We start from the raw sequence: 49,042 nt of genomic DNA, 5'->3' as shown, positions 1-49,042 counted from the left end.
GGTCGACCGGCCCGTCGAACCGCAGCGCGTTCGGCAGGTTGTAGGTGGCACTGGGCCCCTCGAGCTGAGCCAGGAACCACAACCGGCGCTGCGCGTACGAAGCTGGATAAGTCATGACGGCGTTTTCCCCAGACGCTCGCTCATACCTGGAGCCAGGCTCACGTAGATCGGGTCCAGCCCCGACTCTAGAAAGAGCTGGCGCATCGCGGATCTCCGCGTCTTTCCACTCGTCGTCTTGCGTACGGCGCCCGGCCGGACGAACACCACGCTGGCTCGGCCGATCCCGAACTGCTGCGCCAGTCCGAGCCCGAGCCGCGCCGCCGCCTGGGCGAGGTTGTCGTGCTGGCGTCCGCGAATCTCCTGCACGGCCACCACCTGGTGGTCCTCGATCGCGAAGACCGCGGAGGAGCCGACGGGCAGATCTCCCGCCAGCTCCTGCAGCGCACATTCAAGGTCGTGGGGGTGCAGGTTGCGGCCGTTGTAGATGATCAGGTCCTTGATCCGCCCGGTGACGTAGAGCTCCGCGCCGTCGCGCACGCCGAGATCACCCGTACGCAGATAGGGCCCTCGCCCGTCGGTGGTCGTCGCGCCGAAGATCTCCTCAGTGACCTCGTCCTTGCGCCAGTAACCCCGGCTCACGCTGGCGCCGGTCACCCAGATCTCACCGACCCGGCCGTCCGCCAGCGGCATCCGGCTCTCCGGGTCCACGATCAGCACGTTGTCGTGCAGAATCGTCCCGCTGCTGATGAGGATCTTGCCGCCTGGTCCGGTCATCGGGGCCAATCGGCCGTGCGCCAGCTGGTCGGGATCGACTGTCGCCTTCCCGACCGGCTGACCGGCCGGCCTGCCGGTCACGATCAGGGTGGCCTCGGCCAGGCCATAGCAGGGCAGGAACGACTCCATGCGAAAGCCGGCGGGCGCGAACCGCTTGGCGAATCGCTCCAGCGTCCGGTCGTTGATCGGCTCGGCGCCGTTGAGCGCGGTCTCCCAGTGGCTGAGGTCCAGCTCCGCCGCCTGATCTTCGCTGGTCACCCGGGCGCACAGGTCGTATGCGAAGTTGGGGGCCGCGACGCACTGGATCCGGTGGCGGGCGATGAGCGCCAGCCACCTGGACGGTCGCTTCAGGAACTCCAGCGGGGGCAGCTGGAGGAGCCACCCGCCGGCGTACACCGGGTACAGCAGCTGCCCGATCAGGCCCATGTCGTGGATGTGCGGCAGCCAGCCGCACACCCTTATCGCCGGCTTCCGGCCCACGAACGAGTCGATGAGATCGAGGTTGCTCAGCAGGTTGCCCTGGCTGACCATGACACCCTTCGGGTCGCTGGTGGAGCCGGAGGTGTATTGCAGCAGGGCGAGGTCGTCCGGGGTCGGCAGCTCCAGCGGCACGTCGCCCGGCGACGGGTCCGCGGTGTCCGCCACGGTGATGCAGGGCAGCGCGCGGTAGCCGTTGCCCGTTGCCCACTCGCGGACGGTTTCCCGCGACTCCTCGACGGTGAGGATGAGCGCCGGCTCCGCGTCGGCGACCATCCCCGCCAGCCGTTGAATGCTCGTAGGCGACCGTTCCGGCAACGGTGCGGGCACCGCGATGAGGCGCGCGTACGAGCATGCGAAGAACGCGACGGCGAAGTCCAGGCCGCTGGGGAAGAGCAGTAGCGCCCGCGCGCCCGGCTCGAACCCCGCGGCGGCCAGCCGTGCCGCCAGCCGGCGCGATCTCTCGGCCAGCTGCCCGAAGGTGAGCCGGTCCGCTATTTTTTCCTCGTTGATATCCGGAATGAATGCGATGGCCTCGCGCTCCGGATGGCGCTCGGCCTTGTCGTTCAAGACGTGCGCCAACGTCATTCCAGGGCCGCCTACCATATTCGCCCCTCTGCGCATGCGATATGGAATAAGCGCTAATCTAGCAGGCGGCTTTAAAGGTCATCTTAAAGCGTGCTTAAGCGGGGCCGGTAATGGCGCTGGCGTGGTCTCCGGTTCAGGCCGTTTTATCAAGCTGGAGCAGTTCGAAGGTCGAGTCGATCGGAATCGGTTCACGCAGCAGAATCAGCTGGTGAAGTCGCTGCAACTGGGTGCCGGGATCGAGGCCGAGTTCATTGCGCAGGGCTCGGGCGAGTTCGCCGTACACGTCGAGGGCGTCGGCCGGCCGGCCCTGCCGCTGCAGGGCGATCATCAGGTAGGCACACAGATTTTCGTGAAACGGATGGCGCGAGGTCAGCGCGTACAGTTCGCTGATCACCTCGGTGTTCCGGCCCAGTTCCAGGTCCAGCAGGATCTTCCGTTCCCGCGCGGCCTGGCGCATCTCATTCAGCCGGCGTGCCTCCGCTTGCAGGTCCGGGGTGGTGCAGACGTCCGACAGGGCCGGCCCGCGCCAGAGCGCGAGCGCATCGGACAGGAGTTGCGAGGCCATCTTCGTCCGGCCGGTGTCCTGTGCGTTCCGGGCCTCTTGCCAGTATTGCTCGAAGAGTGCGAGATCCAGCACGTTCTCGTCCACCTCGAGCATGTAACCGGGTGGCTGGGTGACGATTCGCGCATAGCCCGGTGCCAGATCCGTGGTGTCGAGGACTTTCCGGATGTTCGAGACGTACACCTGGAGTGCCGTCTTCGCGGTCTTCGGCGGCGATTCGTTCCACAGCTCACGAATGAGGTGCTCGATCGGGATGGCGCGATTGTGGCCGCACAGCAGGTTCGCCAGCAGAATGCGAAGCTTCAGGGCGCGGGGGCTGCACGACTTCCCGTTCTTGGCGGTCAGGCTGAGCGAGCCGAGAATCCTCAGTTTGGGTATCTTCGCTTCCGTGGGTGAGGGATAAGTGAAACCGGCCGGGGTGTAGCGAGAAGACATTCAAAATCCTTGCTCTACAGGGGTGTGTCGAGCAAATCGCCGTGCAGCCTGCTGAGCAGGCGATCGTAGTTTTGGTCGAGGAAGAAGTGACCCCCCGGGAGTTCGTCAACGGAGATGCTGGTGGCGAGGTCTTTCCACGGTGCGATCGCGGTCCTGTCCACCAGCGTGTCGTCCCGGCCGTACAGGATGCTGACCGGGGTCTTCAGCCGCAGGCCGGAGCAGGTGTAGGAGTGGAACAGATGCAGATCCGAGCGCAGGATCTCCAGGGTCATCTCGAGCAGGGCAGGATTCGCGAAGACGTCCTCCGGGCTGCCCATCCGGCGCAGGAAGTCAATGGGGTCGTCCACCGAGGGTGGGCCCTTCTGCGGGGCGTTGCTGCCGGCGGCAACGATGCTGCGCAGGCCGTTCCCGCCGGCCGCCTCGACGCGCACGGCCGTTTCGTAGGCCATGACCGCGCCGAGGCAGAGGCCGAGAAAGGAATAGGGAATGCCTCGTGGTTCGACCGCCTCGAGGACCGACTGCGCCACATGGTCGGCCAGCGCGCTCATGCTTTGCACCGGTGGTTCGGCGAGCCGGGACATGCGTCCGGGTAATTCCACGGTCACGCATTCGGCATTCGCCGCGGCGACTTCGCGAAGTTTCGCGAAGGATCCACCGCCACCCCCGGCCGGTGGAAAACAGACGATAATCATGGCCGGCGGCTCGCCGCTGCGCGGCTGGGAGCGCACCCATTTCTGTGCGCTTGACCTACCGTTGCTTGACCGTTCACGCATCCAATGACACCTTCCTTCTGCCGGGCGTGGAAAACACAGCGCGTACACACTGAGGCGGTACAGATATCTGGCGGTTCATCACGTACACGGGAGGGCGAGCGGGTACCGGCGCCTGCGGGCGCCCGGTCGGGTCATCGGTGCGGTGACTGGTCGTCGGGATCAACTGCGGACGAGAGCCGGGCGGTTCGCCGGGTGGCCCGCCGTGCGTAGCGGAAGGTGGCTGTAGGGCACGACCTCCGGCGTGTCCGGCCGGTTGAGTCGACGGAGGAAGGCGAGGATGCCCGCGTTCCCGGTCGCCCACGACCAGGGCGCGTCCTGCCGGTTCGAGTTGACGAACAAGGGCGAGCCGTCCGGGCCGTGGCTGCGGGCGAGGAGTTGCGGGACGACCGCGTGGGCGGCCCGCTGGTGTTGGTCGTCGCCGGTGTGGCGGGCACAGTCAATGAGGAATCCGCCGACCCCGGTCAAGCCGCAGCACTGGCTCAGGCCGCCAAGGCGGGGGATCCAGGCGGTGCAGGCGTCAGCCGCTGACACGGCGGTCGTGGTGAACTCGGAGGCGTCGAAGAGTTCGGCGGCGTGCAGCAGGGTGCGACCGATGCCGGCGAGTCCCTGGCACCAGGACACAGACAGTGGGATCGCCCGGGGGTCGCGGGCCCGCCCGATCAGCACCTCGGCGCGGTTTCGTAGCTCTTGGGACCGTTCGTGGGCGGCCGCCCGTACGTCTGGGTCGGCGGTGCGGGCGGTGTAGGCGATGAGCAGGTCGATGACGCCGGCGCGGCCGTGGGAGTAGCTGGCTGACGGGTCGGTGTCGATCTCTTCGGGCAGCCCGGCGTCGAGGGCCACCGACAGGGTCATCTCGGTCTTGGCCAGCAGGTTGTCCACGCAGGCGCGGGCGGCGTCGAGGTGCGCCGGGTCGCCGAGGACATCGGCGAGGTACAGATGGCCGAGTCCGACGCCGGCGGTGCCCGTCATGATGTCGTCGTGCTCGTCGTCGACGTTGTACGGAACGGCGGGGATCGCGGGGAGCGCCACGTCGAAACCGGCCTGCCTGAGCTGTGCCAGGAACAGGTGGCTGCCGGTGGAGCCGAGGAACAGGCCGGGCGGCACGTCGATCCGTGTGTTGGCTCGGACGGTGTGCTCGGCCAGCTGGTGCAGCAGCTCCGGTACACCGGGCTGGTGGCGGTGGTGCAGCAGTTCCAGGCCGACTCCGGCGCTGCCGGTGTAGATGCTGCCGTCCACGTTGGCGAATGCGGACGCCGGCTGCCGCAGCTGTCGGTGCTCGACCTCCCACAGCAGCTGATCGAGCACCTGCTGTTCGAGGACGATGGGATCGGCGGTCGGCATGCTCTGGCGGCGGGGCGTTGCGCGGGTGCGGGCCGCCCAGTCTTCGTTGGCCAGCGTCCGCAGCGCCGCCGTGGCCTGTTCCGGCGTGCCCTGCAGCAGCTCGGCCACCAGGTCGGTGAAGGGCGCGTGTCTGGGACCGAGGATGCTGGTCAGCGACTGCAGTGCCCGCTGTGCGGGCACGTCGGCCTCCGTCTCGTCCACCACGGGGGACAGGCTGGTGGCTGCGAAGGCGAGGGTCATCCCCAGCGAGTAGTGGTCGTTCGACGGGGTGGCCGGGCCGTTGCGCATCTGGTCCCAGGAGGCGTAGCCGTGCGTGCCGCCGGGCACGTGCAGGCCGTCGAGGGCGGAGATGCCGAAGTCGACGAGGTGTGCCCGGTCGGCGCCGAGGACGACGTTGCGCGGGGTGATGTCGCGCATGACCACGCCGCGGGTGTGCAGCGCCAGCAGCGTACGGGCGAGTTGGGCCACCAGCTGGGTGAACCCCGGCGACACGGGTGTGCCGGCGCGGAGCATGGCGCCCTGGTTACCGACCCGGTACGCCAGATCCTGGTCGCCGACGTCGGTGGTGACCAGGAACTCGTCGTCGCCGTGGGCGAAGTGGTCGATGAAGGCGGGCACGCCGGGCACGCCCTCGCAGGCGGTGAGCACCCGTCGCTCGTTGCGGAGGCGGGAGCGGGCGTCGAGGCCGTTGCCCGAGTCGCCGACGTGCGCCCTGGCCTGCTTGACGATGACCACCCGGTCGGTGGTGGTGTCGCGGGCGCGGAAGACGCTGCCCTGCGCGGTGCGCTGCACCCCGTCCTCGGGCCGGTACCGCCCACCGAGCAGCTCTGGTGTTTCGTCGTCGCTCTCGGGCCGGAACGGATCGGTCACCCAGTCCGGCTGGCGGTAGTCCAGGTCGGCGACCGCGTCGAAGCTCTCCCCGTGCGGGCCGGGGATCTGGATCGACATGAGACCGCGCTGGCCCCGGAACCAGCGAGCAACGAACGGGCCGTAGCGGTAGTAGACCGGCGCGTCGCCGTCGATCCGGCGGTCGCTGAGCACCCGCGGTCCGGGATGCCCGCGCAGCAGGTCGACGAGCGCGAGGCCGAGGTCGCGTACGTGGTCCTGCTGGGGGTAGACGGTGATCGCCTTGCCCACCCCGGCGGGCGTCTCGATGCCGTAGTTCATCGCGGTGAGCACGCCGCTTGTGCTGGCGAGCTTGAAGCTGCACCCCACCTCGAGCAGGAACGGGACCGTCCGGGCCGCCGTGGCCGCGAAGTCTTCCGCCCGTGACGAGACGTGCAGCTTCCAGCCATGGTCCGGAAGCTGTACGTCGTCGCGGTCCACGTAGGTCCACTGCGGCCTGAGGCGCACCGTGTACCGGCCGCCGTACCGTTCATCGACGAGCCGTTTGACGAACGGTCCAGATTCCCAGTCGGACACGGACACCTACCTCCTCGGCAGCGGAGATCGTCAGGGATGGGTCAGACGGTGCGGCCGGTGGCGATGCAGCGGTCGCTGATCCGGTCGGTGCACGGACCGCAGGTGTACGGGCAGCGGTTGGCGGAGTGCAGCGACTGCTGCACGTCTTCGAAGTGGACCCGCGGTTCCACGGCCGCCGGTCCGCCGTTGCGTGGCGCGAGTTCGAGCAGGGCCGCCTGCAGTCTCTGGGTCATGTTCGCCTCCGTCGAGGTAGCTGAGCGCGACGGCGTGGTCGCCGGTCCGCCCTGGACTGGCGCGGACGCTAGCGTCGGCCGCTAACTAATCACTAAGAATCAGGGCGCGGCTGCGGGCGGTGATCGGTGCTGCGGAGCTCCGCTGACTGGTGCGGCGATCGAGCGACCCCGCAACCGCCCCGCGTCGGCGCTCACGACGTCCGCCAGGAACGGATCGATGTTCTACGCTCGACGCTCGCAGTGGTGCCGTCGCTCACTGGGGGCCGTCGCGACCCGGTCGGCGGAGCGTGAGGAGGCATGCCCATGACCGAAACCGCCATCCCGGGTGACCAGCGCACCGCCCCCCGTTCTGCCGCCCCGCTGCCCTCGGCGGAGCCGGTACTGCCCGAGCTGCGGGAGATGTGGTGGGAGACGGGCCTGCGGGCGCGGGCCGAGGCCGGACTGTTCGCCGTCTTCGCCGAGTTGCCCCGACTGGTCTGGGTGGCGTTGCGGGTCAGTTGGCGCGCTGACCGCATCCGCACTGGCGTGGTGGCCGCCACGACGGTCGGTGCCGGGGTGCTGGCCGCCTTCGGGCTGCTGGCCACCCAGCAGGTGCTGGTCGAGCTGTTCGCCGGGGGGCCGACCGCGGACAAGGTCGAATCGGCACTGCCCGCCCTCGCCGCGCTGGCGGGGGCGACGGCGCTGCGCGCCGGCATGGGTATCGCCAGCGGGTACGCACAGAACGGACTCACCCCGCGGGTGAGCCGGGAGGTCGAGCGCGGCCTGTTCGAGACGAGTACGGCCGTGCGGCTGGAGGCGTTCGACGCGGACGCCTTCGCCGACGACATGGAACGGGCCTCGCGGGGGACCGACTCGGCGATCTCGCTGGTGCAGGCGTCGATGAACTTCCTCGCCGGCCTGGCCGGTCTGGTCGCCGTCGCGGTCGCCGTGGTGGTCATCCACCCGCTGCTGTTGGTGGCGCTGCTGGTCGCCACGCTGCCGAGGGCGTGGGCCTCGCTGCGGGCGGGACACCTGCAGTATCGGACCTACACGGCGGGCTCGGTACGCCGACGCCGTATCTGGCTGCTGCACCGGCTCATGGCCGAGCGAGTGTCGGCCCCGGAGCTCCGCTCGTACGGGCTGCGCCGGTTCCTGCTCGATCAGTACGACCGGGTCATGGCGGTGGAGACCGGCATCCAACTCGCGCTCGCTCGTCGGGTCACCACCACCACCACGCTCGGGTCCATGATCGGCGGACTGGCGACCGGGGCGGTGTACGTGCTGCTCGGGCTGCTGCTTGTGGACGGGCAGATCCCACTGGCCGCTGCGGCGACCTGCGTGATCGCCCTGCAGGCCGCGCAACGCTCGTTGGCCGTCGCCACCACTCAGGTCGACAAGGTCTACACCGAGGGCCTGCACTTCGGCGACTACACGGGGTTCATGACCCGAGCCGCCGCCTACCTGCCCGATCAGTCGGGCGGGGAAGCGCTGGAGCCGCTGCGTGAGCTGACCGTCCATCAGGTCAGCCTGCGCTACCCCGACCGGGATACCGCTGCCGTGGACGGCGTGACGCTGACCATCGAGAGGGGTCAGACCGTGGCCTTCGTGGGGGAGAACGGCTCCGGCAAGAGCAGCCTCGCCGCGTTGATCGCCAACCTGCGGGCGCCCACCTCGGGTGTCATCCGTTGGAATGGCCGGCCGCTGGCCGACTGGAGCACCGACGGGTTGCGGGCCCGGATCGCCGTGGTCACTCAGGAGTACCACAAGTGGCCGTTCACTGCGGCGACCAACATCGCCATCGGGGACGTCCACAGCGAAGCGAGCCTGGACCGGATACAGGCCGCCGCCGCCCGGGCCGTCGCGCACGAGATGATCGAGAATCTTCCGTACGGGTACGAGACGTTGCTCGACCGCACCTTCGCCCACGGCCAGGACCTCTCCGGCGGGCAGTGGCAGCGCATCACCGCCGCCCGCGGCTTCCTCCGCGACGCCGACCTGCTGATCATGGACGAGCCGTCCTCCGCCCTCGATCCGCGGGCTGAGGACGCGCTGTTCCAGGCGATCCGGGACCGGCAGGGGCGGGCCACCACCATCCTCATCACCCACCGGCTGGCCAACGTCCGCCACGCCGACCGGATCTTCGTCCTACACGACGGCGCCCTGGCCGAGAGCGGCAACCACGACGAACTCATGGTCGCCGGTGGCCGGTATGCCGAGTTGTTCACCCTTCAAGCGGCGGGCTACCAGGGCAACGTTGCCGGGGCAGGATCGGCCGTCGGCCTCGCTGACTCTGCGGCATGCTGAGCCAGCAGAAAAAGTTGACATCCATCCTGCAATTCGGAGCACCGACATATGGAAGTATGCCGGTTTTGATGCCAAGTCGGGTTGCGGAACCGCTGGTAGGTTTTGCGAGTACTCACCGTGACTAGGCTGCGGTGCGACGCGAGGGCTGAAAGCGCCCGGGTGACAAACCCATACGAAGTGACCGCGATACCGAGGTGGCAGTTGACCTTGGAAGCTGATGAGGATCTCTACTTTCGCGCACTCGGCCCGCTGACCGTCGAGTGGCGCGGCCAACCGGTGGACCTGGGCGGGCCGCAGCGCACCCTGGTACTCGCCCTTCTCCTGTCCCACGCCAACCAGCCCGTCTCCATGGACGTCCTCGTCGACGAGCTGTGGCGGGACGCGCCGCCGCGGTCGTACCGGGTGCAGCTGCAGGGGCTTGTCTCCGACCTGCGGCGTCGGTTGGCGCCCGGCGGCAGCCGCGCCGCCGCCCCCATCGTTACCCGATCCTCCGCCTACCTGCTCGAGGTGGCTGCCGACCGGTACGACCTTGAGCAGTTCCAGGCCGGGGCAAGGGCGGCAGGCAAGGCACGGACCGCCGGTGACAACGCGACCGCGGTACGACTGCTGCGCACCGCGCTCGCGCTCTGGCGTGGACCGGCCTTCAGCGGCCTGACAGGCCGGGTGATCGAGCACAGCGCGGCCGCCATGGACGAGGCCCGGGTCGATGCCGCTGCAGAGTACGCCGATGCGCGAATCACCGACGGGCAACTCGACGGCCTGACCCCCGAACTGGTCCGGCTGATCGCTGAGCGCCCCCTGGACGAGCGCTTCTCCCGGCACCTGATGACGGTGCACAGCCGGCTGGGACGGCGCTCCGACGCACTGGCGGTCTATCGCGAGTTGCAGCGCCGGACCGTCGCGGAGCTGGGCATCGAACCGTCAACGCAGTCGCAAGAGCTGCACCGGCGGATTCTGACCGGGGATCCGCAGCCGCCCACCCCGCACAACGCCGGCCAGGCGCTGGAGAGCGCGTACCGGCACCTGCCACCCGACATCGCGGAATTCGTCGGCAGGCGACGCGAACTGGCGGCGCTGATGGGCGCGGCGACCAGCCCACCGGACACAGCCGTGCCCATCGTCACGGTCGAGGGCATGGCCGGTGTGGGCAAAACCCGCCTGGCGGTACATGCCGCCCACCGGCTCTCCGCGATTTACCCGGACGGGCAGTTCTATGTCGACCTGCACGGATTCACCGAGGATTCGGCGCCGGCCGACCCCGGTGAGGTGCTGGAGTCCCTGCTCCGGCTGCTGGGCGTCCCACCGTCCGGAATTCCCGAGAAGATCGAGGCCCGCGCGGCGGTGTTCCGGGACCGATTGTCCGAGCAGCGAGTGCTTCTCGTCGTGGACAACGCAGCCGAAGAGTCACAGGTTAACCCGTTACTGCCGGCCAACCCGGGCTGCCTGGTGATCGTGACGAGCCGACGCAGCCTCGCCGTGGACGGTGCTCACACCGTCCGGTTGGACGTGCTGCACCGGGAGGAATCGTTGGACCTGCTCACGATGATCGTCGGCCGCGACCGGGTGACCGCCGAGCCGTCCGCGGCCGACGCGCTGCTGGCGCGCTGCGGTCATCTGCCGTTGGCCGTCGCAGTCGCCGCGCGGCGGCTGCGAGCGCGACCGGCCTGGCCCATCAGCCATCTGCTGTCCCGGCTGACCGACGAGAACCGCAGGCTGGACGAACTGTCCGTCGGCGGGCGAGCGGTTCAGGGCGTCTTGGCCCTGTCGTATCGGGCGCTGGCTCCGGACCGCCGAAGGCTGTTCCGGCTGCTCGGCGTCCACCCCGGCAACGACGTGACCGCGGCGTCGATGGCGGCACTGGTCGGCTGCGAACCGGCGGCCGCGCAGCTCGCGCTCGAATCGTTGCTCGACGAACACCTCGTGCAGCAGGCGGAAGCGGACCGGTATCAGATGCACGACCTGCTGCGCGAATACGCCGCGCGGCGGTGCCTCACCGAGGACACCGAAGACAGCATCGCGGCCGCCAAAAGACGGCTGCTCGACTGGTACGTGGCGACGACCGACGCCGCGACCCGGCTGATCCGCAGGTTCCCGCTCCCACCGGTCGGGCAGCCTCCGGCACCGGAGGCTCCTCCGGTCGAGTTCGCCGACGAGCAGCACGCACTCACCTGGCTCGACGCGGAGTACGCGAACCTGATCGCCGCCGCCCGGACCGCTAGCAGCGGCCCCTGTCAGCGGCAAGTATTGCTGCTCGCCCATCTGCTGCAGCCCTACCAGATTCGGCGCGGCCACACCGATGACTCGATCGAGATCCTGCTGCGTGCCGAGACCGCAGCCCGCCAGCTCGACGACCCCGGCGCCGAAGCGCACACCCTGACCGAACTGGGCCAGGCATACAACACCGCAGGCCGGACAGATCCCGCGCTGACGCAACTCCGACAGGCACTGCCCCTGCATCACACGCTCGGACAGCCCGACGGCGAAGGGATCACCCGCAACAACCTCGCCCTGGTGTACCGCCGGCTCGGCCGACACCACGAGGCGATTGCTGAATACCACCGGGCCATCACGCTCTTCCGATCCACCGGCGACAGACAGTGGGAAGCCGCCGTACTGAGCAACCTCAGCATCGACCTGCACCTGCTCGGCCGGGACCGGGAGGCGCTCGACCAGGCCAAACGGGCCCTGGCGCTGCAGCGGAAGCTCGGCGGCCCCGGCGTGGCGAGCCTGGAGAACAACGTCGGCCTGCTCCATGCCCGGCTGGGCCGGCACCCCGAGGCGGTCCGGTACGCCCAACGGGCGCTCGCCTTGCAACATCGCACGGGGAGTCGCCCGGGCCAGGCAAACGCCCTGGCCAACCTTGCCTTCAGCTACGCCCGACTGGGCCGGCACAAGGCAGCCATCCGGGCTGGTCTGGCCGCGCTCGATCTCGCCCGCGGACTCAGCCCCGACATCCAGTCGAACGTGCTGAACACCCTCGGCGAGGCGTACTTTCTCGCTGGCGACCACGAGACGGCCCTGCGCCACCACCGGGCAGCCCTGGCCATCGCTGACCGGATCGACGAGGCAGATGAGCAGGCCCGGGGCCGAGCCGGAATCGAGAAGGCCACCATCCTCGCCGCCGGGTGACCACGACCTCGCAGACAAGCCGAAAATCGAAGTGGTCAGGGTTCGCTGCTCCCGGCCTGGATGGTGCCGGCTGTCCTCCTGGGGCCCGCTGGCACCAATCACGGGGCCATACCGCATCGACGCATGGCTTTGTATGCCGTCGTGGTGACGCCGGCATGATCGGGTAAGGCACGGAGCCCGGCGGAATAAGCCACCCGCCGTTGGCCGCGACCGCCGCTCGATCCGCTCATACCTCCGCCACACTGCGGGGCTGAAGTCGGGGGCAGCGACGGCGAAGCTGTGGGCGGCCAGCTCGGCGGCGCGATTGATGACGTCGGCGTCGGTCGAGTGATCGGCGACGACTACGCAGGGGCGGGTACGGTGGTGCATTGGGCAGACCTCCGGCCTCCGTCAAGACCCTGGGATCGGCGTTGCAGCGCTGCCCGGATCGCTCCTTCTCGGGGCACGGGCCCTGTGCGGCACTGACACGTGATCCGCGTCTGGCGCATCGCATTTGGTGGAAAATGGCTAAATTCGTCGACGCGAGCCCATCGGAGAAGGGCATGGGCGTAGTTGTGCAGGGCTTCGCGCAGCGGAGCTGCCGGTGCGCTGCCGGACGGAGCGAACCGAGCCGCCGGTGGCCGGGCAGATCGACCGATCGTGCGCTCCGCACTGCGCCAGGCCGAGCAAGCGCTGGCCGCCCGGTTCGTGGACCGGTTGCCCGTTGACGTCGACAGCCGGCTGCAGGCCTTGGTCGGGCCGAGGTGCCGGGCGACGACGCCGGGGATTGCGTGTATCGCGGACGTATCCAAAAGTGCATACGCCACTGCAACGGCCCTCCGTTTCTAATGGGTGCATGAATCAGAGTGCATCCGTGTCAGCGCCGCCGCGCCGTACGGGCAGGATCGTGCTCGTCAGCCTGGCGATCCTCGGCCTGGCGGGCGCGGCGTTCGTCGTGCGGCGGCCGCTCATGATGTCCGCTCCGAGGTGCATGGCCGGGCGGTGGCACGGCTGCTTCGATACGTTCAACGGGGTTCTGCTCATGACGCTGGTCGGCCTGCCGTTGGCCGCTCTGTTGGCGTGGGCTCTGGCGCTCAGTCGGCGTGCTGCCGGCGTCCCGTCGGCGTGGCGGATGTCGCTGGCCGAGGTGGGCATGGTCTACGGGACGGTGCCGCTGGTGTGGCTGACCATGATGCCGGGCCCGGGCGCCGGCATCGTCCCGGGCCGGGTGAGCCTGGTCCCGCTGCGGGACCTGGTCACGATGGGGCCGATCGGGATCGGCGGCAACCTGCTGATCTTCGCGGCGCTGGGGTTCTTCGCCCCGATACGGTTCGCGGCGCTGGCGTCCGTGCCGCGGATCCTGGCGCTCGGGGCAGGCTGCTCGGCCCTGGTCGAGACCGCGCAGTACGTCCTGCGGTTGGACCGGGTTTCCTCCGTGGATGACGTACTGGTCAACGCCGCCGGCGCGGTGCTGGCGGCGCTGGCGTCACGCCACTGGTGGCGCACTACGGCGGAGGTGGCATCGGACCAGCCGCGCCCCGCACCGGCGTCGGCCGAATGAGTCGCGTGCCCGGTGCTGACAAATAGGGTAGCTAGGACCCTTGTCGCCAGATTCTCGGCGTTTGTGTCATTTGAGCAGGCGTAATGTTGTGTTGTCCGCTCCACATTTTGCAGACATGGGTTTTGACCAGCCACTTTGGCTGGCGCGGCCGTCGCCACGGCGGCCGGACATCGGCGCAGCGGGTGGCGGGCGGCCGGCCAAGGTCGGGCCGCGGGTCCCTGCGTGAGTTTGGCCCGAGGTTGGGCCACAGGCTGACCAACTTGATTGGGAATCGTCGGTGATCCTAAATTGGCCGTGTGGATCATGGTGCTTCGTCTTTGGGCTGGTTCGGGGGAGATTCCGGTGACATGGGCCGGTCGTGATCACGAGTTCTCCTGGATCGATGTCGCGGCGATGAGCCGGTGACCGGAAAGCTGCCGCTGGCTGAGGGCGAGACTTCCCGTACCGCTTGCGCCCGCGCCGTACTCCGATCAGGGGTGGACGAGGGGACCGGTGAGGTCCTGTCGCAGGCGGTGCTTGCGCAACGTGTCGGCTGGTGTGCCGATCTGGTGGCGGGGATGGTCTCCGCGTTGTTGGCGCAGCGTTGGAACGCGGGCGATGTGGAGGTGCTCGCCTCCGGTGTGGACGCCGGCGGCCGGAAGCTTCCGTCGAACGCGTGGATGGCGCTGCGGCGCTTGGGCTGGACGGCCGCCACGCCGGTGGGTGTGAGGGTCAATGACCGGATCGTGCGCATGGCCCAGGAGCAGGCCGGGCGTGCCCTGCGCTCGGTGAAGTGGCGTGCCGACCTGACCGCCGCAGTACTGGCGACGTGGCCGGGCGATCCGCGTCAGCGCAGCGTGCAGGAGTGGGAGCAGGTACGCGAGGCGGTTCCGGGCGGGCCCGAGGTGCCTACCGGCACTCAATAGGCGGTGTGAGTGAAGGCGCACAGACGATGGCCGTCGTGCCTGAAGCGGATCCTGCGTTGCGGCGTCGGCCTCAGGAGGCCGACGCCGCAACGGACATCAGAACGGCCACTGGTCGCGGGATCCGGCCTCGATGAGCGGGATCATCGCGAACGCGGCGTCGGACAGACCGCCGAACGTGTGCCGGTTCCCAACCGTCGGCGTGTGCCCGACCCGGTATCCGGCCAGGTTCCACGTGTACACCGGAACCCGTGCGGGCACCGCCGCCGCCACGTCCGCCGAGCCGTGCCAGTGCGCCTGCTCGTCGGTGAGGATGACCACCCGATCGTGCTGGTCGTAGTGCGCCCGAACGGCCTTCTCGGTCTCGGTCCCGCCGCCATAGAAGTAGCCGCCGTCCTTGAACCGGCGCACCGCCGCCAGCACCGACTCACCTGCCACGGCCGGGAACACCTTGGTGGCATTGGAGAACGACACCACCGTCGCGTCCTGCGCCCGCGCGGCCAGCGCGAGGCCGAACACAGTGGCCGCGTCCCAGCAGCGCAGCGTGCCGTCCTTACTGAACGCGCTGTTCATCGACCCTGACGTGTCGATCAAAATCAGAGTCCGCGCGTCCAGAGCGGGCACGTTCACCAGCGCATGCTGCAACGCCTTCTCCAACGGGTACGCCCACCGCAAGCTCGGTGCCGCGTTGTACGCCGACAGGAAACGCATCGGCAGTACGCGCGAGCGCGCGACCTCGCCCGGGGCGGACAACTTCGCCGCCACCGTCTCGGCGACAGCGTCGCTGACACCGGCTTGGTCGAAGTTGCGCAGGTTGCGCAGCAACGCCAGGTAGCCCATGGTCGGGATGATCGCCTCCCACGCCGCAGCGTCCATGGTGGTCTGCCGCCAGCCGGCGAGGGCCTCCCACGTCATACCGGCCGTGCCGAGAACCGCCGGGTCGGTGACCGCCCGGCGCTGCTCGACCGGCAACGCCATCAGCTGCGCCCGGGCCGCCAGCACCGTCAGCGACGCCGGTAGTGGGTTGTCGCGCTTGTGGCGCCGGTCCAGTGCGTGCCGGAACAGGTCACCCTGCCGCTCGTCCTTCGCCGTCGGGTGGGTCAGGTCGATGACATCACCGAACCGCACCGCACTGCTCTCGGAGTCGTACTTGAGCAGACTGCGCTCGTGATACAGCCGCACGACGGCATCCGCGATGCCCCGCTTGACCGGCTTCGGCAGTGCCCGGCCATACCGCCCCAGCCAGTACGCCAGCGCCTCACCCGGCTCGTCAGCACGCTGCAACGCAGCGTCCACGATCGCCCGCGAACCCGGAACGCCCGCCGCGACCTGCGCACGGGCACCCTCCAAGGCCGCCACGACCGTCGCCGAACGCAGCATCGCGCCAGTACGCAGCCACGGCACGAACCGGGCAAACCAGTCGGGGTCGGCGACCGCGACGGCGGCGATCAACTCGCGGAACCGAGCATCCCGATCAGCGGCACCCTCGTAAAAAGTGTCCTCGCCGACCATGTTCGACACGGCCAGCAGGAAAAGCTCGGCACGCGGATCGCGGGTGAAACCCGGCGCACCCTCGGCGGTCACGATCGCGTCGGCCTCGAAATCGGCCTCGTGCCGGTTCTGGCGCAGCTTGAAGTTGAACTTGGCCATCACGTCCCCCCACGCCGGTCGAAGACGGGGAGACGCCACCACACCGTATACCCGAGATCAGAAGTCGGCGACGGACTATGTCCGCTGCTCTGTCCGATTGAGCTATCAGCCCGAAGACCTCGGGGGACTCGAACCCCCAACCTGCGGATCCCTGAAGTAACCGTTGCCTGCGCACCGGGTATGCGGTGTGGTCGCGCCTCCCGAGATCAGAAGCCGGTGACGGACGGGCTCTTCACCGGGGTCGTGGACCCCTCCAAGATGTAACCGTCACCTTCGCACCGGGAAGTGCGTGCACGACGCTAGCTGCGGCAACCGTGGCCGGGCAACAGAGTTTGCCATCCCGTGATCATGGCGAAGACGACTATCACGCCGCACACCCGAGATCAGGGTCGGACACGGCGTCAGCGGGTTCGAACCGCAGGGCTTCGAAGGCCCCTTGCCGAGAAGTAGCCGTGTCCATCGCACCGGGTATGCCGCGTGAACGCGCCTCCCGAGACCAAAGCGGCGACGGCGACTGGCCCTTGCGGGCCAAGGTGACCTTGGCCACTGGTCGACACCGCCAAAGGCGGCGGCGGGATTCGAACCCGCGTCTCCCCGTTATAAGCGGAAGTAGCCGTTGCCTGCGCACCGGGAGGTGCCGAACGCACGGTAAGGGACCTCACGCACATCAGCAAGCCCAAATCCCTACGGACACGGTTCGAGGCAAGCTGATCGGCCACGCCTTGCCGATCACCCACTCCCCGCCGGCAGGGGCGGTCGGCCCGCAGAAGTACACGAAGCTGGCCTCGGACATCAAGGAGGCGTTCAACCGTTCTTCAACGAGTCGCTCGGCTACTACACGGCCAACGGCAACGCCGGCACCACCGGTGCCACCCAGGCGGCGCAGGCGCTCGCCCTCGACGCCGGACTGGTGCCCGAGGACAAGCGTCAAGGTGTGCTGGACTACCTGGTGCAGAACACCTACGCGTTCCAGCCCAACGGCGGCGGGCCGCACTTCAGCGGCGGCACCATCGGGCTCGCTCCGACCGTCCGGGCCCTCTTGGACGGTAACCGCGACGACGTGCTCTGGGACGTCCTCCAGGAGGACACCCAGCCCAGCTACGGGTACTTCATGCAGTCCACGACGGCGAACCCGGGCGGCATGACGACAGTGGGCGAGCGCTGGACCCGCGGCGACTCCAAGAACCACATGATCCTCGCCCAGATCGAGGAGTGGTTCCAGTCCGGCATCGCGGGCATCCGCGCCGCCGGCGGCTCGATCGCGTACGACAAGCTGGTCTTCCAGCCCAAGGTGGTCGGCGACCTGACGTTCGCCGAGGGCAGCTACAAGACCCCCAAGGGCATGGCACACAGCTCCTGGAAGAAGTCCGCGAGCGAGTTCTCCCTTACGGTCACCGTACCGACCAACACCACCGCCGAGGTTTGGGTACCCACTGGCGACGGCCAGAAGGTCAGTACGCCACGGAGGGCGACCTACCAGCGGGCCGAAGACGGGTACACCGTCTTCTCCGTCCCGGCCGGCCAGTTCACCTTCAACGCCGCCTGAAAGACGAGTGACGAGGTCCTGGGCCCGTGCCCAGGACCTCATCACTCCTCGGTTACGTAGCAACACCCAACACCGCGATGTTCCTACGGCTCGCCACGCGGATGGCACGCCATACCCCGTCTACCGGCAAATCCACAAACCTGACGGAGCAGCCTGAAACGAGCACACAGGGGGTGGGCCACCGAAAGGAGGCCGACCAACGGTCAGGCCCTCCCCAAGGACCGTGCGGGCCTCCGAGCCTCGTGCTGAAGGAACAGACCGAGGGCGATGCAAGGCCCGCCCGACCATGTCATGGTCGGCGCCGTGGCGCGCCTGGTTCACTGCCTCGCTCAGGACTGAGCCGGCGTGATCCAAGATCGGGCATCCGGAGCTGCTCCGGCGTGCTGATCGATCAATGGCGGTCACGGTCCGTGGCTGGCCACTGGGTCGAGCCCGCACCCTGAACTACCAAGATCAGTGCGTCAGTGTGTGAGGGATGCGGCGCGTTGGGAAGCTTCGATAATTCGTTGCTCGCTTGTTGGAGGCGGCCGTCCGGCACGCACTCCGCGCGGCGGGTGCGGGGTCCGGCCCGTAGCAGCGGGTGAAGGGGATAAATGGCTTGCACAGGCGCTGGGCTGAGAGTTTGACTGCTCGCCATGCCTTTCCCCTCACCGATCTTCGTTGCGGGTACGGGTCGTTCGGGAACGTCACGGATCGCCGACATCATCGGCGAACATCCGCTGATCCATCGGATTTCCATGGAGACCCGGTTTCTCATCGACCCGGGTGGCCTGCGGGACCTGGCCGACGCGCTCACCGATCGATACGACCCCACCGTCGGTGAGGACGCCCTGCACCGGCTGAGCGACTTCCTCACCGTACGAGTGCCCGGCCGGCGCGACGATCGCGGCAAAACCGTTCCCGAGCTGGTCGGCGAGCGGCGCTACCGGGACGCGGTGCAACAGCTGTGGCCGCAGTTGATCGCGTACACATACGACGAACCTGCGCCCGCGGAGGGCTTCGGGAACGGCGACCGGCCTGCCGGGCCGTTCGAGCCGCTGAGCCGCCGGCGGGTACTTCCCAGGTATTTCAGCGACCGGGGCGAACTGCTCGGAATCTTGCGGGGCCTGATCGACACCATGTTCGGCGGGGCAGCCGCCGACGCGGGCAAGCCGACCTGGTGCGAGAAGACACCGTTCAACCTGCTGTGCATGGAGTTCCTCTGGGAACTGGTCCCCGAAGCGACCATCGTGCACATCAAGCGTCACCCGGTCTCCGTGCTCGCATCCCACCTGGCCCAACCATGGGCACCGCCCACCGTCGACGGCGCGCTCGCCTACCTCAAGCCGGTCTACCACCGATGGCTCACCTGGAAGAACACGGTCGACCTGACGGGCAGGCGATACATTGAGGTGAAAGCAGAAGATCTCGCAGCCGACTGGCCCGGGCAGCGCCGCGCCCTGTTCGAACGGCTCGACGTCGACGACTTCGCCACCCCTTCAACGTTTCAGTCGCACAAGCTGACGAACCGTAACGACCAATTCGACGACGAAACCCGCGAGCTCATCGAAGAGGCACTCGGCAAGGTCATCCCGGCCATGGGATATGAGTGACGGATCTGGCTCTCCACCTTGACGACGCCGCGTCGCGCCCCTCGAACGCCCGGTAAACGCTGCTTCAGCCGAACCGCATCGCAGACCACTCGTTCCTAACTTTCCGGCCGTCTTTTGACCCGCGCTTATGGGCGGGTGCACGCTTCTGCCGCGAGCGCGCGCTACGTAGCGTGATGACTGCCGCCTTACCTCGCACTCTCGTGCCGAGAACAGTGATGTTCGGAACGCCGTAAGATATGGCCAGTGGGGTGGGAGGCACTCGGGCGATGGGGTGACGACGTCGCTCGCATTGAACCGCTCGCTGGCGGAGTCGCCAACGACGTGTGGAGCGTGCGCGTCAACGGGCACCTCGCGGTCGGTCGTCTCGGCACGAGGAGCGACGCTGATCTTGCGTGGGAGACGGAGCTTCTCCTGCACCTCGACCGTGAAGGTCTGACCGTGCCGGTCCCGATCCCGACTACGGACGGCCGGCTGTTCGCGGACGGTCTGGTGGTGATGACCTACCTGGATGGCGGACCGCCCGAGACGCAGGCCGACTGGCGTCGCGTGGCCGGCACGCTCCGCGAACTGCATCGGCTGACGCTGGGCTGGCCGCAGCGCCCAGGCTGGCGATCGTCGACCGACCTTCTGCACGCCGAGACCGGGACGAAGATCGACCTCGGCGCGATGCCCCCTGAGAGCGTTACTCGATGTCGAGCGGCGTGGGCGCGGCTCACCGGACGTCAGACATGCGTCGTTCACGGCAACCCCAACAACCCTGGCAATGTCCGCATGACCGCGAGTCAGGTCGCGCTGATCGACTGGGACGAGTCGCACGTTGACGTCCCCGACCTCGACCTCGTGTTGCCCGGCAACGCCGCCGGGCTCGACGACGGCGCGCTCGACATCGCCGGGCAAGCGTCGGCCGCATGGGAAGCCGCCGTCTGCTGGGACGACGAGTACGCGGTCAGGCGGCTCGCCGAAGTTCGAGCGGTCTGAGAACCCGTTCGAGGAGTGGGGTTATTGGCGCCGAGTGCGCACATCTGCCGCAGTCCATGGTGCTGACCGATCAAGAGCGGTCACGGTCCGTAGCTGGCCTCTGAGTCGATCGGGCATCCTGAACGCCGAGTGTGTGTGGCCGCGCGGCAGGGTCTGACGATGTTCAGCTCGCGTACGAGACGGGTCTGGTCCGGCCGGGGGAGCGGGCCCCCGGCCGCTGACGTCCGCCGACCGTCGCACCGTCGGCGATCTGTCAGGCTTTCGGGCCGTCGTTGTCGTGGTCCTCGTCATCCGGGTCCATGGGAGCCGTGGTCGGCCTCGCCCCGGTTCGTTTGCTGGCAGGTTACAGCCAGCTTTCGCGCTGTCGCTGCAGTCCGTCGAGGATCAGGTCGAGTCCGATGTCGAACTCCTCGGTGTACGCGTAACCAGGTTTCAGGGCGCGGTCGAGGATCATCTCGGTGAGGTGCGGGTACTCGTCGCGGGGCAGCTGTTTCAGGATCGAGCCCGCCACGTCCTCGAGGTCGACAGATGATTTGAAGGGCAGGCTGAGCTCCTGGAGCGTGCACCCGTAGATGTAGCTGTCCAGCACGGAGAACGCGTGTGCCGCACCAGCGATCGAGAAGCCTCCTGACCGTAGACAGCCGATGACCGCGTTGTGGTGGCGCAGCGTCGCGTGGCCCGGGTTTGTCCGCGAGTCCATCAGGCTTATCGCCCACGGGTGGCGGATCAGTGTGCCGCGCATCGAGACTGCCCGCCGTCGCATCGCGGTTCGCCAGTCGACGTCCGACGGGAGCTCGATCTCGCCGAAGACGAGGTCGATCATGCCGTCGAGGATCATGTCCTTGTTGCGGAAGTGGTGGTAGAGCGACATGGCCTCGACGCCGAGCCGCTCGGCGAGCCTGCGCATGCTCGGCGCACCGGTGCCGGCCTCGTCCGCCAGCGCGACCGCTTCGCGAAGCACCATCTCCTTGCTGAGTGGGGGGCGGCGAGGCGTGTCGGCTGGCTCCGTGGCCACGAGGTCCTCCTGTCTAAGCGGATTGAACGGCTTGACAACCTTACACCGCAAGGTTGTACCTTACGGCGTAAGGATAGCGGCGGTGGCGAGCTGAGGAGAGGGTCGTGGAATCGGTCGGTTTGGACGGGGTCAGGAAGCCGGGCACCGGCAAGAGGGTGTGCATTGTCGGCGCGTCCGGGAAGCTCGGGCGCTACATGTTGCAGCACGCGTTGGACCGCGGGTACGAGATCGTGGGCGTGTGCCGGGAGCAGAGCGTAAACAAGCTCGCTGAGTTCGAGGGACGGATCAGGGTGATCCCCGGAGCGACCGACGACCATACGGTCATCGCACGGGCGGTGAACGGATGTGACGCCGTACTCACGGTGCTGGTGCCGTGGGGGGTGAACCAGTATGCCTCCGGTACGGCCCAGGCTGTGCTCGACCACGGCCCTCCAGGCGCCCGTTTGATCTTCTCCTGCGGCTGGCACATCACCCGCGACGGGAAGGACGTGTACACCCGGAAGTTCAAGATGTACGCGGCCGTGTTCGGGCGGCTGGCGAAGCTTGCCCGTGTCGTGGACGTGGACGACCAGGTGGAGGCGTGCCGCAGAATCTTCGCCAGTGACACCAGTTGGACGGTCGTGCGTGGCAGCGACCTGGAGGAGGGCGAGAGCCAGGGCCTGCCGGTGTGGAGCCGGCACGTGGGTGACCCTGTCCTCGCGAGCAACCTGACCCGTCGCGTGGACTACGCCCGTTTCATGGTCGAGGCGGTGGAGAACGACGGCCTCGTCCACGAGGCCCCGGCCATCGTCGGCCGGCTGACCCCATCGGCCCTCGCCCACGCCGACGGCCCGGCGTGAGCGTCCGGCTCGCGTCCGCCCTGCAGTCACGGATGGGCCTCGCCGAAGCGAGGTGAAGGCGGTCCACGCGGCTGAACCAAGGCAGCGCCCCTCGGCGCGCCTGATACCAGGACCACGGTGGCGATGAAGCGTGCACCCCGCCGATGGTGGGCAGGTGCTGACGCGTCGTTCGGTGAGAGGTCAGCCCGCCGCCCTGACCCGGAGGACCGGGCTGTCCGTCGCGGACGCCCGGTCCCCGGAAGGCTCCCCGCTATTCCAGGGGAGCAGGCCCAGCGCTCGAAGTGTTGCCTGTCCTCGAACGCCATCGGGATGACCTTTTCCTGTTGTCAGGGCGCTCCGGCGCCTCGTCGGCGGCGAGGAGTCGTCCCCGGGACTACTTCGAGAACGCCGCGGCGTACGTTTCGTAGCGGTCCTGGTCGTGGATCGTGAGCTGTGCCAGAGCAAACACGGGCATCGCGGCATGTTGCCAGCCGGTGATCGTGCCCTCCGTGGCGCTGTTTGTTGTCGGTGACGGTGCCGGCTGAACTGCTACTGCGCCATTGAGCTGATCGGCCGTCAGGCAGGTGTCGCGCCCAGCCGTACCGCCGCGGCGTACACGTCGACGAGACCGGTTCCCTTGTCGACTGCGGTGGTGTAAGGCCCGACGGCCTGGTACGCCGCGCCGTCCGTGAACTTGTACGCCGTGGCCTTGAGCGCGTCCTCGACCTGGGCCGGGGTCGCGTCCGGTGCGACCTGGAACAGCTGGGTGACGATGCCCACGACATGCGGGGTTGCCATCGAGGTACCGCTGATCGTGTTGAACGTGCCGAGATCCAGGAGCCCGGGGCCGTTGCGCGGGTCCAGACCGGTCGAGCAGATCACCAGGTACGGCCGGCAGGCCGAGGTGATGTTCGATCCGGGTGCCGAGACGTCCGGGTAGGTCTCCGGGTGCCCCGCCGCCCCGCGGCTGGAGAACGTCGACACGCTACCGTCGCGGGTGCCGGTGCCGTGGTCGTCGTAGGAGGCGACCATGATGATTCCCGGAGTGGGGTCCTGCCCCGGAGGGTTGGTGGCACTGTTGTCCGGGCCGTCGTTGCCGGCCGCCCAGACGGTGACGACACCCTCGGCGGCCAACGCCCGTTGCAACTTGGTGGTCGCCGAGTTCGGATCGAACGCCCCACCGCCACCGGGGCCGTACGAGTTGTTGCTCACCTTGATCGGCGGGCAGCCCGCGCACGGATTCAGGTGATGCTCGAGCACCCAGTTCAGCGCGCTGTCCGCACCGAAGATGCTCAGCCCCGCGCCGACCGACAGGCTGATCAGCGTGGCGTCAGGGGCAGCGCCGTGCAGCCGGGTGCCGTCGGTGAGCGTCGTGTTCCGCCCGGCGACGATCCCCGCGACGTGCGTGCCGTGCCCGCCGGCCGACAGCGTGTCGGTGTCGTTGGCCGCGGTCAGGTCGAGGAAGCACGAGTCGTTGGGCAGCGGGAGCGGCAGACCCAGATCGGTGAGCGGGCCGCAGATGTTCTTCAGATTGAGCTTCACTGCGCTGGAACCGTCCGCGTTGCGGAAGAACGGGTGCGTGCCGTCCACGCCCGTGTCGATGATCGCCGCCGACACGCCACGGCCGCCGACCGGCCGTCCCTGTCCGTCGCGCAGCTCAGCGCGCGCCTGCTCGCCTCGGGTGGCGACGTTCGAGGTCGACAGGTATGGCCGCAGCGGCTGGTCACCTTCGACGTACGTGACACCGGCATGACCGCGAACGGCCGCGATCTGCTCGGCGGTGCCGCGCGCAACCGCGACGCCGATCTTGTTCCAGGTGGTGATGAGTGTGAGGCCGGTGTCGGCGGCCGCCTGCCGGGCCGCGCCGATGCTCGTACCGTGCACAAACACCGGAATCGTGCCGGAGGCTGTCGTCAGCGTCCGCGCCAGGGAACTGGATATCGGGGCGAGCGGGTTGCTCGCCTGCGCCGGCGCGACCGGCGCGACGAGCGCGGCGGCAAGGACGCCGGCGAGCAGGACGGGGGTGGTTCGAGGCATGAGGGGCCTCCTCTGGGAGCCTATGTGACGCCTATCTATGGCCTACATCGGCGATCACCAAACTTATGCAACACGGGTACGTCCTAAGGGCGCGAATGCGTACGGAGCCACCGGCTCGCACTTCACCGTTGTCGACACCGAGATCGACGGCGAGGTCCTCGTCCGCACCGACTACCTCGGGCTGGCCGCCACATACCTCGAGCTCATGCGCTCCGACTGCCACCTGCCGATCCCGGCCTGGCAGCCGGGCCAGCGCATCGGAGTCATGGCCATCGGCACTGTCCTACGGTCGGCCAGCCCGGATCTGCGGGAGGGCGACCTGGTCCAGTCGATGAGCGGCTGGAGTACGCATTCCGCCGGGCCGGCCGCCTCGTATGTCAAGCTGGACCACGACGCCTATCCGGATCCGAGTTACCACCTCGGCCAGGGACCGACCGCGTACTACGGCATGGCAGACGTGGCCAAGGTCGGCCGTGGCGATGTCGTGTTCGTGTCCGGCGCGGCCGGCGGCGTCGGCTCACTGGCCGCCCAGATCGCCCGCAATCTGGGCGCCTCGAAGGTCATCGGCAGCGCGGGCAGCCAAGCCAAGGCGGATTAGTCCACGAGCTCGGTATCGACGCCGCATTCGACTACCACCAGGACCCGGTCGCAGCACTGAAGGAACTGGCACCCGAGGGAATCACGGTCTTCTTCGACACCGTCGGGGGCACGCTCTACAAGGCCGCGCTCGAGGCCGCCTCGCCGGGAGCGCGGTTCGCGTTGTGCGGATCGCTGTCCACCCAACTGAGTGCGGCAGCCCAGCGATTCCCCGAACCCGACCAGACTGCCGCCGCAGCCAAGGGGATCGAGCTGCTGCCATTCTCCTGCTACCACACGCCCGACCAGATCGCCGCATGGCACACCCACTTCAGGGCCTGGCTCGACCGGGACAGCTTCGTCTTCCCGCAGACGATCGTCCAGGCCGGCATCGACGCCGTACCCGACGCCTTCCTGTCGCTGTTGCGAGGCGACTACCGCGGCAACGTCTCGGTGCGGCTGGCATGACGCCGCTGTCGCATCGCGCCCTCAACCGGGCACTGCTGCAGCGCCAATTCCTCCTGGAACGCACCGACCAGGCGCCGCTTAGCGTGATCCGGCGTCTGGTCGCCCTGCAGGCACAGGAACCGAACTGGCCCTACCTCGGGCTGCGGAGCCGGATCCGCGGGTTCACCCACACCGACCTGACCACCCTGCTGGCCGACGGGCAGGTCGTACGCTCCAGCCTCCTGCGCAGCACCCAGCACATCGCCGCAGCCGGCGATTTCCGTCGGCTGCGGCCACTCCTGCAACCCGTCCTCGACCGCACCGCCAACTCGCCGTACTTCCGGCGCAACCGTAACCGACTGCCCACCGAGACGCTGGTGGCCGACGGACGTGCGCTGCTGGCCGACGGACCGCTCGCCCGTAAAGAACTCGCTCGACGCGTCGCCGCCCGCCACCCGGGCCGCGACGGCCGGATCCTCGCCGGCGAATTCGAACTACGCACCCCGCTCATCCACGATCCCACCACCGCATCCTGGGGCAGCTGGGGCAACCGATCTTCCATCACCGTCACCGCCCTTGCGGCCGACACCATCGAACCCACGGCGATCCACGAACTGATCCGCCGCTACCTCGCCGCCTTCGGACCCGCCACGGTGGCCGACGTCCAGGCATGGAGCGGGCTAACCCGGCTCAACCAAGTCGTCGCGAACATGGGCGTCGAACTACGCCACTACACCGGGCCCGACGGCCAGACCCTGCTCGACCTGCCCGACACGCACCTACCTGACCCGCACATCCCAGCGCCCGTGCGACTGCTACCCGCGTACGACAACGCCCTGCTGGGCCACGCCGACCGCACCCGCATCATCAGCGACGAAGACCGCAAGCAGATCATGCCCGGCCGGGCCCTGGTACACCCCACCATCCTCATCGACGGCTTCGCCCGTGGAACCTGGTCGTTCACCGGAGACGACATACGACTCGTCCCATTTCGGCCTCTCACGGCCTCCGAACAGCAAGCCGTCAACGACGAAGCGAACCAGATGCTGCCCTTCCTCAAGCACCGACGAGCGTCATCGCCCGCGCCGCAGCGTAATCCCTGGCGACTGGGAGGGGTTCGGGCTGGTCGCGGTCGTGCCATTTTGGGTGTGCCCCAGAATTCGAGCCTCCCTCTAGTGAGGGAGATGAATCCCCTCGGGATGGGAGGCGTCACGGCGCCTTGGCGACGATCTTGGTGATGTGAGAGTTCACGGCAGCCCTCGTTGGGCGTACGGCACGTTCGCGTGGCTGATCCTCTTCGTCGTGTCCCACGTGGTAGCGATGTTCCTCCCCGGTGACGATCCGACCGGCGACGGACCTTGGGGCCGAAGGGCGTACGTGATCTTCAACATGGCTCTCATCCTCATGTCGGCCGTCGGGGCGGCTGTTGTTGTAGCCACCGTCCGGCCATGGGGACGACGTGTCCCTCGGGGGGTGCTCCTCACGCCGCTGTGGTTTGGCAGCGCGCTACTCGTCGTGCGAGGGGTTCCCGGGATGGTCGAAAACCTGCTGATGGCAACCGGCATCCGCCGAGGCGGCTTTGTGGGGGCGGAAGACATCTCCACGGCTGAGCTCTGGGCCGGCCTTGGGATCAACACCTATTTCTTCGTTGGCGCAGTGCTGCTCGTCGTGACCACGGTCTCCTACTTCCGCCGATCACGGGGAGACAGCCACGGCTGATTGCCACACCTCCCACAGCCAGGTCATCCGCAACTGCCGCAGTCCGTGTGTGCTGACCAATCAAGAGCGGTCACGGTCGATAGCTGGCCACTGAGTCGAGCGGGCATCCTGAACTGTCGAGAAGAGTGCATCCCACCTCGAGGCGTTGCCACCGTTCCGGTACCCCTGGGCGTCACTCTCCAGCGTTCAGGGACGGACGGGCCGACTGTGCGGAGCGGTATGCGCGTGCGACCGTGGACGAGGTGGCGGCCAGCTGCGGACGGGTCGGCAACCAGACGGTCTGAATGCCGAGTTGCTCGTTCATCGCGGCGAGCTGGTACTCGTGGCGAAGGTCCGCGGCTGTACGTAGGCCGCGGACGATGACCGTGGCGCCGCGGCGCAGGCAGTAGGCGGTGGTCAGGCCGGTCCAGGTGTCCACCTCGACGTTGCCCCAGGCTGCCGGGATGGCGTCGCGCACGCGTGCGGCCCTGACAGTGGCCTCGGCGGTTGGTTGCTTGTCGGCGTTCACGGCCAGCAACACGATGACCTGGTCGAACATCACCCGGGCGCGGGCCACGAGGTCGCGGTGCCCCGGGGTGAACGGATCGAACGTACCGGGATAGATCGCCAGCGAGCCGTGTGCCGGCACCACTGCAGGAGTTGACGTAGCCGTCACCGCGTCTCCAACCACATGGCCACGATCATGCCAGCAGTGCAGGTGCCGACCCGACTTTGGGCCTTGCCGTCACCGCCGACCACCGCAGACATCCTGATCTGCCGCGAGACGTGCGCCGGCAGGGCGCCGTGTGCTCGCCGCTGGCGACTGGCGTGCGGGCAGGATTGGCTACGAGTCTTGGACGAGGAAGCACCCGTGCCGGCCGTCGGTGGAGATGAACGCGAACGCCACCGGTGCGGCACCGAGGTTGAGGTGGAACGGCTTCCAGTTCGTCTCGAGGCGCAGCAGGGGCCGCCACGGCCCGCTCTTGGGCCAGTCGTGCTCGTTGAGCAGCAGTGCCGTCCCGCCGATCTTGTCCTGGTCCAGTGCCTGGAAGTAGTGGTCCCGTTCGTGTGGTGGCAGCGCCGTATAGGCGTCGTACGGTAGGTGCTCGGAGTCCTCGCCGCGGATCAGTTCGACGGTGTACTCCGCTGGCGATCCATCGTCGTGGTAGAGGGTTGGGCCGTTGGTCAGTGGGCTGGTCGGCCCGTCGAAGACGCCGCCGGGCTGGATGATGACGGCGTTCTCGCCGCCGTCGGGGAAGATGACGTCCGGGTCGAAGTCCTCCACCTCGCTGCCGTGGTCGCCATGGGTGAGGAACACGTAGGCCAGCCGCCCAGGGCCGGCTCCGGCGAGCTCGGGCTCCAATGCGATCTGGCAGACAAACCGCATCGGGGTGTCCCAGCCCTGGCTGACCGGCCACTGCGGTCCGGCAAGCCAGACGGGCTGACCGCCGAACTTGGTGACCGGCTCGGTCACCGGCGCCTCGGCCCGGTGATAGTTCGCGATCCGCCATACGGCAGCCATGGCGGCGACCGTAGCAGACGGCCAGTGCGACGAGCCCTATACCGGCTGGTGTAGCCCGTCCAAGACGGTGCGTTGGGCGGGGGTCAGGCGAAGCCCCTCGGCGGCGAGGTTCTCCTCGAGATGCCTCACTCGGGCGGTACCAGGAATCGGAAGCATCACCGGCGAATGGCTGAGGAGCCAGGCGAGCGCGATCTGGGTGGAGGTGGCACCGAGCTCGGACGCCACCGCGGCGATTGCCGCCGTCGTTCCTGATGCACCTGCCGCGACAGGCCGCCACGGCATAAACGCGATGCCGGCCCACTCGCAGGCCTTGAGGACGGCCTCATGCTCGCGGTCGAGCACGTTGTATCGGTTCTGCACGCTCGCCACATCAATGATCTGACGTGCCTGGTCGAGCTCGGTGACGGTGACCTCTGACAATCCGATCCGACCAATCTTGCCTTCAGTCCTCAGGTCCTTCAGGGTGCCGAGCTGCTCAGCGAGTGGCGTCTCCGGGTCGATGCGGTGCAGCTGAAGCAGCTCGATCCGTTCGACGCGCAGTCGGCGCAACGCCTGCTCGACTTGCGCGCGTAGGACATCTGGCCGCCCGTCCAGTTTCCACTCGCTCGCAGGACCTGATCGTGCGACGCCGACCTTGGTTGTGATGAGCAGCCCATCCGGATAGGGGTACAGGGCCTCGGCGAGGAGTTCCTCATTAGCTCCACCGCCATACAGGTAGGCAGTGTCGATCAGCGTGACGCCCAGCTCGACGGCACGCCGGACCACCGCTATTGACGACTCGCGAGCAGCACCTGCCTCGGTCGGCAGATGCATGGCACCGAACCCCAGCCGCCGCACCTGCAGGGCTCCGTCGATGCGGAAACTCGTCGATGTCACGCTTCTCCCCCGTGGAGAGGCAACGCTATCAGCGCGCTCACGGCCATGGTTGTCCGCAGCAAGGGGCGCATCCGACGGGGCCGCACTGATCTGCCGCCGACAAGGCGCGGCGTCCCTCGGCGCGCACATCACCCAGCCGTACCTACCGTCGGGTCGCTCGCTGCGTAGCGGCGTTACCCGCGCGCCTATCCTTGCCGCGTTCGGCGGGGGCGGCGGTTGGGAAGGGCAGCGGGCAGTATCGGCGCATGTCGTCCGAGCTGCTGCGAATACGAGATCTGGTGCCGGATTTTCAGGCGTACGCCGATGACTGCGGGACGTTGGACCGTACGCGTTGGCCGGGGCTTTGGCGGTCTCGCTACCTTGACCGTCACCCGCGGATCTTCAGAGAGCTGGACCGGGAGGGGGAGTGGTCACGTCCTGACGACCTCGCCGCCATTCTGGGCCGGCTGCACGAGGACACCACTGACCTCATGGCCCGCTCCGCAGCGGTGCGCGCGCTCCTGCCGATCGGGGTCGCGGCGGTCGCGGAACTTCTTGGTTGGACGGGGGAGGGCGGCCCGGTTGACTGCATCGTGCTGGTGGGGTTGCAGCGGGCCAATGGCTGGGCCGACGCCCTCGACGGTCGGTACGCCTTGTTCCTCGCGGTAGAGCAGCTGGGCGTGGCCGACGACGACCGCCTGCTCGTTCTTCACGAGGTGGCGCATGTGGTGCACGACCGGCTCGCCGGGATTCGCGATTGGCCGCCGCACGGGCTGGCGAGCTGTCTGCTCACCGAGGGGCTGGCCACTCAGGTCTCGGTGGAGACGGCACCCGGGCGCGCGGACGAGGAGTATCTCTGGTTCGGCCGTCCGGGTTATCGGGCATGGCTTGACGAGTGCCGGTGGCGGTGGTCGGAGATCTTGGAGCGGATCGGGAATGACCTCGACGGGATCGACCCCGCGCGGCATGCGCCATACTTCCTCATGCGGGACTCGCCGCTGGCCGGCGACCTGCCCAAGCGCTGCGGCTACCTGGTCGGACTCGAGGTGGTCCGCCGGCTGCGGAAGGATCATCCGCTGCCCGAGATCGCCCGATGGAACCTGGACCGCGTTGGCACAGAGGTACGGCAAGCCCTGGAACAACTCGCCGCGCACTGAGCGCTCGTCCTGGTCGCGCTCGGCCACCTCGAAACCCGCGCCGCAGATCGCGCACGTGGTGTGTGGCCGGCCGACGGGTGGCGACGCGCGGAGGTGCCGATGAGCGGGTGTCGGCTGGTCGAACGCTATCCGACCGTTGCGGTTAAGCCCTCGTCTCCGCGGCCGTCTGCGATGAGCGCTTCGATTCTCGCCGCTACCTCTGGTAGTCCGCCATCGCCGAGACGTCGGCCGGACCGCAGTTCGATGAGGTGGCGGACGACCGTAAGGTGCTCGGTGAGGTCTGCGGGGCCTGGGGGGTAGGCGGCCTGTTGCATTTCCCAGACGGCGGCGGACATTCCAGTGACCACGTGGCCGAGCTGGGTACCCGCCGTGTGGGAGAACTCCACCACGTCGATGCCGGCCTCATGCGCTGCATCAAGGGCACGTAGCAGACCGAGTTGGGCGTCGTACCACACCCCGAAGAGAGCAAGGTCCCAGACCGCAGCTGCCTCCGGCGTTTCTCCGACAAAGCGGGGCCTGCTCAGCAGGCCGAGGGAGGTCTTGTGTTGCTCGAACGCGTGCCGAGAGCCGCTATACAAGATCGTTGCGGCATCGGTGCCGATCATCTCGGGCGAGGCCTGAATCCCCGCGTCGATGTAGTGCGCGCCCAGGGTGGCGACCCGTTGGGCGGCCAGCCGCGCTTCGTTGGCGGTACCCGTGTACATTCCGACAATCGTCTGCCCGGACAGGTCCATGTCGAGCTGGGTGAGGCACTGCTCTACCGCTGCGTAGTCCTTGAGGGTCAGGAAGACGAGGGTGCTGGATGACACCGCCTCCCGGACGGACCGCGCTGGTAGCGCTCCCGCGGCCACCAGATCGGTTGCACGACTTTCGGTACGGTTCCACACCGTAACGTCGTACCCGCCTCCCAGCAGTCGATGTACAAGCGCACTACCGATGGCCCCCGTGCCAATCACCGCGACCCTAGGTGCTGACTTCTTGTCATCGCACATGGCGCGATCCTCAAACATCAACCTTGCTTGAGGTCAAGCCGACGGCTCCATCACGACGCACTGAGGTCTTCTCGGCAACGTGACGGTTGCGGTGTGTGACGGGGTGCGGGTGCCGCTCGTGGCCTAAGTCTGCGGTGCCAGGGTGCGTAGGACGTCGAACTCGTTGCCCTCGGGGTCTGCCATGACCACCCAGTTTCGGTCTGAGCCCTGGCCCACATCCGTCCTGGTGGCGCCGAGGCCGAGTAACCTGGTCACCTCGTCCTCGGTGCTGCCGTCGATTGGGCTGACGTCGAGGTGAAGCCGGTTCTTCACCGTCTTGCCCTCAGGTACCTGGACGAACAGCAGGGTGGGCGGCATCTGACGGGCCCGAACATCCTCGACGGTCGGCACCCACGAGCCGATCTCGACCTTGCCCTCGCTCCGGTCGATCACCTTGAAGTCCAGGACCTCGCACCAGAAGGCCGCGAGTCTCTCCGGATCGTGGCAGTCAACGGTCAACTCGGTGAACCTACTTGTCATGACTCTCCCAGATAGTGCGGACGGGGCTCAGAGTATTGGCCAGGCCGCCCGTCCGACAGGTCTGCGAAGATCACGTTCCGGAGCCCAGGGGCTTCACGCGTCGACCAATATCACCTGCACCGCAACACTCGCCGTCGGCCGGGAGACCGCCGAGACTCTCGCCCAACTCTTGCGCGAGCACCGCGAACGGCTCGGCACCCGCAGGGGGACCCGCGCTCCGGGCGTCTTCAAGCAGGGTGTCCTGGTGCTGCGGTGGTTCGTCGACGGGATCCGGCTGGCCCAACTCGCCTGGGACAACGGGTGCCCACCGCGTACCGCTACTTGCACGACGGGCTGACCGTGCTCGCCGACCACGCCCCGGATCTGTCTACCGCGCTGGAACGAGCGGTGGCCGCCGGCTACACCCATGCCGGCAACCTGAACTGCCGATGACAGTGCGGTGCCGACCGTCAGAAGCTGAACGACCTGATGCGGGTATTGGGCCGATCTGATGGCCGTTACCCGGGCGGTCGTCCGCGCGCTCGGCGTCGCGAAATGTGTAGTCGCGACCTGGCGTTCGAGGCTCGGACGAAGCGAGAGGCCCGTCGCTGGCGCGATAGGTTGCGGAATGCGTCGGCAGGGCACCCCGGGTTCGGCCGCCGCTGGGCGGGCTTTCGATCGGGATCCCGGCTACCCCAACTGGTCGCGGCGGCGCGTCAGGTAGGCGGTCTCGGCGGTGTTGCCGGCCAGGTCGATGGCTTTGTCGTAGGCCGCGCGTGACTCCTGGCTGCGGCCCAGCCGGCGCAGCAGGTCGGCGCGGGTGGCGTGGTAGGCGTGGTAGTCGGCCAGCTTGTGCTCAAGCCGGTCGACGGCCGCCAGTGCCACCTGCGGGCCGTCGAGCTCGGCGACTGCGATGGCCCGGTTGAGGGTGATGATCGGGGAGGGGTCGAGGCGGACGAGCTGGTCGTAGAGGGCGAGGACCTGCGACCAGTCGGTGTCGCGCATGTCGCGGGCGGAGGTGTGTACGGCGTTGATCGCGGCGAGGATCTGGTAGCTGCCCGGAGCGACCCCGGCGGCGGCAGCGGCGAGGCGCTCGCGGACCAGCCGGTGGCCCTCGGCGATCAGCGCCTTGTCCCAGGCCCCGCGGTCCTGCTCGTCGAGGGCGACCAGCTCGCCGCTGGCCGAGATCCGGGCGGGGCGGCGGGCCTCGATGAGGAGCATCAGCGCCAGCAGCCCGGCCACCTCGCCGTCGTCCGGCAGGAGGACACGGATCAGGCGGGTGAGCCGGATCGCCTCGGCGGTCAGGTCGTGACGTAGGGGATCGGTGTCGGGGCCGCTGGCCAGGTAGCCCTCGTTGAACACGAGGTAGAGGACGGCGAGCACGCCGGAGACCCGGGCTGGGAGATCCTCGGCGGACGGCACACGATAGGGGATGCGAGCCGCTTTGATCTTGGCCTTCGCGCGGGTGATCCGCTGCCCCATGGCACTCTCGGCCACCAGGAAGGCGCGGGCGATCTCGGGCACGGTCAGACCGCCGACCATGCGCAGCGTCAACGCCACGCGGGCTTCCATCGCCAGCGCCGGGTGACAGCAGGTGAAGATCAGCCGGAGCCGGTCGTCGTCGATGGCGCCGAGAGGCTCGGGCGGGTCGTCGTTGTACACCAATTGAGCCTCCTTCTGCTTGTCGTCGCGCTTGTTCTCGCGCCGGATCCGGTCGATGGCCTTGCGGTTGGCGGTGGTGGTCAGCCAGGCGCCGGGATTGGGGGGTATGCCGTCGGCCGGCCATCGCTCGACGGCGGTAGCGAACGCCTCGGCGGCCGATTCCTCGGCGATGTCGAGGTCACCGAAGCGCTTGGTCAGGGCGGCGACCACCCGGGCCCACTCCTCGTGGTGGGCCCGGCTGATCGCCTCGCGGACGTCGATCACGCGGACAGGAACGGCCGCACCTCGATCTTCCGGTTGCAGGCATTCGACCCCTCAGCGGCGAGCTTGAGCGCCATGTCCAGGTCGGGTGCCTCGATGATCCAGAAGCCGGCGAGGTACTCCTTGGACTCCAGGAAGGGCCCGTCGGTGAACAGCGCCTGCCCGTCGCGGTTGTCGATGACGGTGGCCGTGTTGGGCGAGGCGAGGCCGCCGGCGAAGACCCAGTGCCCCTCGGCCTGGAGCCGGTCGTTGAACGCGTCGATGGCAGCGTCCTCCTTCGGGGTGGCCGGGCCGGTGCCGTCGTCGATCACGGAAATCAGGTACTGCATCTGAAGATCATCTCCTGTGGTGTGAAGGCAGTGTGGTGTACCGGTCAGGGACTTCAAGCCGTGGCGTACGACGGGCGCCCGGCAGGCCGGTAGACCTGGATCGTTACGCCCTTTGAGTCGACGCGTGACTCGACCAGGTCGAGCGCAAGATCCGGGCCGGCGTCCGGGAACAACCGCGCGCCTTGGCCGAGAACCACGGGTACGACAATCAGAGTCATCTCGTCGACCAGATTGTTCTCCAGCAGCCACCGGATCAGGGTGCCACTGCCGTGCACCTGCAGCTCACCTCCCGGCTTGGCCTTCAGGTCTGCGATGGCGGTCGCCAGGTCGTCGGACAGGACGGTGGTGCCCGACCACGCCGGATCGGCGAGTGTGCTCGATGCCACGTACTTGGGCCGGGTGTTCAGCGCCCGCATGACGGGCTCCCAGCCAGGGACATCCTGTTCCGTCCCGGACCCCCACGAGCTGGCGAACAGCTCGTAGGTCCGCCGGCCGAGCAGGAACGCGTCGGCGCGCTGGTAGGTCTGGTTGATGAACGCGTGGGTCTCGTTGTCGCCCTTGCCCAGGGCCCATCCGCCGCGCTCGAATCCGTTCCTGCGGTCCTCATCCGACGCGCCGCCGTTTCCCTGCATCACTCCATCGATGGTGACCTGGGTCATGGTCGTCAGCTTCATGATCGCGGTTCCTTACCTTGGCGCCGCCCCTCGTGGGCGGCCTCACCCCTGCTACGAACACCACCGCCCCGATCCGACACCGCCTCCCGGGTTTCTAAAAGAACTTTTCCGGGACGCCGGTCGTCAGCGATCCCGGCAGACGCTGCCACACGCGGTGCTGGTGGTCGACCACTTCCACGTCGTGCAACTGGCCAACCGGGCCGTTACCGAGGTCCGCGACCGAACCACCCTCACCCAACGAGGACGTCGCGGCCGAGGCACCGATCCCGAATGGCGACTCCGCAACCGGCTGACCCGCTCCGCCGCCTCGCCACCACGATCTGCCCAGGGACGTTGGTCAACCTGGTGATGGGCGGTTTGCCGCATGTTGCGGTGTGGGGCCGGTGGTGATTGTAGTGATGCAGCCAGGCGGGCGGGGCGTTGGTTTGGGGCCGATAGGGGCGGGTCTTCTTCGGGGTGATGCCGAGTTCGGTGCGCTCGGCGCTGTGTTGTCAGTCCCCCGGAAGGACGTACCACCAGCCGTCGCCGAGGTTCTTTCCGCCGGTAACCCGGGCGGGCTCGCCGAAGAGGTCGACGACCAGGTCCGGTCGGGGCCGGGCGTCGAGGTAGACGTATCCGCCAGCGTCGTCGGGGATACCGAGCCACTGGGGCAGAAACACCACCGGCTTGCCGTCCTGACGGCCGACGACCGCTGCCCGGCCGTTGGTGGCCAGGTCCCGAAGGTGCAGCGGCAGGAGTTGGCCGTAGTACTCGCCGGAGGTTCCGAGCCGCCCCTCCCGGACACCGTCGGCCACCGCGTTGAACGCCCACCGGTGCGACGCCCAGTACGACCTGGGATGGAACAGCCCCCAGTTGGTGAACCAAGCGCAGATCACGACGAGCAGCACCGCGGTGGCGAGCGCCGCCGGAGCGCCAGCGGGCGCGCGGCACGTAAGTCGCACCGTCAACGCGAGGGCGGTCAGCCATACCAAGAGCTCGAACGGGGGAATGACGAACAGTAGCAGTGAGGCGTTCGGCAGGTTTACCAGTTCGGCCAACGCCACCCCGAGCCAGGCCGCCAGTACGCCGATCCAGCCGTATCGCCGTACCGGTTGCTCCGCTGTGGCTGTGACCGTCCCCGCGTCTGACACGACGACATCATGCCCGACGATGTAGCGCTCACAGGCGAGCCCAAAAGGGCATCCGCACGCGATGCCGACGCCCTCATGATCCGATCCCACTGGAGCGCTCGGACCAGGGCTTCCTGCTCGGCTACGTCTACGGCAGCTCCGACAATTCTTTGTTCCCGGCTCCAGCGTCCCTGATCAGCTTAGCGATCCTGAGTCGGATTGAGTTTCCGGGATCGTGTTCCACCGTGGTGGGGTTGCGTGGGCGTGGAGGTGGAATCCTGCGCCCAGTGCGGCTCCTCGTGGCGCCTGCCGGCGGCGACGGTTCGTCGGCGCGGCGGTGGCCGGCGGTGGTGGGTGTGCTGATCGTGTTCACGCTCTGGTGTCGGTGGGCTGCGCGGGGCAGCTTCCGGTCCGTTGGTGCGTGTCCCGGGGGGCGTGGGGCCTGTTGCAAGGACCTCGAGCGGTTTCGCCCCGCCCGACGCGGAGCCCCTTTCTGAAGGTGATCTGTTGGAAGACCACGTCATACTTGGGCTCCGCGCCGGGCCTTGGTTCAGGACGACTGCGGTCTTGGCAAGCCGATCACTGTGCCTTCGCGGCGGGAGTCGGCGCCGCCGTACTGCTTGCCGGTCTTCGGATCGACTACTACTGCCTGCACCGAACCGATGTCGGCGCCGGTGCTGACCGTGTAGCCGAGTGTGCGCAGACCGTCAACGGTGTCCTGAGGGAATCCGTTCTCGAGCGAGACCGAACTTGCCGCGCTGGTCACCGACACGCGAGGCGCATCGATTGCTTCCTGGATCGTCATCTTGTGGTCGATGAGATTGAGCGCGACGTTGAACACCGAGTTGATGATCGTGGAGCCCCCGGGCGAGCCGAAGGCAACCAGCGGCTTGCCGTCGGGCGTGAGGATCAGGGTCGGCGTCATGCTGCTGCGTGGGCGCTTGCCCGGCTGCACGTCGTTGAACCCGGGCCCACCAGTGTAGGGGTTGACTGTCGGTGTCAGGTTGAAGTCGGTCAGCTCGTTGTTGAGCAGGAATCCGAAGTTGCGGAACGAGGCACCGGTGTCCCGGTAGCCGGCGAACACGCCGATGCCGTGCCCCGACTCGATCGTATTGGTGTAGGACACCAGGTTGCCCCACTTGTCGATCACTGAGAAGTGCGTGGTCGTCTCGCCGGGCCCGGTGACCGGTTCGGCCGTCGGGATCAACGTGCCGGCTTCTACGTCCGGGTTCTCGAACGGACGCGGGTCTCCCGGCGACGGGTTCGGCGTGATCCGCGCGCCCGGCACGATCGCGGCCCCGCGGAGCGCGACGTAGTTCGGGTGCAGCAGCCCCCGGTTCGGCTCCGGCACGAAGTCGCTGTCGCCCATCCATACCGACCGGTCGGCGAACGCGAGCCGCATCGCATCGGCCATCACGTTCACGGTCTTCGTGGAGCCGAAGCCGAAGCCCTGGCTTTCATCCCCGATCGGAAGGCGCTCGAGCATCTTCAGCATCTGGGTCACGGTCAAGCCGCCTGACGACGGTGACGACATCGCCCGGATCTTGTAGCCGCGATACGTGCTCTCCACGGGTGTGCGCAGCGTCGCCTGGTAGTTCTCCAGGTCGGCGAAGGTCATGCTGCCGCCCTTGCCGTTGGGCGCTTGCGGCCGGTTGAACTTCTGGCCCTCGACGATGCCCTTGGCGATGTCGCAGCCCTTCTCCGGCATGTACAGGTAGAAGCAGTCGCCGCCGTTGGTGGCGATCAGGCGGAAGGTTTCGGCAAGGGGCTTGTTCTGCACCAGCGAGCCGACCGCCGGGGGTGCGCCGCCTGGGCAGAAGTACGCTTCGGTCTCCGGCGAGTTTCGCGCGCGGCTGCTGCAGCTGGCTTCCGAATAGCGCGGGGTGGCGGCGAAGCCGCCGTCGGCGAGCTTGATGGCCGGCTGCAGGGTGCGAGCGAGCGACAGGTTGCCGTAGCGCTCCAGCGCCATTTCGGTGCCGCGCACCATTCCCGGCACGCCGACGGCCACGCCCTGCAGCGAAGGGTTCGGCACGCCCACGAACATGTCGGGTGTCGCACCGGCCGGCGCGCGCTCGCGGGAGTCGATGGCGACCGTCTCGCCGGTCTCCGCCTGGTGGATCATCATGAAGCCGCCGCCGCCGATGCCGGCCGATTGCGGCTCCACCACGTTCAGCGCGTAGGCGATCGCCACCGCGGCGTCCACCGCGTTGCCACCGTCTTCGAGGATCTGCGCGCCGGCTTCGGCGGCGTAGGGGTTGGCCACCGCCACGACGCCCTGACGGAACGCCTTACCCGACCACGGCGGCGGGTTGCCCTGCGCCTGCGACGGCAGGGACACGGTGGATTGGATGCCTAGCGATCGATCCATGCTGCCCGTATCGGCGATTGCCATCGAGCCGGGGCTTGTGCCCACCAGCAGACCTGCCAGCAGGACGCAGCCGAGGGCTCTTCGAGAGTGAGTCATGTCCTTCCCTTCATTGATGAACGTTTGGTTCGGTGTCACTGGCCGGCCTGCTGTTCAGCGCTGCGGATCACCGGCTCTGCGTATTCGACACCGGGCCGCGCCTGCTCGGTGGAGAGGCTTCCGGCCCGCTCGAACGCCGTCAACTGGTTGATGAACGCACGAAGCTGATTCGGTCCCGCATCACGTTGTCTCGGATAACTGCGCGCTCGCGGCATCGAGCTTCGCGTTCAGCGATTGCGCGTTCGCCGCGGCGACTGGCAGTTCACCGACGAGCCCCGCCAGCACCGCAACACCTTCCGACAGCGCCAGGTGCACGGGAGTCACTCGGACGGCGTCTGCGGCAGTCGAACCAGGTGAGCCGGGAGATCTCGACACCACCACGTCCCCCAATCCGCCTGGCTGAAGTGGTGGACGCCGGATGGATTCCACCCTGCACCGTCGTGGCGCTGATGGCGCACCAGTTGTACGGGCCATCTTGGCGTTGTCCCTTCCGGCTAGAACGACTCATGCTCGCTCGGCGCCCAGACGGCTTTCGGGCTTCGACGTCGCCCACCGACTGGACTGATCCGTGACCGCAACCTCCACCGGGTCCAAGACGCACGAGCCGGCTGGGTCGGATACGCGGGCCGGCTGGACTGGAGGCGAGCGTATGCGCGCTCAATGCCGTTGAGCGGTCACGCGAACCGGACTTGAGCATCTCTTGAGGAGCCGTGACAGACCCGTATGGACGGTAGGCCTGGCCAGGGCGGACGACGCGGGGCGGGCATGGAGCCGGCCAACCCCAGACCTCGCTCTACCTCATCCGCGCTGAACGCCACCCAGTAGGCAGCAGACTCTGTCTGCTGCACCCTTCGACTTGACATTGCTATGGCTAGCGGTTATCTATTGTCGATCTACGGAGGGTGTGTTGGGTGCAGGACGTGGTGCTGGCCATGCTGGCGAAGGAGCCGGCGTACGGGTACGACCTGCGCAGCCGTTTGCGTGGCGCGCTCGGCCCGCTCGGCGAGGCGATGAACGCCGGGCAGATCTACGTGACGCTGGCCCGGCTGGCCAAGGCGGGGCTGGTGACCTCGCAGCACGCCGAGGGATTGCCGGACCGGCCCGACCGCCGGGTCTACGCGTTGACCCCGGCCGGGCAGCAGCGGGTCGCCGCCTGGCTGACCGAGGTGAGCTGGCCGAGGCCCGACCTCACCGAGTTCCACCTCAAGCTGGTGGCCGCCGCTGCCGCCCGGCTGGCCGATCCGGTGGCTCTGGTCGACGCGCAGCGGCGTGAGGTGCTGCGTCGGCTGCGGGATGCCCAGCGGGCTGCGTTGGAGCGGTCGGTGGATCCGGTCGTCGGGCTGTTGTTGGAAGGGGTCGTGCTGCGGCTGCGGGCCGACCTGGAGTGGCTGGAGGCGTGCGAACGCATGTGGACCGAACGCGACCGGACCGCAGGGACGGCGAACCCGTGAGCGAGCGCACCGAGCGAAGCGAGGGCCGCGAGGCCATGCCCGGTGGTGCAGCATGACATCGGCGCTGCTGAAGGCACGAGGGGTAAGCAGGCGGTACGGCTGGGGGAGCGCCCTGGTGCGCGCGGTCGACGAGATCGACCTGGAGGTGCCCGCGGGGCAGACTCTGGCGATCATGGGTCCCAGCGGCTGCGGCAAGTCGACCCTGTTGCACCTGCTCGGCGGGCTGCAACGCCCTACAGACGGCGAGATCTGGCTGGCCGAGCACCGGATCGACACCATGAGCGAGCGCGGCTTGGCCCGGCTGCGGCGGCATCACATCGGCTACGTCTTCCAGTCGTTCCACCTCATGGACGAGCTCACCGCCGTCGAGAACGTCGAGCTGGCCGCGTTGCTGGCCGGGCAGTCTCCCCGCCGGGCCCGGCAACGTGCCCTGCATCTGTTGGACCGGGTCGGGCTCGCCGACCGCGCCAGGCACCTGCCCTCGGCATTGTCCGGCGGGCAGCGGCAGCGGGTCGCGATCGCCCGCGCGTTGAGCAACGAGCCGCTGGTCGTGTTGGCCGACGAGCCCACCGGGAACCTGGACAGCGCCGCCACCGTGGAGGTGCTGCGGCTGTTCGAGGAGCTGCGTCTCGCGGGCCAGACTCTGGTGGTGGTCACCCACGACGCGCGCATCGCCGCAGTCGCCGACCGGGTGATCTCCATGCGGGACGGGTCGTTCGCCGACGACAACCGCCTCACCGGCACCACCACCTCCGGCACGGGCACGGTCTACGGCGGGCGGCGCTGACATGGCCGGGCGTCTGCTACTCGTGTGCCGGCTGCTGCTGCGGGACCTGCGCCGGCGGCGCACCGAGACCGTACTGCTGCTGCTCGCCATCAGCGCCGCGACCGGCACGCTGACCCTCGGCCTCGCCCTGGACAATGCTCTCGCCCAGCCGTACGAGCGGACCCGGGCCGCCACCGCGGGCCCCGACGTGGTGGCGATGCCGGGAGCGACGGGCCCGGAGGCTCTGGCCGCCCTCGCACCGCTGGCCACCGCGCCCGGTGTCACCGCACACAGCGGACCGTACCCGATCGCCTATCTGACGCTGACCGCACACGGCACGACCGTGCCCGCGGTCGTCCAGGGCCGGGACAACTCCCCAGCGGCGCTCGACCGGCCCGCGGTGACCGCCGGCACCTGGGTACGCCCCGGCGGCGTGGTCATCGAGCCCACCTTCGCCAACGCCCTCGGCGTGCACATCGGCGACACCGTCGACATCAACGGCCACCCCCTGCGGGTGGTCGGGACCGCGGTCACCGCCGCCAGAGCCGTCTACCCGCGCGCCGACTGGCGCATCGATGCGGGCAGCCCCCTGACCGAAAGCGCCGGCCTGGTCTGGGCCGACAGTAGCCAGATCGGCGCGCTGGCCGGCACGCGGCCGCTGTCATACACCCTGAACCTGAGATACGCGGACCCGCGGGCCAGCACCTCATTCACCCACAAGCGCGAAGGCGGGATCGAATACACCAGCTGGACAGGGATCGCCGACACGGACGGCAAGCTCGTCAAACAGGCACGCCTGGCCCTGCTGGTCGGCAGCTGGCTGCTCACCGCCCTCGCGGTGGCCAGCGTCGCCAACATCGTCGCCGGCCGCGTCGTCGATGAACGCCGCCGGGTAGGACTACTCAAGGCCGTCGGCGCCGGACCAGCCATGATCGCCGCCGTCCACCTCGCCGAATACCTCGTCATCGGGCTCGCCGCCGCCGGCGCCGGCCTGACCGCCGGCTGGCTCGCCGCACCCGAACTGACCAACCCCGGCGCCGGACTCCTCGGCTCCACCAGCACCCACCCGCCCGCGCTACGCACCGTGCTCGCCGCCACCGTCCTCGCCCTCGCCATCGCCGCCGCGGCGACGCTGGCACCCGTGCTACGCGCCGCCACCACCGACACCGTCCACGCGCTGGCCGACGCCGCCACACCACCGCGCCGCCGCGGGTGGCGCGTCTGGCTGTCCCGCCGAATGCCCACCGCCCTGCTGATCGGGGTACGCATCAACGCCCGCCGCCCCCGCCGCGCCCGCCTCGTCATGGTGAACACCCTGATCACCACGACCGGGCTCGCCGCCTTGCTCATGGGCCTGGCGCAGGACCCGCGGGTCAAGCTCGGCGAATCCAAGCTGGCCAACCCCCAGAGCACGCGAACCCTCGAGGCCATGTTCCTCGTCATCGTGGTGCTGTGCGTCCTCGCCCTCATCAACGCCATCGTGAGCACCTGGACCGCGGTCCTCGACGCCCGCCACCCCCTGGCCGTCGCCCGCACGCTCGGCGCCACACCCGCACAGGTAACCGCGGGCATGGCGGTAGCGCAGCTTCTTCCCGCGATACCCGGCGTCGCCCTCGGGCTCCCGGCCGGCATCGGGCTGTATCTGGTCGCCAGTCCAGGCGACCAGCAGTACGCCCCCGCCTCCTGGATGCTCGCCGTGGCACTCACGGTCCTGCTCGCCGTCGCCGCACTCACCGCCATCCCCGCCCTGGCCGCCACCCGGCGCCCGGTCGCGGACGCCCTCCGATCCACGCCGACCTGACCGGCCGCCAACGGCCTGCAGCCCGCATACGGCACCACGACGAGCGAAACCGCCGAGCAAGACAGCAATCGCAGCTGACGCAGCAACCACACAAGAAGTTGCACGGATCTGGCCGATCGGGCGTCACGGCCAGTGACAAAGTCGGCGGTCAGCCGGCGTAGCGGGGCTCGCTGATCCGGCGGCGGAATTCCGCGTGAGCGGTCTGGAAGACGTCGTTGAGCCGCTCGAGCTCAGACTCGGTCGGTTCTCGCCGCAGACCGACGTCGATCTTGAAGTCGCCCTCGACGATCGTCACATCGAGGCGGTCGAGCAGGTCAGCGGGAAGTCTGGTGATGACGAACTCGCGGAACGCGTCGGCGATCGTGCCCGCCATGTCGCCGCACCCGCAGGTGCGGCCATCCAGGACCGCACCGAGGTGGCTGCGGCCGATGATCGCGTCCGGGTGTACGGGATCCATGACGGTCAGGCCCTCCTCAAGGACCGTGCGGGCCTCCGACAGCCGTGCCTCATGCTGAAGGAACAGACCGAGGGCGATGCAGGCCCGCCCGACCGTGTCATGGTCTGCGCCCCGGCGCGCCTGGTTCACTGCCTCGGTCAGCCGTTGCTCCGCCGGGCCCACCTGGCCGGCCTCCTTCAACGCGAGACCCCAGTTGCGCAGCACCTGACTCCGCAGCTCCGGGCGACCGATGCGCTCCGCCCTCGCGTACGCCGACGCGTACGTGCGCAGCGCCGCCTCGGCATCGCCGGCTTCGTCCTGGGCCATCGCCAAGCCGAGCGCTGCCATCAGCGCCTCCTCCTGCCGGCCCTGGCGGTCGTACGAAGCGAGCACGCGCTCGATCGCATCAACCCGCCCCGCCTGGTCACCGAGATCACGGCCGAGGTTCGCCAGCGCGGACAAGGCGTTCAGCGTCGCCTGGTGGTCAATGCCGAGCCGCTCCTCCAATGCGGTAACCAGGGAGGTGAGCAGGGGCTTGGATGCCGGATCGCCGTGGTCCAGCATCTGGGTGACGACTCGCCCGACCTGCTCGACGACCTCGTCCGGCAGTTGGTGCAGGCCCACGAACAGCGGCTCGCGGGTGCCACCGGCGTGCACAATCGCTGCTCGCAGCGCCAACGCGGAGGCCACCCGCTCGTGCCCGTTGCGCCACAGGTTGGCCACCGCCTCCTCGACGACCTGCCGGGCAACCGTCACGTCACCGCGCTGCCGCAGCAGGTCCGCCAGCGGTTCGAGGCCGAACGCGTACCCGGCATGCTCGCGACCGTAGAAGGCGAGCCGCTCCTGAACACCCTGGCGTAACTCCGTCTCGGCCTCGTCGAGTCGTCCGGCCATGCGCAGCGCCAGGCCCAGATTGAGTCGGTAGGTCAACTGGTCCTTGCGGGACTCGTGATCCCGCGGCGTCGCGGAAACGGCGCGGCGGTAGCACTCGATCGCGCGGTCGCGTTGATCGGCGTTGAGCAGCACATTGCCGAGGTCGCACTGGGCCGACGCCCATTCCGGGCTGCCGTGACCGTGTTTGTCCGTGGCGGTCTGCAGCTCGCGCGTCATGAGGTTCTCCGCGTCGCCCATCCGGCCCTCCCGCAACAGCGCGAAGGCCACCTCGACCGGACTGAGGGGTGTCGTCACGACCCGCAAGTTTAGGGCCCGCCTACGGACCTTCGCGCACCGCTGAGAACACCTCGAGCGAAGCCCGCCCGACCCGGTCAACCAATCACAATCAGACATCCGCACCTGCCGCAGAGGAGTGCGGTGATCAGCTGGCTGCGTGTTCCCACGGGCGCTCGATCCACGGATTGTTGTCGAGGTAGGCCGTGAGTCTGGGGAACTGCTGCCTCGTGCGGCTCTCGTCGGTGAGGTCGGCCGGAGTGCCGCCGGGCGCGTCGGGTCCGGAGGGCCCATCGATTGCGAAGGGCGCCCCGGTTGCAGCGATGTGCGCCTCGATCGGGAGGCCGCAGAACCAGTCGATCCGAGCGTTGTGCCGGTCGGGCGCCAACTCGACAAGGCTGTCAGGGTCGTCCAGGACACGCTGCATGGTGTGCCGCCCGTGCGACACGATCCAGTCCTGGACGGCGAGGAAGTCATCATCGTCGAAGGGGCCCAGCAGCAGTGTCGCGGCGTCATGGATTGGCCAGCGGTAGAGCTCGTCCTGTGCCTGGAACCAGAGCTCCTCAAACTGTTCAATCTCGTTCGGCGCCAAGGCGCGAAGGCGACGGAGGAGCACCTGGGCGACGCGTTCGGTGTCACTGCCCCCATCTGCCCGGGCACCTTCGACGATGCGCCAGAAGGCCGCCCACTGCACCGCCAGACCGTACCAAGTCGGTCCTGTGCCGGTCGGATGTCGCCGCGACGAGACTCGCGAGGGACTTGTCGGTAGGACTGAGCCGACGTGCTCCAAGACCAGGCATCCGGAGCTGCTCCGGCGTCCTGATCGATCAAAGGAGGTCACGGTCCGTAACTGACCACTGGGTCGAGCGGGCACCCTGAACTGCCGAAGAGCGAGCACGTCGTTCCGCCCGCCCCGCCGAGAAAACCCATTGCGTGTGGCCGGCACCAGATGTCTGGTTGATCGGGCATCAATCACAGGAGGAACCATGACGCCCGTGTCGCTGCCCACTCCCACGCTGCACACCCCTCGCCTTCGACTGCGTCCCTTCGACGACGCGGATGCGAACGACCTCTTCGCGCTGCACAGCAGCGCCTACGTGCTGCGCTACTGGGACGCGCCACCGTGGAGCGAACGTGTGCGCGCCGAGCGGTTCATCACGGCTTGCCGGCAGATGGCAGAGGGGGGCACCGGGGCGCGGCTGGCCGTGGATCGTGTCTCCGACGGGGCGTTCATCGGCTGGTGCAGTCTGACCCGGTGGAATCCGGACTACCGCAGCGCATCGCTGGGCTACTGCTTCGACGATGCAGCGTGGGGCCACGGCTACGCGACGGAGGCCGCGCGCGCTTTGCTGCGGTGGGCATTCGAGACGCTGGACCTGAATCGCGTTCAGGCTGAAACCGATACACGCAACGTGGCATCTGCCCGTGTGCTGGAGAAGCTCGGGTTCGTGCGTGAAGGGACGTTGCGCGAAGACTGCGTCGTGAACGGCGAGGTCTCTGACTCGTGGGTCTACGGGCTGATCAGGCGAGAGTGGCGGCCGTCGTCCGAGCCGGTTCCGGGGGTTACGGGGAAGAGCGCGGCCAGGTGTCTAGGCTGAATGATCAGGGCGAAGGACCGCGCTCGTGGAAGCATCACCGTTGATCGATGAGTTGTCCGCACGCTTGGGTGGCGTGTCGGATCAGGTGGAACGGGAGGCGCCGGGCCTGTTGCGGGCGTTGGCGCGGGCGCCGCGAGACCCACAGGGACGGATCCATCCGCTACCGGGCCTGCTGGCGATCGCGGCCGCGGCCGTGGCCGCCGGGCAGAGCACGGCCACCGAGATTGCCGAGTGGGCTGCGGACTTCCCGATGCGGTACTGGCCCGGTTGGGTGCGGCCCGGCGGCAATCCGCCCCACCGGAACCCGTCATGCCGGGTCCGAGGCCCGCAGCCGTGGCCACCGCTGCTCGGTCCAGGCCCGCAACAGCCACTCCAACGGTCCGTACCGGAACCGGGCCATCCACGCCGCGCTGGCGGCGAGCTGCACACAGTAGATCGCGACCGCGATGAGTACGACGACCGGGGGTGCGACGGCACCGGCGAGGCCCAGTCCGACACCGGTGAAGACCAGCACGCAGAGCACCGACTGACCCAGGTAGTTCGACAGGGACATCCGTCCGGCCGGCGCGAGTACGGCGACGACCCGCCGCCCCCGGTCGGTCTGGAAGAACTGGAGCAGGGTGGCGGCGTACGCAGCGGCGAGCAGCGGCGCGGTGAGCACGCCCGCCGTCAGCCCGGTCAGGTTGGCGGTACCCCCGCCCGATGCGAAGATCACCGCACCGGCCAGGCCGACCGGATAGCCCAGCTGCTGCACCCGGCGCAGGAGCTGCCGGTTCCCGACGACGTCGGTGAGTAGCCGGCGCCGCCCGGCCGCGTAACCGAAGAGGAAGGCCGAGAGGGCGAGCGGCCCCTGCACGAGGAGCGTGCCGAACATCGTCGGCAGCTGGCGTACGTGCTCGGTGATCACCGAGCCGATCCCGCCCTGTAGTGCCTCGGTGGACCGCTGCCCCGCCGCGAGTGCGGTCGCCGGATCAGTGACCAGCTGGGTCCCGCCCGTGGCGGCGAGCGCGAGGACGAAGCCGATCCCGCCGGTCAGCAGTACGGCGGCGCGCACCGCGGTCCTGACGCTGACTCCCCGCATGGCGAGCAGGACCAGACCGAGCAATGCGTACGTGGTCAGGATGTCGCCCTGGAACAGCAGTACCGCGTGCAGGATGCCGAACACGAGGATCCCGGCCAGCCGTCGCAGGAACCGTGGGGCGAGGTCGATGCCGCGCCGCGCGGCGGAATCGAGCTGGAGCGTGAAGCTGTAGCCGAACAGAAAGGAGAAGAGCAGGTACGCCTTCATCGTGAGGAGCAGCTCGACTAGCCATCGGACCGCCTGGTCACCCCACGAGTCGTGCGCGGGATCCGGAACGAGCTGGAAGGAATAGCCGGAGGCGAAGAAGGCGATGTTGACGATCAGGATGAGGAGCAGCGCCACGGCGCGCAACGCGTCGACGTCGACGATCCGGGGGAGCGTCCCGGACGACGCTCGCTTTCCGACGGGCGGGTCTTCGATGGAGAAATTCACGTGACTACCTCCGGAACGGACAGGAATCATGTTCGATGACTTTCCTGCGACCCTATGAAGCGGTCTGTCCAGATGACAGCCGGTGAGCGTGAAGATTGCCGGTGGCGCAGGCTCTACCCCAGCAGTGGTGCAGGCCCTACCCCAGGGCTCTCGCAAGGTAGCTGTAGGCCGGTTTCGAGAGTGTCAAGTTAACGGCTGATCTTGGTTGTTGAGGTGGTCAGCGGTTGGCCGGGGCGAGCCGGCCTTCGAAGGCGATCTGAAACGCGTTCAGAGGAGCGTTCCAGCGCATCGTCCGCCGCCGACGGCCGGCGCCGGTCGGGTCGAGGCTCATCAACGCTTTTTCCCCGAGCGACGTTGCGGGAAGACTGCGTCGTGAACGGCGAGGTCTCTGACGGGTCTACGGGCTGATCAGGCGAGGGTGGCGGCCGTCGTCCGAGCCGGTACCCGCCCGCTGAGTCCTTCCTTCCTCCCTCGACGTCGCCCGGCATCCGGGTGCTCCGCTCCGCTGCGTCGAGGGCCCGGCACCGGGCACTCTCATGGCCACGTTGAGGTAGGGACACAATCGCGGCTACTTCGGCTGTCGACGGCGCCTTCAACTTCGAATCCCACAGGATCACGGGGCAGACAGGAGCTGGACGATCTGCTGCCGTGCCCGATCGAGGTCGGCACCGAGTTTGACCAGCAACTGAGTCGCGACGCCTTCGCCCTCGCGGATCAGGCCCAACAGGATGTGCTCGGTGCCGATGTGGTTGTGGCCGAGCTGCTGCGCCTCACGCAGCGACAGCTCGAGGACCTTCTTGGCGCGTGGGGTGAGGGGGATGGGCCCGCTCGGCGCCTGCTGGCCCTGGCCACTGATCTCATCAACCTGCTGGCGGACACACTCGAGAGAGATGCCGAGGCCCTGTAGCGCCTTGGCGGCCACACCCTCGCCCTCGTGCATGAGGCCGAGCAGAATGTGCTCTGTGCCGATGTAGTTGTGGTTGAGCATTCTGGCTTCTTCCTGAGCGGCGTCGGCGACAAGATCTGCCGCCGGCTGCGCGGGTCCCATGATCCGGCGCTGACGGAAGGCAGCGGGGGCACGTCGCGGGTGGTCTTGGTCGCGAGGAGGATCTGCGAGACGATCGTCGTCACCCTTCCCGCCTGCAATCGTCCGCGCCGTCCTGCTCACCTCCTTCGCGAGGTAGCCGGCCCATAGCGCGGCGCGGGCGGCCGTCGGGGCCAACAGCCAGCGACGAATGTTGCTGGCGTCGCTGTGGGGGTCTAACCCGGGGATGAGGTTGACCACCCCGAGCAGGGCCGCAACAAGTGCCGCAGCGACTAGCGCGACACGCATCAGCGCCGTATCCGACGTGGTGCCCGTCCTCGTCGCTGCGGCACCGAGCACCCCCGCGGTGACCAGATTCGTCATCGGACCACCCAGGTGCAACAACACCATCCGCAGCGGCAACGCAGTCGCCGACGGCACCGGCCGCACCAACACGGCACTGCGCCAACCAGTAAAGGGCGCGATACGAACCGCGACAACCGGCAAACGCAACAGCAACGCGATGATGAGATGCCCGCACTCGTGCAAGACGATGTGAACCCACAGCGACAGGCATGCTAGGCCGACGACGATGAACGCACGCGTCAACGACTCCGTAACCAACAGGGCGCACACCACCGCGTCGACCACAACGAAGGCCCCGGCGAAGAACCCGGCGACCACGCGCCGTCGGAGGGAGAACACGGGCAGATGGTACGGCCCGACAACCCCCACCCCGCGCGGCGTGACCACCCCCCATCCGTAGGCTGTGCGCGACGCCGTGGAAGCTCGTCGATCGAATGCTTCGTCAGACGTGGGTACTGAACGTCCTCTTCGCGCCGGTCGCTCACGCGGCCACCGGCTTGCCTCGCTCGCTCCATCTGTTGAACATCTGCTCTTGCCGCCGAGCGGGCGTCAGGGGCCGCACCTGCGAGACTGACAAGTCA

Annotated in this window: 41 protein-coding genes and 5 pseudogenes; 21 read left to right on the top strand and 25 right to left on the bottom strand. The window is 68.4% G+C overall.

The annotated features are described in order from the left end of the window. Nucleotides 1-111: 111 nt before the first annotated feature. From ACGF4F_RS33650 to ACGF4F_RS33630, 5 genes are all read right to left on the bottom strand, one after another. Nucleotides 112-1,833 carry a fatty acyl-AMP ligase gene (locus ACGF4F_RS33650; protein ID WP_393083995.1) on the bottom strand — a complete coding sequence of 574 codons (1,722 nt, stop codon included), beginning with the start codon at nt 1,831-1,833 and terminating at the stop codon, nt 112-114. Nucleotides 1,834-1,972: 139 nt separating this feature from the next. Further along, complete coding sequence (locus tag ACGF4F_RS33645; RefSeq protein WP_357444670.1) at nt 1,973-2,836, bottom strand: AfsR/SARP family transcriptional regulator; 864 nt, start codon at nt 2,834-2,836, stop codon at nt 1,973-1,975. Nucleotides 2,837-2,850: 14 nt separating this feature from the next. Continuing rightward, entirely contained in the window at nt 2,851-3,609 is a 759-nt protein-coding gene (locus ACGF4F_RS33640; RefSeq protein WP_357444673.1) for an alpha/beta fold hydrolase, read from the bottom strand. Nucleotides 3,610-3,768: 159 nt separating this feature from the next. Continuing rightward, nucleotides 3,769-6,378, bottom strand: a complete 2,610-nt coding sequence (gene lanL / locus ACGF4F_RS33635; protein ID WP_393083991.1) for a class IV lanthionine synthetase LanL — start codon at nt 6,376-6,378, stop codon at nt 3,769-3,771. A 35-nt stretch (nt 6,379-6,413) separates the two neighbouring features. Continuing rightward, nucleotides 6,414-6,605, bottom strand: a complete 192-nt coding sequence (locus ACGF4F_RS33630; protein ID WP_073837521.1) for a hypothetical protein — start codon at nt 6,603-6,605, stop codon at nt 6,414-6,416. Between the two features lie 399 nt (nt 6,606-7,004). Between ACGF4F_RS33630 and ACGF4F_RS33625 the strand changes: the two genes are divergently transcribed. The 4 genes from ACGF4F_RS33625 to ACGF4F_RS33610 all read left to right on the top strand — a co-directional run bounded on the left by ACGF4F_RS33625 (nt 7,005) and on the right by ACGF4F_RS33610 (nt 14,462). Then, entirely contained in the window at nt 7,005-8,888 is a 1,884-nt protein-coding gene (locus tag ACGF4F_RS33625; protein ID WP_357444810.1) for an ABC transporter ATP-binding protein, read from the top strand. A 207-nt stretch (nt 8,889-9,095) separates the two neighbouring features. Then, complete coding sequence (locus ACGF4F_RS33620; RefSeq protein ID WP_393083988.1) at nt 9,096-12,017, top strand: tetratricopeptide repeat protein; 2,922 nt, start codon at nt 9,096-9,098, stop codon at nt 12,015-12,017. 853 nt (nt 12,018-12,870) lie between these two features. Next, nucleotides 12,871-13,557 (top strand): VanZ family protein, encoded by a 687-nt coding sequence (locus tag ACGF4F_RS33615; protein ID WP_357444682.1) that lies wholly within the window; start codon nt 12,871-12,873, stop codon nt 13,555-13,557. 401 nt (nt 13,558-13,958) lie between these two features. Continuing rightward, nucleotides 13,959-14,462 (top strand): hypothetical protein, encoded by a 504-nt coding sequence (locus ACGF4F_RS33610; RefSeq protein WP_393083985.1) that lies wholly within the window; start codon nt 13,959-13,961, stop codon nt 14,460-14,462. A gap of 96 nt (nt 14,463-14,558) precedes the next feature. On the opposite strand, the gene ACGF4F_RS33605 is transcribed toward ACGF4F_RS33610, so the two are convergent. Beyond that, the gene (locus tag ACGF4F_RS33605) at nt 14,559-16,109 is read right to left on the bottom strand and encodes a TROVE domain-containing protein (protein WP_393083982.1); all 1,551 of its coding nucleotides are present in this window, start codon (nt 16,107-16,109) and stop codon (nt 14,559-14,561) included. An 895-nt stretch (nt 16,110-17,004) separates the two neighbouring features. Here ACGF4F_RS33605 and ACGF4F_RS33600 point away from each other — a divergent pair. After that, nucleotides 17,005-17,274 (top strand): annotated as a pseudogene (locus ACGF4F_RS33600) (hypothetical protein); the annotation flags it as partial. Continuing rightward, a complete protein-coding gene (locus ACGF4F_RS33595; protein WP_393084010.1) occupies nt 17,251-17,655 on the top strand; it encodes an alpha-L-rhamnosidase C-terminal domain-containing protein in 405 nt (134 codons plus the stop codon). The pseudogene ACGF4F_RS33600 and the gene ACGF4F_RS33595, both read left to right, overlap by 24 nt. A gap of 686 nt (nt 17,656-18,341) precedes the next feature. On the opposite strand, the gene ACGF4F_RS33590 is transcribed toward ACGF4F_RS33595, so the two are convergent. Then, complete coding sequence (locus ACGF4F_RS33590) at nt 18,342-18,491, bottom strand: hypothetical protein (RefSeq protein ID WP_341477406.1); 150 nt, start codon at nt 18,489-18,491, stop codon at nt 18,342-18,344. Nucleotides 18,492-18,518: 27 nt separating this feature from the next. Here ACGF4F_RS33590 and ACGF4F_RS33585 point away from each other — a divergent pair, with 27 nt between their 5' ends. Then, on the top strand, nt 18,519-19,247 hold the full coding sequence (locus tag ACGF4F_RS33585) for a sulfotransferase family protein (RefSeq protein ID WP_393083979.1): 729 nt from the start codon (nt 18,519-18,521) through the stop codon (nt 19,245-19,247). A 243-nt stretch (nt 19,248-19,490) separates the two neighbouring features. Next, complete coding sequence (locus tag ACGF4F_RS33580) at nt 19,491-20,225, top strand: phosphotransferase (RefSeq protein ID WP_357444695.1); 735 nt, start codon at nt 19,491-19,493, stop codon at nt 20,223-20,225. Nucleotides 20,226-20,568: 343 nt separating this feature from the next. Here the strand turns inward: ACGF4F_RS33580 and ACGF4F_RS33575 are convergent, their stop codons facing one another. Continuing rightward, nucleotides 20,569-21,240: a TetR/AcrR family transcriptional regulator gene (locus ACGF4F_RS33575; protein WP_357444816.1), complete on the bottom strand. Its 672-nt coding sequence runs from the start codon at nt 21,238-21,240 to the stop codon at nt 20,569-20,571. Between the two features lie 104 nt (nt 21,241-21,344). Between ACGF4F_RS33575 and ACGF4F_RS33570 the strand changes: the two genes are divergently transcribed. Then, nucleotides 21,345-22,079, top strand: a complete 735-nt coding sequence (locus ACGF4F_RS33570; protein ID WP_357444698.1) for an NAD(P)H-binding protein — start codon at nt 21,345-21,347, stop codon at nt 22,077-22,079. 555 nt (nt 22,080-22,634) lie between these two features. Here ACGF4F_RS33570 and ACGF4F_RS33565 read toward each other — a convergent pair. Continuing rightward, entirely contained in the window at nt 22,635-24,095 is a 1,461-nt protein-coding gene (locus tag ACGF4F_RS33565) for a S8 family serine peptidase (RefSeq protein ID WP_357444701.1), read from the bottom strand. A gap of 37 nt (nt 24,096-24,132) precedes the next feature. Between ACGF4F_RS33565 and ACGF4F_RS33560 the strand changes: the two genes are divergently transcribed. The 5 genes and pseudogenes from ACGF4F_RS33560 (at nt 24,133) to ACGF4F_RS33540 (ending at nt 26,837) form a co-directional block, all read left to right on the top strand. Continuing rightward, entirely contained in the window at nt 24,133-24,693 is a 561-nt protein-coding gene (locus ACGF4F_RS33560; RefSeq protein ID WP_357444704.1) for a hypothetical protein, read from the top strand. A gap of 14 nt (nt 24,694-24,707) precedes the next feature. Beyond that, nucleotides 24,708-24,842, top strand: a pseudogene (locus ACGF4F_RS33555) (NADP-dependent oxidoreductase); the annotation flags it as partial. A gap of 12 nt (nt 24,843-24,854) precedes the next feature. Beyond that, nucleotides 24,855-25,139, top strand: coding sequence for a hypothetical protein (locus ACGF4F_RS33550; RefSeq protein WP_357444707.1), 285 nt, complete (start codon nt 24,855-24,857; stop codon nt 25,137-25,139). Then, nucleotides 25,136-26,356 (top strand): winged helix DNA-binding domain-containing protein, encoded by a 1,221-nt coding sequence (locus ACGF4F_RS33545; protein ID WP_393083973.1) that lies wholly within the window; start codon nt 25,136-25,138, stop codon nt 26,354-26,356. The genes ACGF4F_RS33550 and ACGF4F_RS33545 overlap by 4 nt, the downstream gene beginning before the upstream one ends. 295 nt (nt 26,357-26,651) lie before the next feature. Next, nucleotides 26,652-26,837, top strand: a complete 186-nt coding sequence (locus tag ACGF4F_RS33540; RefSeq protein ID WP_357444710.1) for a hypothetical protein — start codon at nt 26,652-26,654, stop codon at nt 26,835-26,837. A 172-nt stretch (nt 26,838-27,009) separates the two neighbouring features. Here ACGF4F_RS33540 and coaD read toward each other — a convergent pair whose 3' ends face one another. The 3 genes from coaD to ACGF4F_RS33525 all read right to left on the bottom strand — a co-directional run bounded on the left by coaD (nt 27,010) and on the right by ACGF4F_RS33525 (nt 29,214). After that, entirely contained in the window at nt 27,010-27,468 is a 459-nt protein-coding gene (gene coaD / locus ACGF4F_RS33535) for a pantetheine-phosphate adenylyltransferase (protein ID WP_393083969.1), read from the bottom strand. A gap of 192 nt (nt 27,469-27,660) precedes the next feature. After that, a complete protein-coding gene (locus ACGF4F_RS33530) occupies nt 27,661-28,338 on the bottom strand; it encodes a hypothetical protein (RefSeq protein WP_357444715.1) in 678 nt (225 codons plus the stop codon). A gap of 36 nt (nt 28,339-28,374) precedes the next feature. Beyond that, the gene (locus ACGF4F_RS33525; protein WP_357444718.1) at nt 28,375-29,214 is read right to left on the bottom strand and encodes an aldo/keto reductase; all 840 of its coding nucleotides are present in this window, start codon (nt 29,212-29,214) and stop codon (nt 28,375-28,377) included. 191 nt (nt 29,215-29,405) lie between these two features. Here ACGF4F_RS33525 and ACGF4F_RS33520 point away from each other — a divergent pair, with 191 nt between their 5' ends. Next, nucleotides 29,406-30,350, top strand: coding sequence for a hypothetical protein (locus ACGF4F_RS33520; protein ID WP_393083966.1), 945 nt, complete (start codon nt 29,406-29,408; stop codon nt 30,348-30,350). A 125-nt stretch (nt 30,351-30,475) separates the two neighbouring features. Here ACGF4F_RS33520 and ACGF4F_RS33515 read toward each other — a convergent pair whose 3' ends face one another. Together ACGF4F_RS33515 and ACGF4F_RS33510 are read right to left on the bottom strand one after the other, a co-directional pair. Beyond that, nucleotides 30,476-31,360: an NAD(P)-binding domain-containing protein gene (locus tag ACGF4F_RS33515; RefSeq protein ID WP_357444724.1), complete on the bottom strand. Its 885-nt coding sequence runs from the start codon at nt 31,358-31,360 to the stop codon at nt 30,476-30,478. Between the two features lie 105 nt (nt 31,361-31,465). Continuing rightward, a complete protein-coding gene (locus ACGF4F_RS33510) occupies nt 31,466-31,861 on the bottom strand; it encodes a VOC family protein (protein WP_357444727.1) in 396 nt (131 codons plus the stop codon). A 61-nt stretch (nt 31,862-31,922) separates the two neighbouring features. Here ACGF4F_RS33510 and ACGF4F_RS33505 point away from each other — a divergent pair. Further along, nucleotides 31,923-32,269 (top strand): annotated as a pseudogene (locus ACGF4F_RS33505) (hypothetical protein); the annotation flags it as partial. 261 nt (nt 32,270-32,530) lie between these two features. On the opposite strand, the gene ACGF4F_RS33500 reads toward ACGF4F_RS33505, so the two are convergent. Genes ACGF4F_RS33500 through ACGF4F_RS33490 form a run of 3 tightly spaced genes read right to left on the bottom strand, consistent with a single transcriptional unit; the run spans nt 32,531 to nt 34,766 of the window. Further along, nucleotides 32,531-33,766 carry an RNA polymerase sigma factor gene (locus tag ACGF4F_RS33500; RefSeq protein ID WP_357444730.1) on the bottom strand — a complete coding sequence of 412 codons (1,236 nt, stop codon included), beginning with the start codon at nt 33,764-33,766 and terminating at the stop codon, nt 32,531-32,533. Next, entirely contained in the window at nt 33,763-34,092 is a 330-nt protein-coding gene (locus ACGF4F_RS33495; RefSeq protein WP_357444733.1) for a YciI family protein, read from the bottom strand. The genes ACGF4F_RS33500 and ACGF4F_RS33495 overlap by 4 nt, the downstream gene beginning before the upstream one ends. A gap of 53 nt (nt 34,093-34,145) precedes the next feature. Further along, on the bottom strand, nt 34,146-34,766 hold the full coding sequence (locus tag ACGF4F_RS33490; RefSeq protein ID WP_357444736.1) for a dihydrofolate reductase family protein: 621 nt from the start codon (nt 34,764-34,766) through the stop codon (nt 34,146-34,148). Here ACGF4F_RS33490 and ACGF4F_RS33485 point away from each other — a divergent pair. After that, nucleotides 34,735-35,115, top strand: coding sequence for a transposase (locus ACGF4F_RS33485; protein ID WP_393083962.1), 381 nt, complete (start codon nt 34,735-34,737; stop codon nt 35,113-35,115). The genes ACGF4F_RS33490 and ACGF4F_RS33485 overlap by 32 nt on opposite strands. Here ACGF4F_RS33485 and ACGF4F_RS33480 read toward each other — a convergent pair. The 4 genes and pseudogenes from ACGF4F_RS33480 to ACGF4F_RS33465 form a co-directional block, all read right to left on the bottom strand. After that, nucleotides 35,081-35,236, bottom strand: a pseudogene (locus ACGF4F_RS33480) (IS481 family transposase); the annotation flags it as partial. The gene ACGF4F_RS33485 and the pseudogene ACGF4F_RS33480 sit on opposite strands and share 35 nt — an antisense overlap. Before the next feature lie 21 nt (nt 35,237-35,257). Further along, nucleotides 35,258-35,896: a hypothetical protein gene (locus ACGF4F_RS33475; RefSeq protein WP_357444739.1), complete on the bottom strand. Its 639-nt coding sequence runs from the start codon at nt 35,894-35,896 to the stop codon at nt 35,258-35,260. Between the two features lie 529 nt (nt 35,897-36,425). Beyond that, complete coding sequence (ggt, locus tag ACGF4F_RS33470; RefSeq protein WP_357444742.1) at nt 36,426-38,378, bottom strand: gamma-glutamyltransferase; 1,953 nt, start codon at nt 38,376-38,378, stop codon at nt 36,426-36,428. A gap of 141 nt (nt 38,379-38,519) precedes the next feature. Further along, nucleotides 38,520-38,654, bottom strand: coding sequence for a hypothetical protein (locus ACGF4F_RS33465; protein ID WP_357444745.1), 135 nt, complete (start codon nt 38,652-38,654; stop codon nt 38,520-38,522). Between the two features lie 596 nt (nt 38,655-39,250). Between ACGF4F_RS33465 and ACGF4F_RS33460 the strand changes: the two genes are divergently transcribed. The 3 genes from ACGF4F_RS33460 to ACGF4F_RS33450 are packed head-to-tail and all read left to right on the top strand — an operon-like array spanning nt 39,251 to nt 42,357. Further along, nucleotides 39,251-39,790: a PadR family transcriptional regulator gene (locus ACGF4F_RS33460; protein ID WP_357444748.1), complete on the top strand. Its 540-nt coding sequence runs from the start codon at nt 39,251-39,253 to the stop codon at nt 39,788-39,790. A gap of 52 nt (nt 39,791-39,842) precedes the next feature. Then, nucleotides 39,843-40,577 carry an ABC transporter ATP-binding protein gene (locus ACGF4F_RS33455; RefSeq protein ID WP_393083957.1) on the top strand — a complete coding sequence of 245 codons (735 nt, stop codon included), beginning with the start codon at nt 39,843-39,845 and terminating at the stop codon, nt 40,575-40,577. A 1-nt stretch (nt 40,578) separates the two neighbouring features. Further along, nucleotides 40,579-42,357 (top strand): FtsX-like permease family protein, encoded by a 1,779-nt coding sequence (locus ACGF4F_RS33450; RefSeq protein ID WP_357444754.1) that lies wholly within the window; start codon nt 40,579-40,581, stop codon nt 42,355-42,357. Nucleotides 42,358-42,505: 148 nt separating this feature from the next. Here ACGF4F_RS33450 and ACGF4F_RS33445 read toward each other — a convergent pair whose 3' ends face one another. Both ACGF4F_RS33445 and ACGF4F_RS33440 read right to left on the bottom strand, forming a co-directional pair. Beyond that, nucleotides 42,506-43,981 carry a hypothetical protein gene (locus tag ACGF4F_RS33445; protein WP_393083954.1) on the bottom strand — a complete coding sequence of 492 codons (1,476 nt, stop codon included), beginning with the start codon at nt 43,979-43,981 and terminating at the stop codon, nt 42,506-42,508. A gap of 127 nt (nt 43,982-44,108) precedes the next feature. Further along, a complete protein-coding gene (locus ACGF4F_RS33440; RefSeq protein WP_357444759.1) occupies nt 44,109-44,654 on the bottom strand; it encodes a DUF4240 domain-containing protein in 546 nt (181 codons plus the stop codon). Between the two features lie 292 nt (nt 44,655-44,946). Between ACGF4F_RS33440 and ACGF4F_RS33435 the strand changes: the two genes are divergently transcribed. Further along, nucleotides 44,947-45,558, top strand: a complete 612-nt coding sequence (locus tag ACGF4F_RS33435) for a GNAT family protein (protein WP_357444761.1) — start codon at nt 44,947-44,949, stop codon at nt 45,556-45,558. A 307-nt stretch (nt 45,559-45,865) separates the two neighbouring features. Here ACGF4F_RS33435 and ACGF4F_RS33430 read toward each other — a convergent pair whose 3' ends face one another. Next, nucleotides 45,866-47,071: a DUF418 domain-containing protein gene (locus tag ACGF4F_RS33430; protein ID WP_393083951.1), complete on the bottom strand. Its 1,206-nt coding sequence runs from the start codon at nt 47,069-47,071 to the stop codon at nt 45,866-45,868. 622 nt (nt 47,072-47,693) lie between these two features. Further along, a pseudogene (locus ACGF4F_RS33425) lies at nt 47,694-48,119 on the bottom strand (Clp protease N-terminal domain-containing protein); the annotation flags it as partial. Between the last annotated feature and the right edge of the window lie 923 nt (nt 48,120-49,042).

Origin of the sequence: Micromonospora sp. NPDC047740 (assembly GCF_043204735.1) — a bacterium.
Lineage (GTDB): Bacteria > Actinomycetota > Actinomycetes > Mycobacteriales > Micromonosporaceae > Micromonospora.
The sequence above is the reverse complement of the archived record's forward strand: the minus strand, read 5'-3'. Positions and strand labels throughout refer to the sequence as shown.

Excerpts from the sequence above, each read along its gene's own strand:
- ACGF4F_RS33485 (WP_393083962.1), top strand. The coding sequence starts at position 34,735 with ATGGTGACCTGGGTCATGGTCGTCAGCTTCATGATCGCGGTTCCTTAC.
- ACGF4F_RS33630 (WP_073837521.1), bottom strand. The coding sequence starts at position 6,605 with ATGACCCAGAGACTGCAGGCGGCCCTGCTCGAACTCGCGCCACGCAAC.
- ACGF4F_RS33455 (WP_393083957.1), top strand. The coding sequence starts at position 39,843 with ATGACATCGGCGCTGCTGAAGGCACGAGGGGTAAGCAGGCGGTACGGC.
- ACGF4F_RS33515 (WP_357444724.1), bottom strand. The coding sequence starts at position 31,360 with ATGTTTGAGGATCGCGCCATGTGCGATGACAAGAAGTCAGCACCTAGG.
- ACGF4F_RS33595 (WP_393084010.1), top strand. The coding sequence starts at position 17,251 with ATGACGACAGTGGGCGAGCGCTGGACCCGCGGCGACTCCAAGAACCAC.
- ACGF4F_RS33545 (WP_393083973.1), top strand. The coding sequence starts at position 25,136 with ATGACGCCGCTGTCGCATCGCGCCCTCAACCGGGCACTGCTGCAGCGC.
- ACGF4F_RS33490 (WP_357444736.1), bottom strand. The coding sequence starts at position 34,766 with ATGAAGCTGACGACCATGACCCAGGTCACCATCGATGGAGTGATGCAG.
- ACGF4F_RS33645 (WP_357444670.1), bottom strand. The coding sequence starts at position 2,836 with ATGTCTTCTCGCTACACCCCGGCCGGTTTCACTTATCCCTCACCCACG.
- ACGF4F_RS33565 (WP_357444701.1), bottom strand. The coding sequence starts at position 24,095 with ATGCCTCGAACCACCCCCGTCCTGCTCGCCGGCGTCCTTGCCGCCGCG.
- ACGF4F_RS33560 (WP_357444704.1), top strand. The coding sequence starts at position 24,133 with ATGGCCTACATCGGCGATCACCAAACTTATGCAACACGGGTACGTCCT.
- ACGF4F_RS33640 (WP_357444673.1), bottom strand. The coding sequence starts at position 3,609 with ATGCGTGAACGGTCAAGCAACGGTAGGTCAAGCGCACAGAAATGGGTG.
- ACGF4F_RS33625 (WP_357444810.1), top strand. The coding sequence starts at position 7,005 with ATGTGGTGGGAGACGGGCCTGCGGGCGCGGGCCGAGGCCGGACTGTTC.
- ACGF4F_RS33605 (WP_393083982.1), bottom strand. The coding sequence starts at position 16,109 with ATGGCCAAGTTCAACTTCAAGCTGCGCCAGAACCGGCACGAGGCCGAT.
- ACGF4F_RS33495 (WP_357444733.1), bottom strand. The coding sequence starts at position 34,092 with ATGCAGTACCTGATTTCCGTGATCGACGACGGCACCGGCCCGGCCACC.
- ACGF4F_RS33450 (WP_357444754.1), top strand. The coding sequence starts at position 40,579 with ATGGCCGGGCGTCTGCTACTCGTGTGCCGGCTGCTGCTGCGGGACCTG.
- ACGF4F_RS33510 (WP_357444727.1), bottom strand. The coding sequence starts at position 31,861 with ATGACAAGTAGGTTCACCGAGTTGACCGTTGACTGCCACGATCCGGAG.
- ACGF4F_RS33435 (WP_357444761.1), top strand. The coding sequence starts at position 44,947 with ATGACGCCCGTGTCGCTGCCCACTCCCACGCTGCACACCCCTCGCCTT.
- ACGF4F_RS33530 (WP_357444715.1), bottom strand. The coding sequence starts at position 28,338 with ATGGCTGCCGTATGGCGGATCGCGAACTATCACCGGGCCGAGGCGCCG.
- ACGF4F_RS33540 (WP_357444710.1), top strand. The coding sequence starts at position 26,652 with ATGGTCGAAAACCTGCTGATGGCAACCGGCATCCGCCGAGGCGGCTTT.